Source organism: Peribacillus kribbensis DSM 17871, assembly GCF_000430765.1.
Lineage (GTDB): Bacteria > Bacillota > Bacilli > Bacillales > DSM-1321 > Paraperibacillus > Paraperibacillus kribbensis.
The window spans coordinates 1-53,869 of sequence record NZ_AUMQ01000040.1 but is presented as its reverse complement, the minus strand read 5'-3'; the positions used below and the strand labels follow the sequence as shown (position 1 = coordinate 53,869).

The 53,869-nt window shown below is 43.4% G+C and carries 54 protein-coding genes, 1 tRNA gene and 2 rRNA genes; 55 read left to right on the top strand and 2 right to left on the bottom strand.

Annotation, left to right across the window (positions count from 1 at the left end; all coding sequences use genetic code 11):
- The 13 genes from H539_RS0108995 to rsmI all read left to right on the top strand — a co-directional run.
- A 23S ribosomal RNA gene (locus H539_RS0108995) occupies nucleotides 1-146 on the top strand; the annotation flags it as partial.
- A 66-nt stretch (nucleotides 147-212) separates the two neighbouring features.
- Nucleotides 213-329 (top strand): 5S ribosomal RNA (gene rrf / locus H539_RS0108990).
- A 309-nt stretch (nucleotides 330-638) separates the two neighbouring features.
- A complete protein-coding gene (locus tag H539_RS0108985) occupies nucleotides 639-842 on the top strand; it encodes a sigma factor G inhibitor Gin (RefSeq protein ID WP_026693245.1) in 204 nt (67 codons plus the stop codon).
- A 354-nt stretch (nucleotides 843-1,196) separates the two neighbouring features.
- Nucleotides 1,197-2,603 carry an aminotransferase class I/II-fold pyridoxal phosphate-dependent enzyme gene (locus H539_RS0108980; RefSeq protein WP_245602148.1) on the top strand — a complete coding sequence of 469 codons (1,407 nt, stop codon included), beginning with the start codon at nucleotides 1,197-1,199 and terminating at the stop codon, nucleotides 2,601-2,603.
- Between the two features lie 35 nt (nucleotides 2,604-2,638).
- Nucleotides 2,639-3,289: a dTMP kinase gene (gene tmk, locus H539_RS0108975; protein WP_245602147.1), complete on the top strand. Its 651-nt coding sequence runs from the start codon at nucleotides 2,639-2,641 to the stop codon at nucleotides 3,287-3,289.
- 58 nt (nucleotides 3,290-3,347) lie between these two features.
- Entirely contained in the window at nucleotides 3,348-3,677 is a 330-nt protein-coding gene (locus tag H539_RS0108970; protein ID WP_026693242.1) for a cyclic-di-AMP receptor, read from the top strand.
- A gap of 51 nt (nucleotides 3,678-3,728) precedes the next feature.
- Nucleotides 3,729-4,169: a YaaR family protein gene (locus H539_RS0108965; RefSeq protein WP_026693241.1), complete on the top strand. Its 441-nt coding sequence runs from the start codon at nucleotides 3,729-3,731 to the stop codon at nucleotides 4,167-4,169.
- A 17-nt stretch (nucleotides 4,170-4,186) separates the two neighbouring features.
- Nucleotides 4,187-5,191, top strand: a complete 1,005-nt coding sequence (gene holB, locus H539_RS0108960) for a DNA polymerase III subunit delta' (RefSeq protein ID WP_026693240.1) — start codon at nucleotides 4,187-4,189, stop codon at nucleotides 5,189-5,191.
- On the top strand, nucleotides 5,184-6,014 hold the full coding sequence (gene ricT / locus H539_RS0108955; protein ID WP_026693239.1) for a competence/sporulation regulator complex protein RicT: 831 nt from the start codon (nucleotides 5,184-5,186) through the stop codon (nucleotides 6,012-6,014). Before holB ends, ricT begins: the two co-directional genes overlap by 8 nt.
- A gap of 12 nt (nucleotides 6,015-6,026) precedes the next feature.
- Nucleotides 6,027-6,401 carry a DNA replication initiation control protein YabA gene (gene yabA / locus H539_RS0108950; RefSeq protein WP_026693238.1) on the top strand — a complete coding sequence of 125 codons (375 nt, stop codon included), beginning with the start codon at nucleotides 6,027-6,029 and terminating at the stop codon, nucleotides 6,399-6,401.
- Nucleotides 6,402-6,497: 96 nt separating this feature from the next.
- Nucleotides 6,498-7,238, top strand: a complete 741-nt coding sequence (locus H539_RS0108945; RefSeq protein WP_026693237.1) for a tRNA1(Val) (adenine(37)-N6)-methyltransferase — start codon at nucleotides 6,498-6,500, stop codon at nucleotides 7,236-7,238.
- Nucleotides 7,225-7,491 carry a GIY-YIG nuclease family protein gene (locus H539_RS0108940; RefSeq protein WP_026693236.1) on the top strand — a complete coding sequence of 89 codons (267 nt, stop codon included), beginning with the start codon at nucleotides 7,225-7,227 and terminating at the stop codon, nucleotides 7,489-7,491. Before H539_RS0108945 ends, H539_RS0108940 begins: the two co-directional genes overlap by 14 nt.
- Before the next feature lies 1 nt (nucleotide 7,492).
- Complete coding sequence (rsmI, locus tag H539_RS0108935) at nucleotides 7,493-8,374, top strand: 16S rRNA (cytidine(1402)-2'-O)-methyltransferase (RefSeq protein WP_026693235.1); 882 nt, start codon at nucleotides 7,493-7,495, stop codon at nucleotides 8,372-8,374.
- 39 nt (nucleotides 8,375-8,413) lie between these two features.
- Here rsmI and H539_RS0108930 read toward each other — a convergent pair whose 3' ends face one another.
- Nucleotides 8,414-8,698, bottom strand: coding sequence for a transition state genes transcriptional regulator AbrB (locus tag H539_RS0108930; protein WP_026693234.1), 285 nt, complete (start codon nucleotides 8,696-8,698; stop codon nucleotides 8,414-8,416).
- A 713-nt stretch (nucleotides 8,699-9,411) separates the two neighbouring features.
- Here H539_RS0108930 and metG point away from each other — a divergent pair.
- From metG to H539_RS0108800, 26 genes are all read left to right on the top strand, one after another.
- Nucleotides 9,412-11,379, top strand: a complete 1,968-nt coding sequence (gene metG / locus H539_RS0108925; protein WP_026693233.1) for a methionine--tRNA ligase — start codon at nucleotides 9,412-9,414, stop codon at nucleotides 11,377-11,379.
- A 305-nt stretch (nucleotides 11,380-11,684) separates the two neighbouring features.
- The gene (locus H539_RS0108920; RefSeq protein WP_026693232.1) at nucleotides 11,685-12,452 is read left to right on the top strand and encodes a TatD family hydrolase; all 768 of its coding nucleotides are present in this window, start codon (nucleotides 11,685-11,687) and stop codon (nucleotides 12,450-12,452) included.
- 227 nt (nucleotides 12,453-12,679) lie between these two features.
- Nucleotides 12,680-13,867 carry a resuscitation-promoting factor gene (locus tag H539_RS0108915; RefSeq protein ID WP_026693231.1) on the top strand — a complete coding sequence of 396 codons (1,188 nt, stop codon included), beginning with the start codon at nucleotides 12,680-12,682 and terminating at the stop codon, nucleotides 13,865-13,867.
- Between the two features lie 321 nt (nucleotides 13,868-14,188).
- Nucleotides 14,189-14,749, top strand: a complete 561-nt coding sequence (rnmV, locus tag H539_RS0108910; protein ID WP_026693230.1) for a ribonuclease M5 — start codon at nucleotides 14,189-14,191, stop codon at nucleotides 14,747-14,749.
- A complete protein-coding gene (rsmA, locus tag H539_RS0108905; protein ID WP_026693229.1) occupies nucleotides 14,742-15,620 on the top strand; it encodes a 16S rRNA (adenine(1518)-N(6)/adenine(1519)-N(6))-dimethyltransferase RsmA in 879 nt (292 codons plus the stop codon). The genes rnmV and rsmA overlap by 8 nt, the downstream gene beginning before the upstream one ends.
- Before the next feature lie 332 nt (nucleotides 15,621-15,952).
- Nucleotides 15,953-16,834, top strand: coding sequence for a sporulation peptidase YabG (gene yabG / locus H539_RS0108900; protein WP_026693228.1), 882 nt, complete (start codon nucleotides 15,953-15,955; stop codon nucleotides 16,832-16,834).
- A gap of 294 nt (nucleotides 16,835-17,128) precedes the next feature.
- Nucleotides 17,129-17,392 (top strand): biofilm formation stimulator Veg, encoded by a 264-nt coding sequence (gene veg / locus H539_RS0108895; protein WP_026693227.1) that lies wholly within the window; start codon nucleotides 17,129-17,131, stop codon nucleotides 17,390-17,392.
- A 113-nt stretch (nucleotides 17,393-17,505) separates the two neighbouring features.
- A complete protein-coding gene (locus H539_RS0108890; RefSeq protein WP_026693226.1) occupies nucleotides 17,506-17,682 on the top strand; it encodes a small, acid-soluble spore protein, alpha/beta type in 177 nt (58 codons plus the stop codon).
- 232 nt (nucleotides 17,683-17,914) lie between these two features.
- On the top strand, nucleotides 17,915-18,784 hold the full coding sequence (gene ispE, locus H539_RS0108885; protein ID WP_026693225.1) for a 4-(cytidine 5'-diphospho)-2-C-methyl-D-erythritol kinase: 870 nt from the start codon (nucleotides 17,915-17,917) through the stop codon (nucleotides 18,782-18,784).
- Nucleotides 18,785-18,843: 59 nt separating this feature from the next.
- Nucleotides 18,844-19,704 (top strand): pur operon repressor, encoded by an 861-nt coding sequence (purR, locus tag H539_RS0108880; RefSeq protein ID WP_026693224.1) that lies wholly within the window; start codon nucleotides 18,844-18,846, stop codon nucleotides 19,702-19,704.
- Entirely contained in the window at nucleotides 19,682-20,056 is a 375-nt protein-coding gene (locus H539_RS0108875; RefSeq protein ID WP_026693223.1) for a RidA family protein, read from the top strand. The genes purR and H539_RS0108875 overlap by 23 nt, the downstream gene beginning before the upstream one ends.
- Nucleotides 20,057-20,422: 366 nt before the next feature.
- Nucleotides 20,423-20,716, top strand: a complete 294-nt coding sequence (gene spoVG, locus H539_RS0108870) for a septation regulator SpoVG (RefSeq protein WP_026693222.1) — start codon at nucleotides 20,423-20,425, stop codon at nucleotides 20,714-20,716.
- Between the two features lie 238 nt (nucleotides 20,717-20,954).
- The gene (gene glmU, locus H539_RS0108865) at nucleotides 20,955-22,325 is read left to right on the top strand and encodes a bifunctional UDP-N-acetylglucosamine diphosphorylase/glucosamine-1-phosphate N-acetyltransferase GlmU (protein ID WP_026693221.1); all 1,371 of its coding nucleotides are present in this window, start codon (nucleotides 20,955-20,957) and stop codon (nucleotides 22,323-22,325) included.
- A gap of 15 nt (nucleotides 22,326-22,340) precedes the next feature.
- Complete coding sequence (locus H539_RS0108860) at nucleotides 22,341-23,294, top strand: ribose-phosphate diphosphokinase (RefSeq protein ID WP_026693220.1); 954 nt, start codon at nucleotides 22,341-22,343, stop codon at nucleotides 23,292-23,294.
- Between the two features lie 195 nt (nucleotides 23,295-23,489).
- A complete protein-coding gene (locus tag H539_RS0108855) occupies nucleotides 23,490-24,113 on the top strand; it encodes a 50S ribosomal protein L25/general stress protein Ctc (protein ID WP_026693219.1) in 624 nt (207 codons plus the stop codon).
- A gap of 399 nt (nucleotides 24,114-24,512) precedes the next feature.
- Entirely contained in the window at nucleotides 24,513-25,073 is a 561-nt protein-coding gene (gene pth, locus H539_RS0108850) for an aminoacyl-tRNA hydrolase (RefSeq protein WP_026693218.1), read from the top strand.
- A 90-nt stretch (nucleotides 25,074-25,163) separates the two neighbouring features.
- Nucleotides 25,164-25,394, top strand: a complete 231-nt coding sequence (fin, locus tag H539_RS0108845) for an anti-sigma-F factor Fin (protein ID WP_026693217.1) — start codon at nucleotides 25,164-25,166, stop codon at nucleotides 25,392-25,394.
- A 550-nt stretch (nucleotides 25,395-25,944) separates the two neighbouring features.
- Nucleotides 25,945-29,475 (top strand): transcription-repair coupling factor, encoded by a 3,531-nt coding sequence (gene mfd / locus H539_RS0108840; RefSeq protein ID WP_026693216.1) that lies wholly within the window; start codon nucleotides 25,945-25,947, stop codon nucleotides 29,473-29,475.
- A gap of 228 nt (nucleotides 29,476-29,703) precedes the next feature.
- Nucleotides 29,704-30,240 (top strand): stage V sporulation protein T, encoded by a 537-nt coding sequence (spoVT, locus tag H539_RS0108835; protein ID WP_026693215.1) that lies wholly within the window; start codon nucleotides 29,704-29,706, stop codon nucleotides 30,238-30,240.
- A gap of 306 nt (nucleotides 30,241-30,546) precedes the next feature.
- The gene (locus tag H539_RS0108830; protein WP_026693214.1) at nucleotides 30,547-32,139 is read left to right on the top strand and encodes a putative polysaccharide biosynthesis protein; all 1,593 of its coding nucleotides are present in this window, start codon (nucleotides 30,547-30,549) and stop codon (nucleotides 32,137-32,139) included.
- Entirely contained in the window at nucleotides 32,129-33,592 is a 1,464-nt protein-coding gene (gene yabN, locus H539_RS0108825) for a bifunctional methyltransferase/pyrophosphohydrolase YabN (protein WP_026693213.1), read from the top strand. The genes H539_RS0108830 and yabN overlap by 11 nt, the downstream gene beginning before the upstream one ends.
- A gap of 20 nt (nucleotides 33,593-33,612) precedes the next feature.
- Nucleotides 33,613-33,873, top strand: coding sequence for an RNA-binding S4 domain-containing protein (locus H539_RS0108820; protein ID WP_026693212.1), 261 nt, complete (start codon nucleotides 33,613-33,615; stop codon nucleotides 33,871-33,873).
- Between the two features lie 61 nt (nucleotides 33,874-33,934).
- Nucleotides 33,935-34,240 (top strand): sporulation protein YabP, encoded by a 306-nt coding sequence (gene yabP, locus H539_RS0108815; protein ID WP_026693211.1) that lies wholly within the window; start codon nucleotides 33,935-33,937, stop codon nucleotides 34,238-34,240.
- A complete protein-coding gene (yabQ, locus tag H539_RS0108810; RefSeq protein WP_026693210.1) occupies nucleotides 34,237-34,848 on the top strand; it encodes a spore cortex biosynthesis protein YabQ in 612 nt (203 codons plus the stop codon). Before yabP ends, yabQ begins: the two co-directional genes overlap by 4 nt.
- Before the next feature lie 11 nt (nucleotides 34,849-34,859).
- Nucleotides 34,860-35,261 carry an FtsB family cell division protein gene (locus H539_RS0108805; RefSeq protein ID WP_425414703.1) on the top strand — a complete coding sequence of 134 codons (402 nt, stop codon included), beginning with the start codon at nucleotides 34,860-34,862 and terminating at the stop codon, nucleotides 35,259-35,261.
- A 73-nt stretch (nucleotides 35,262-35,334) separates the two neighbouring features.
- Nucleotides 35,335-35,790, top strand: a complete 456-nt coding sequence (locus H539_RS0108800) for a S1 domain-containing RNA-binding protein (protein ID WP_026693208.1) — start codon at nucleotides 35,335-35,337, stop codon at nucleotides 35,788-35,790.
- A gap of 246 nt (nucleotides 35,791-36,036) precedes the next feature.
- On the opposite strand, the gene H539_RS0108795 is transcribed toward H539_RS0108800, so the two are convergent.
- Nucleotides 36,037-36,110: transfer RNA gene (locus H539_RS0108795), tRNA-Met, on the bottom strand.
- 288 nt (nucleotides 36,111-36,398) lie between these two features.
- Here H539_RS0108795 and spoIIE point away from each other — a divergent pair.
- The 16 genes from spoIIE (at nucleotide 36,399) to lysS (ending at nucleotide 53,447) form a co-directional block, all read left to right on the top strand.
- Nucleotides 36,399-38,876, top strand: coding sequence for a stage II sporulation protein E (gene spoIIE, locus H539_RS0108790; protein ID WP_026693207.1), 2,478 nt, complete (start codon nucleotides 36,399-36,401; stop codon nucleotides 38,874-38,876).
- Between the two features lie 111 nt (nucleotides 38,877-38,987).
- Nucleotides 38,988-39,725, top strand: a complete 738-nt coding sequence (locus tag H539_RS0108785; RefSeq protein ID WP_026693206.1) for a VWA domain-containing protein — start codon at nucleotides 38,988-38,990, stop codon at nucleotides 39,723-39,725.
- A complete protein-coding gene (locus H539_RS0108780) occupies nucleotides 39,691-40,659 on the top strand; it encodes a protein kinase domain-containing protein (RefSeq protein WP_342664004.1) in 969 nt (322 codons plus the stop codon). The genes H539_RS0108785 and H539_RS0108780 overlap by 35 nt, the downstream gene beginning before the upstream one ends.
- A gap of 88 nt (nucleotides 40,660-40,747) precedes the next feature.
- Nucleotides 40,748-42,136 carry a tRNA lysidine(34) synthetase TilS gene (gene tilS / locus H539_RS0108775; RefSeq protein ID WP_026693204.1) on the top strand — a complete coding sequence of 463 codons (1,389 nt, stop codon included), beginning with the start codon at nucleotides 40,748-40,750 and terminating at the stop codon, nucleotides 42,134-42,136.
- A 31-nt stretch (nucleotides 42,137-42,167) separates the two neighbouring features.
- The gene (gene hpt / locus H539_RS0108770) at nucleotides 42,168-42,707 is read left to right on the top strand and encodes a hypoxanthine phosphoribosyltransferase (RefSeq protein ID WP_026693203.1); all 540 of its coding nucleotides are present in this window, start codon (nucleotides 42,168-42,170) and stop codon (nucleotides 42,705-42,707) included.
- 114 nt (nucleotides 42,708-42,821) lie between these two features.
- A complete protein-coding gene (gene ftsH / locus H539_RS28180) occupies nucleotides 42,822-44,849 on the top strand; it encodes an ATP-dependent zinc metalloprotease FtsH (protein WP_051348518.1) in 2,028 nt (675 codons plus the stop codon).
- Nucleotides 44,850-45,020: 171 nt separating this feature from the next.
- A complete protein-coding gene (locus tag H539_RS0108760) occupies nucleotides 45,021-45,785 on the top strand; it encodes a type III pantothenate kinase (RefSeq protein ID WP_026693202.1) in 765 nt (254 codons plus the stop codon).
- Between the two features lie 26 nt (nucleotides 45,786-45,811).
- Nucleotides 45,812-46,690: an Hsp33 family molecular chaperone HslO gene (hslO, locus tag H539_RS0108755; RefSeq protein ID WP_026693201.1), complete on the top strand. Its 879-nt coding sequence runs from the start codon at nucleotides 45,812-45,814 to the stop codon at nucleotides 46,688-46,690.
- 19 nt (nucleotides 46,691-46,709) lie between these two features.
- Nucleotides 46,710-47,597, top strand: coding sequence for a peptidyl-prolyl cis-trans isomerase (locus H539_RS0108750; RefSeq protein ID WP_026693200.1), 888 nt, complete (start codon nucleotides 46,710-46,712; stop codon nucleotides 47,595-47,597).
- 156 nt (nucleotides 47,598-47,753) lie between these two features.
- Complete coding sequence (cysK, locus tag H539_RS0108745) at nucleotides 47,754-48,677, top strand: cysteine synthase A (RefSeq protein ID WP_026693199.1); 924 nt, start codon at nucleotides 47,754-47,756, stop codon at nucleotides 48,675-48,677.
- A 148-nt stretch (nucleotides 48,678-48,825) separates the two neighbouring features.
- Complete coding sequence (gene folP, locus H539_RS0108735; RefSeq protein WP_026693198.1) at nucleotides 48,826-49,656, top strand: dihydropteroate synthase; 831 nt, start codon at nucleotides 48,826-48,828, stop codon at nucleotides 49,654-49,656.
- Nucleotides 49,649-50,014 (top strand): dihydroneopterin aldolase, encoded by a 366-nt coding sequence (gene folB / locus H539_RS0108730; protein WP_026693197.1) that lies wholly within the window; start codon nucleotides 49,649-49,651, stop codon nucleotides 50,012-50,014. The genes folP and folB overlap by 8 nt, the downstream gene beginning before the upstream one ends.
- Complete coding sequence (folK, locus tag H539_RS0108725) at nucleotides 50,011-50,538, top strand: 2-amino-4-hydroxy-6-hydroxymethyldihydropteridine diphosphokinase (RefSeq protein ID WP_026693196.1); 528 nt, start codon at nucleotides 50,011-50,013, stop codon at nucleotides 50,536-50,538. Before folB ends, folK begins: the two co-directional genes overlap by 4 nt.
- Nucleotides 50,490-50,702 (top strand): helix-turn-helix domain-containing protein, encoded by a 213-nt coding sequence (locus tag H539_RS0108720; RefSeq protein WP_026693195.1) that lies wholly within the window; start codon nucleotides 50,490-50,492, stop codon nucleotides 50,700-50,702. The genes folK and H539_RS0108720 overlap by 49 nt, the downstream gene beginning before the upstream one ends.
- Nucleotides 50,703-50,796: 94 nt before the next feature.
- Nucleotides 50,797-51,795 (top strand): tRNA dihydrouridine synthase DusB, encoded by a 999-nt coding sequence (gene dusB, locus H539_RS0108715; protein WP_026693194.1) that lies wholly within the window; start codon nucleotides 50,797-50,799, stop codon nucleotides 51,793-51,795.
- A 155-nt stretch (nucleotides 51,796-51,950) separates the two neighbouring features.
- On the top strand, nucleotides 51,951-53,447 hold the full coding sequence (lysS, locus tag H539_RS0108710) for a lysine--tRNA ligase (protein WP_035322226.1): 1,497 nt from the start codon (nucleotides 51,951-51,953) through the stop codon (nucleotides 53,445-53,447).
- Nucleotides 53,448-53,869: the final 422 nt, after the last annotated feature.

The window sequence follows — 53,869 nt, the reverse complement described above, 5'->3', positions numbered from 1 at the left end:
CTAAGCATGAAGCCCCCCTCAAGATGAGATTTCCCATAGCGTCAAGCTAGTAAGATCCCTGAAAGATGATCAGGTAGATAGGTCTGAGGTGGAAGCGTGGTGACACGTGGAGCTGACAGATACTAATCGATCGAGGACTTAACCTAGTTGGTTTATGAAACGTGCAAGCCTTCTGTTATCTAGTTTTGAAGGAACGAAGTTCTTTCATTTTGTCTGGTAGTTATGGCAAAGAGGCCACACCCGTTCCCATCCCGAACACGGAAGTTAAGCTCTTTTGCGCCGATGGTAGTTGGGGGTTCTCCCCCTGTGAGAGTAGGTCGCTGCCAGGCACACCGAGATCAGCTGATTTCAGCTGGTCTTTTTTTGTGTTTTTATTCTTTTTTGAGTGATTATGAAGGGGACTGAGTTCTACTACAGGTACCGAGATACAGCAGGTGAATTATGATCCGATATTGCGGATAAATGATTCGATTTCTTATTTTAATGAAAGAGGCAAAAACTTTTATTCTAGACAAACACAGAAGGAGCTTTGCTGACATACACTAAGAAAAAATAGGCCTTTATCCCGCTAAAAGATTCGAAATATTGTATACAAAATGAAATTTTCGGAGATTATAAGGGATATGGAGGTGGAGAGAGTGGATTCGGCAGCAACAAAGAAAGTGATGGAAGAAATTTGTGTGGTTTGTGAGCAGCCAAGAGGGAAGGGCATACATTTATACACGTCGTTTATTTGCAGAGATTGTGAAAAGGATATAACGTCTACCGATACGAAGGATCCGAAGTATATATATATCATCAATCAGCTGAAAAAGGCATCTATTCCAGAAATTTATTCATGATCTAGGAATGCTGATTCTGCTCTTGCCAGGTTACCAGGCAGGGGCTTTTTGTCATTATGTCTAAATGAGAATGAAAACGAGGTAAAAAATCAAGGTTAATAAATATACATCTTGGTGTATGACGCTTCTAATCGAGGATTTGTGCAAAAAATCATGGAGGAAGCCGCATTTCTTGTATGAAAGTAATAAACGGGTCATACCCTAAAAAAACTCATGGAGCAAAAAGACCCGCCGTTCATAGTAAGCTTCATTTTTTGCTACAATAGATATATATAGATATCTGTTACTTGGATGTGTGGACATGCAAGAAGTAAAAGGAATGAATGCAATTTGAAGGATCAAAGGAATATTCCCTTGCTGAAGGCAATAAGGGAATTTGAAGAGAAAGCGCCTGTATCATTTCATGTGCCGGGCCATAAAAGTGGAAGAGTCTTTAATGAAGCAGGTTATAAGTATTTTCAGTCTGTGCTTCCTATTGATGTAACAGAACTCACTGGCCTGGATGACCTGCATGCCGCAGAAGGGCCCATTAAAGAGGCAGAGACACTTCTGTCTGACTTATACGGTGCGGATGAAAGCCATTTTCTTGTGAACGGAACCACGTCCGGAAATTTAGCGATGATTCTTGCTGTCTGCTCGGAAGGGGATGTGGTAATCGTACAGCGGAACTGCCACAAGTCTATTCTGCATGGACTTATGCTCGCAAATGCAAAGCCGGTGTTTATCTCCCCAGGGTATGATCCGGAAATGAAGACAGCTGGTACAGTGAACTTCAAAGAGGTAGAAGCAGCCCTGCATAGATATCCAAATGCCAAAGCCCTCATCCTCACGTACCCAAATTATTATGGGGTCGGCGGAGACATAGAAGGAATTGTAGAAGCAGCTCATGAAAGAGGAACAGCTGTGCTGGTCGACGAAGCTCATGGGGCTCATTTTGTCTTACCTGGCGCTTTTCCTGATTCTGCTCTAAAAGCAGGGGCAGATGTGGTTGTGCAATCAGCGCATAAGACTCTGCCTGCGATGACAATGGGATCTTACATTCATATAAACGGCAGACTGGCTGATGCCGGACGTATCCGCTTTTATCTCCAGATGATTCAATCGAGCAGTCCCTCGTATCCAATTATGCTTTCGCTGGATCTGGCAAGGCACTATCTCGCTGGCTATACAGAAGAGCTGGCCGATAGCCTGTATAGAGCAACTGAAGCATTCAGAGAAGGGCTGCGCGGGATACAGGACATAAAGCTGGTGGAGCCTGCTGCGAAGGCAGATCCCCTTAAAGTGGTCATTCAATCTGTAAAGGGATACTCTGGCTATGACCTTCAGGCTGCCCTGGAACAGCAGGGGGTTTATACAGAGCTTGCAGACCCTTTTAATGTGCTTTTTGTTCTTCCTCTTGGTATTGAGCAGATGAAGGAGTTTGAAAAAGTTTTAACTTCCATAAGAAAAGGAATAAAAGAGGTAAGAGGGACTCCTTCTTTAGATCACCCCCTTAAGCCCCATTTTCCTGCCCTGGCGGAGCTGGCTTATTCTTACCGGGAAATGGACTTGCGGAGTATAAAGTATATTCCGTTAAAAGACAGCAGAGGCAGAATTGCTGCAGAGTTCGTTACCCCTTACCCTCCAGGCATTCCTCTTCTGTTAAAAGGAGAAAAAATTACGGATGATCACATAGAACAGCTGCAATCTTATTTGGCATTAGGTGCCAGGTTTCATGGCGGCGAACGCCTCGGTAAGGGTGAAATTGCGGTATTTATATAGGAAAATGGACATTATGCATGGAGGGTATTACTATTTTGGAAAACCACGGATTATTTATCACCTTTGAAGGGCCCGATGGTGCAGGGAAGACGTCGGTATTAAATGAAATGTATGTATTTTTAAAGAAAAAAAATCTAGATGTTATCCTGACCAGGGAACCCGGCGGTATACCCATCGCCGAACAAATAAGGGAAGTTATCTTAAATACGAAAAATACAAAAATGGATCCAAGAACAGAAGCCCTTCTTTATGCTGCTGCAAGAAGACAGCATCTGGCGGAAAAGGTGTTCCCGGCATTGAAAGAGGGAAAGATCATATTATGCGATCGGTTCATCGACAGCTCCCTTGCCTATCAGGGCTATGCCAGGGGGCTGGGGATTGAGGAAGTAAGGTCAATAAATGAGTTTGCCATAGAAGGTCAATGGCCCCACGCCACCTTTTATTTCAAGATTAATCCTGAGGAAGGATTAAAGAGGATCCGGAAGAACAGCGAAAGAGAATATAACCGCCTGGATAATGAAAGCATCCAGTTCCACCGGTTAGTTTCAGAGGGCTATGAGAAGGTCATCCAGCAGGATCCCGCACGTTTTAGAATCATTGATGCCGGCAAAAGCCTTCCTGAGGTGGTGGCAGAAGCTAAAACAGCCATGGGGAAAATCCTTTCAGCCCATCATATTTTAATCTAATTAAAGCAGAACATGAGTTGTACTGGTATAATAATAAAAAGTGAAAAGGGGAATTATCATGAAGTTAATTATCGCAGTAGTACAGGACAAGGACAGCAACCGCCTGCTAAGCTCACTCGTTGATCATAATTTTAGAGCAACCAAGCTGGCTACAACCGGAGGGTTCTTAAAATCCGGAAATACTACTTTCATGATAGGAACGGATGATATCCGTGTAAATAAGGCCCTAGAAATCATTAAAGATAACTGCCAGTCAAGAGAGCAGCTGGTTGCTCCAGTTTCACCAATGGGAGGGAACGCAGACTCTTATGTTCCTTATCCGGTGGAAGTGGAAGTTGGAGGGGCAACGGTCTTTGTTCTGCCGGTAGAGGAATTCCGCCAATTCTAATTAGGGCGGTCCCGGCAAACTCGATTATGGAGACGAATGGGGGTAACCTGGATGAAAATCAATCAGGAACCACAAATCAATCTGGATAAGCTGAAGACAGAGCAGCGGCAGACGTCCCCCGGTTCCCGCAGATTTACTGATTTTATTCAGAAGCAGGATCAGAAGATGCAGCTGGCAGCCCTCGATAAGCTCCTTTCTGAAATTCAAGGAGCAGGGGACCGGCTGAGCCGCTCCAAAAATTTCAAGGACCTGGCTAAATTTAAAACGCTGGTGAAAAGATTTGTTAGAGAAGCAGTTGACAACGGCATGGAGCTCAATCAATCGCAGAGCTGGAACAGTTATGGCCAGGGACGTTCTCTTACAACCGTTAAAACCATAGATGAAAAACTTGTCGAACTGACAGATGAAGTAAGAAAGAGTGAGACCGAATCAATAGATTTACTAGGCAGAATCGGTGAAATAAAAGGACTATTAATAAATCTTTACACATAAGAGAGTGATTAACCAAGATGGAGAACTGGGATGATTTGTCGCAGGTGCAGCCTGATGTTTATAAAATGCTGAAAAACAGCCGGCTCAAAAACCGGATTGCACACGCCTATTTATTTGAGGGCGGAAAAGGGACAGGGAAAAGGGAGGCCAGTGTTCTTCTGGCCAAAAGTCTATTTTGCGAAAATCTTTCCGATACCATTATTCCCTGCAACTCCTGTCATGCATGCAGGAGAATTGACAGCGGCAACCATCCCGATGTTCACCTGCTTGAACCGGATGGCCTGTCTTTAAAGAAGGATCAAATCCAGGAGCTGCAAGAGGAATTTTCCAAGAAGGCAGTCGAATCAAGCAGAAAATTTTATACGATTGTTCATGCTGACAAGATGACTTCACAAGCAGCAAACAGCCTCCTGAAATTTTTAGAGGAACCTCACCAGGAAACCACCGCTATTCTCATTACAGAGCAGGTGCAGAGAATATTGCCAACCATTCTTTCAAGATGCCAGGTTATCAACTTTAAGCCGCTTTCTCCTGGTAATTTCAAAAACTCCTTGCTGAATGAGGGAGTAACACCACAAAGCGCCTCCATTATTTCCTCTCTAACCCAAAATTTGGAAGAGGCCCTGGAGCTTAATTCACAGGAATGGTTTGCACAAGCTCAAAAAATAATGGTAAAATTATATGAAGTGTTAAGCAGTAATTCTATGAAAGCACTTTTATACCTTCAGGAAGAATGGTTTAGCCATTTTAAAGAGAAAGAACAAATAGATAGAGGGTTAGATTTGTTATACCTGATTCATAAGGACTTGCTATATGTTCAATTGGACAAGCGCGATCAGATTGTTTTTAAGGAAATAGAAAAAAAGCTGGAGCATGATGCGCTGCTGATATCACCAAAAACATTGGCAGGAAAGATGTCTATGATTTTGGATTCCAAGAAAAGATTAATGTCCAATACAAATACCCAGTTATTGATGGAACAGCTGGTGTTAAATTTGCAGGAGGGATCCTCATTTGTTTGATGTTGTAGGAGTCCGCTTTAAGAAAGCGGGTAAAATATATTATTTTGACCCTGGTGATTTAGACATTCCAAAGGATGAGTTTGTGATTGTGGAAACGGTCCGCGGAGTAGAATTCGGGAAGGTTGTTACGGCCCGGAAGCAGGTTGGCGAAAAGGATGTGGTCCTTCCGCTTAAAAAGGTGCTGAGGGTGGCAGATGCTAAGGACAGGATGATTGTCGAAGAAAACAAGGCTGCCGCCGAGGAGGCATATTCAACCTGCTGTAATAAGGTAGAGGAGCATCAGCTTGATATGAAGCTGGTGGATGTGGAATACACGTTTGACCGTAATAAAGTCATCTTTTATTTCACAGCGGACGGAAGAGTCGATTTCCGTGAACTGGTGAAGGACCTGGCTTCTATTTTCAGGACAAGAATTGAACTGCGGCAGATAGGGGTCCGAGATGAGGCTAAGATGCTGGGTGGAATTGGCCCATGCGGAAGGATGCTTTGCTGTTCAACGTTCCTGGGTGATTTTGAACCAGTATCCATTAAAATGGCGAAGGACCAGAATCTTTCGTTGAATCCTACTAAAATTTCTGGTCTCTGCGGACGGCTGATGTGCTGTTTGAAATATGAGAATGATGAATATGAATCAGCTAAGGAACAGCTTCCAGACTTAGGGGAAATGATCCAGACACCGAATGGGACAGGCAAGGTAGTGGGGCTCAATATTCTAGAACGCGTGCTTCAAATTGAATTAGTCGAGCAGGAAAGAGTATTAGAATATACTTTAGATGAAATTCTAAAAGAAGGAGCCGTTTCTATACAAGCCACAGATTACTAAGGTGGTGAGAGCGTGGATAAAAGGGAAATCTTTGATTCTGTGAGCAATATGGAGGAGCAGATTGGCCATTTATATAAACAGCTGGGTGAATTGAAACTGCATTTAGCCGGAATATTGGAAGAAAACAATTCACTTAAGCTTGAAAATGACCATCTGCGAAAGCATCTGGATCAAGGAGCAAAGGGTAATGATAAATCAGAAAAGGATGCAGGAAAGAAAAAATCTTCCGCGCGATCAAAAGAAGAGAAATTACCAGATGTAGGAGAGGGTTATGATAACCTTGCCCGCCTTTATCAGGAAGGGTTTCATATCTGCAACCTTCACTTCGGAAGCCCGCGCAAAGAAGGGGACTGCCTTTTTTGCCTGTCCTTCCTTAATAAAAAATAGCATTTAGGGTCTGGCTCCCAAATTTCATGAGTCAGGCTCTATTTTTTTTGACAGTGTTTATACTAATATCAAAAGAGTTTTAGGAGGAACAGCAGGATGGTTTTATTAAAAGGGGATGAAAGACTTGATTATCTTTTAGCGGAGGAGCTTAGAATCATACAGAGCCCCACGGTTTTCTCATTCTCCCTCGATGCGGTCTTATTGGCGAGATTCATCCGGATCCCCAAGCGGGGTAGTATGGTGGATTTATGCTCAGGAAACGGAGTCATTCCCCTGCTCCTAAGTACACGGACCAATGGGGAGATTACTGGAATAGAAATACAGGACAGGCTGTATGACATGGCCATAAGAAGCATCGAGTATAATAGTCTTTCTGACAAACTGAAGATGATTCACGGAGATATCCGGGAAATACCAAAGGAAATCGGCTTTTCTAAGTATGATGCGGTAACCTGCAATCCTCCTTACTTTCCCACTCCATCCCAGGAGGAAATCAATGAAAATGAACATCTTGCCATAGCTAGGCATGAAATCATGTGTACGCTGGAGGATGCGGTCAGGGTCAGCAGCCAGCTATTGAAGCAGGGAGGAAAAGCAGCATTTGTACATAGGCCGGGAAGGCTTTTGGATCTTGTCACACTTATGCGGAAATATAGACTTGAACCGAAACGCCTTCGGTTTGTCTACCCTAAGGAAGGAAAGGAAGCAAACACGATCCTTGTAGAAGGAATAAAGGATGGCAATCCGGATTTGAAAATCCTTCCTCCCCTGTATGTTTACGGCCAAGATCATCAATATACCAGTGAGATAAGAGAGATTCTATATGGAGAAAGCTGAAGTCCATTATGTGTATGTCCTGCAATGCAGCGATGGAACCTACTATGCGGGATACACCAATGACCTTGAACGAAGAATTGATGTTCATAATCAAGGGAAAGGGGCCAAATACACCCGGGGGAGGCTCCCTGTGCAGCTGGTTTATCATATAACTTATCCCGATAAAAGCTCTGCAATGAAAGCTGAATATAAGGTAAAACGATTAAGCAGGAAAGCAAAGGAACGATTGATAGAGGAAGGGGGAGTCATATAAAATGAAGCAGCAGAAAAGCTTTGAAAAGGAAGGGAATGAGGGGGTTCTGTATTTAGTTCCCACTCCAATCGGCAATTTGGAGGATATGAGCTTCAGGGCCATACGGATATTAAAAGAAGCCGATATCATTGCGGCTGAGGATACAAGGAATACGAAGAAGCTGTGCAATTACTTTGAAATAGAGACGCCGGTTTTAAGTTATCATGAGCATAATAAACAAACCAGCGGCAGGCAGCTTGTCGAAAAAATGAATGCGGGAAGTGTGGTCGCCCTGGTCAGTGATGCAGGGATGCCTACGATTTCAGATCCCGGTTACGAATTAGTTCAAGATGCCCTTGAAGCAGAGATCACAGTCATTTCCCTGCCTGGAGCTAATGCAGCCTTGACTGCGCTTATAGCATCCGGGCTGGCCACACAGCCATTCTACTTTTATGGTTTTCTGAGCCGATCCACCAAGACGCGCAAGGCCGAGCTGGAGGAATTAAAAAGGATTCAATCTACCTTTATCTTATATGAATCGCCGCATCGATTAAAAGAAACCCTGCAAAATATGCTGGCTATATTGGGTGACCGCAGAGTCGTTTTATGCCGGGAATTGACGAAAAAATACGAAGAGTTTATCAGAGGAACGATTTCGGAAGCAGCAGAATGGGCAGCATCCAATGAAATCAGAGGAGAGTTTTGCCTCATTATAGAGGGCAGTATACTTGAAGAGGAAAAGGAAACTGCTGCATGGTGGCAGCCGCTCTCAGTTGTGGAACATGTCGAATTTTATATTCAGAATAAAAACATGACCTCGAAGGAAGCAATCAAGGAAACGGCGAAAGATAGAGGGCTCCAAAAAAGAGATGTATACAACGCTTATCATATTAATGAACAATAAAAAAAGGCTTCCTTAACGGGAAGCCTTTTTTATTGTTCATTATTTTGCAGATGAGAAGCTTTCTTGGATCTCTTTCAACAATAGTTCTGCACCTTCACGGCTAAGAACCAGCTTGCCATTTGCAAGGGATAGATTATTGTCGGAAACTTCCCCTGTCACCTGACAAGTCATGTTTGGCTTGTATTTTTTAAGAATGATTCTTTCATCATCCACATAAATTTCCAATGCATCTTTTTCAGCGATTCCCAAAGTGCGTCGAAGTTCGATAGGAATAACCACGCGTCCCAACTCATCAACTTTACGAACAATTCCAGTAGATTTCATACTAAAAAACTCCTTCTCTCCCTAAAATAGTATACTCGATTTCTCTCTATGTATCTTTACTCATTCGCCATTATTCGACAAAATTCTACTACTTCCTAATAGTACCAGACATTCCCATATGCGTCAATTTATTTCCTGCTTATGGTTATGGGATTTTTTTACTGTCGGTAAAACCTTATTTATCAAGGGTTCTTTACTATTATACAAAAAAATGTTTTTAACGCAAATAGTTTGACTGTAAGCAACAGGAAATTCGAATAATTAAAACCAGTAAGTTGGCCCTACCAATTACGACATAATTCGACATAATCCTTACATCCATTTTACTATTGTTGAAAAATTATTAAGGTCCTTTATTCTCCAATTTAAAAGAAAAGGAATTTAGTACTGCTTAATATTTCTTATAGTAAAATAGTAAAAAAGGACTTTTCCTTTATTTTATCAGATAGTGTTTGTCGGCTGCACTGGTTATAATATCCAGAAAATAACAGAGGTTTACTTGAAAAAATTGCACTTCTTCCAATCAGCAGGTATATTTTGTTGTTGATGCAGGAAAAAATGGCAAGTATGGTTTGTCATGCAGGGAGATGGGAGCTGCAGTACTAGTTTTTTAGCGTTCTGTTTTCTCATTCTGTACAAAAATATAGGAACAAAAAAAGAAACATGTCATAATAGAATGAGCAGAATAAAACCCCTTTATCGGAGGAATACAGATGAAAGAAAAAAATACATTCTACCTTACTACCCCCATTTATTATCCAAGTGGAAATCTTCATATCGGACATGCTTACACTACAGTGGCCGGGGATGCAATGGCCCGGTATAAAAGGATGCGCGGATATGATGTTATGTATCTGACCGGTACAGATGAGCACGGACAAAAAATTCAGAGAAAAGCTGAGGAAAAAGGAGTGACCCCTCAACAGTATGTCGATGACATCGTTTCAGGGATTAAAGACCTTTGGACAAAGCTTGATATTTCATATGATGATTTTATCCGCACTACAGAGGACCGTCATAAGTCTGTCGTTGAAAGAATTTTCAAACGCCTGCTGGACAAAGGGGATATTTACCTGGACCAGTATGAGGGCTGGTACTGTACACCATGTGAATCTTTCTTTACCGACCGCCAGGTGGAGGACGGAAATTGTCCGGACTGCGGCAGGCCTGTTGAGAAGGTGAAGGAGGAATCCTACTTCTTCAGGATGAGTAAATACGTGGATCAGCTGCTGCGCTTTTATGAAGAAAATCCTGAATTTATACAGCCGGAATCCAGAAAGAATGAAATGATCAATAACTTTATCAAGCCTGGACTAGAGGATCTGGCCGTATCACGGACGACCTTTGACTGGGGAATCAAAGTTCCTGGTGATCCGAAGCATGTCATTTACGTCTGGATTGATGCTCTCTCCAACTATATAACGGCACTGGGCTATGGCACCGATGATGATTCTAAATATCAAAATTATTGGCCGGCCGATGTGCATCTGGTTGGAAAGGAGATTGTCCGCTTCCATACTATCTATTGGCCAATTATGCTGATGGCTTTAGATCTTCCGCTTCCTAAAAAGGTATTTGCACATGGCTGGCTTCTTATGAAGGACGGAAAGATGTCCAAATCAAAAGGGAATGTAGTAGATCCAGTTACATTAATCGATCGATACGGTCTGGATGCCCTCCGCTATTATCTATTGAGAGAGGTGCCGTTCGGCTCAGATGGTGTCTTTACACCTGAAGGTTTTGTCGAGCGGATTAACTTTGACCTGGCTAATGATCTTGGAAACCTCCTTAATCGGACCGTTGCCATGATTGAAAAGTATTTTGACGGAGTCATCCCTGTATATGAAGGATCGCCGGGAGAATTCGATCAACAGCTATTAGAGATGAATGAAAAAGCGGTTGCGAAGTATGAGGAGGCCATGGAAAAAATGGAGTTCTCCGTTGCCCTGACAACGGTATGGCAGCTGATCAGCCGCACGAATAAGTATATTGATGAGACTGCGCCTTGGACATTGGCTAAGGATGAAAGCAAAAAACGTGAGCTTGGGAACGTGATGGTCCATCTTGCTGAATCATTGAGAAGGGCTGCTGTTCTGCTGAAGCCTTTCCTGACACAAACTCCGCAAAAAATATTTGCCCAGCTTAATATGGCAGAAGAGGAGCTTCAAAGCTGGGAAAGCTTGAGTGAATTTGGAAGGATTCCTGAAGGTACGAAAGTATTGAAAGGTCATCCCATCTTCCCAAGGCTGGATATGAAAGAGGAAATTGAATATATCAGACAGCAGATGCAGGGAGATGCACCGAAGCCTCAGGAAGAAGCAAAAGCAGGAAAAAAGGAAGAAGCAGCCACTGTTACCGATGAGATCTCCATTGATGACTTCATGAAGGTAGAATTGAGAGTTGCCCGCGTGATGGAGGCAGAGCCAGTAAAAAAGGCAGATAAACTCTTAAAGCTTCAGCTGGATCTTGGATATGAGAAGCGGCAGGTTGTTTCTGGGATTGCTAAGTACTATCAGCCTGAAGAGCTGATTGGAAGAAAAGTGATATGTGTCACCAACCTGAAGCCTGTGAAGCTTCGCGGAGAATTATCTCAGGGAATGATTTTAGCAGGTGAAAAGGATGGAACATTGTCACTTGCCACCGTTGGGGACGAGCTTGAAATCGGCGCAAAGGTTAAATAAAAATACCATACTTTATAGCAGTATAGAGAAAGGAGTGTTCCACGTGGAACGCTCCTTTTCTTTGTTGGGCTATCTTGAATGTAGCCAGCTTCTTTTGCCTGAAAAAGTTCTTGTTTAGTAGAGAGGACATAAAATGTAAATTGTTATCGTACTATATAAGAAAAGCAAATCATTTTGCAAAAACAGAAATGCTATGTAGAATGAAGGGGAATTGCATGGGTCTAATGTAATGAAAATGTTACATAAATGTGAAACATGAATCCGTCTTTTTTTTATAAACTAGAAGCTAGGGAAGGAAGAATAGCATGTTATTTGATACACATGCCCACTTAAACGCAGAACAGTTCAATGAAGACCTTAATGAGGTTATGCAGAGGGCTTTAGAAGCAGGAGTTTCACAAATAGTAGTTGTAGGATTTGACCGTCCTACCATCACCCGCGCAATGGAGCTTGTTGAAGAGCATGAATTCATTTATGCTGCTGTTGGCTGGCATCCCGTTGACGCTATAGATATGACAGAAGAAGATTTAATCTGGATTGAGGAGCTTGCGGCACATCCAAAAGTGGTGGCAATCGGTGAAACGGGACTGGATTATCACTGGGACAAATCTCCGAAGGATGTTCAAAAGGAAGTATTCCGAAAGCAGATCCGGCTGGCGAAGAAGGTAAAGCTTCCAATCGTGATTCATAACCGGGAAGCCACTGCTGATATTATCGACATACTGAAAGAAGAACATGCTGAAGAAGTCGGGGGCATCATGCACTGCTTCAGTGGAAGTGCCGAAACAGCCAAAGAATGCATAAACATGAACTTTTACATATCTCTTGGCGGTCCTGTCACTTTCAAAAATGCAAGGAAGCCAAAGGAAGTAGCAGAGGAAATCCCGTTGGATCGGCTATTGATTGAAACGGATTGTCCGTATCTTGCGCCACATCCATACCGGGGCAAAAGGAATGAGCCATCTTATGTTAAGCTTGTTGCCGAGCAGATTGCCGAGCTTAAAGGTATCTCCTATGAAGAGGTGGCAGAGGCAACTGCAAGGAATGCTAGAAAATTATTCGGCATGGTTTGATAGCATATCCTGTCAAGAATAGGGGAGGCTTGTCTCAACACCCCTTTATTCTTTCTGGTTCTACAAGTCTCATTTCTATCATAGGATGACTATGTCGATAAGTCAGACTTTCATTTTTAAAAGAGTATATGCATAATAAGGATTAGCTTTTAAGTCATGAAAGATGACAGCCGGCACATCATATTTTCATCACTGAAAGGGAGGAGTTTTTTATCGAGATAAGGAATATGAAAAACCTGTTCTCCACTTCTTTTAATCGAAAGACATGGATTATGTCGATCGCAAGTGTTGCCGTTTTTGCAGCAGCGATAGGATGGATCCTGCATGAAAGCACAAAGAAAACGGTATCCATTAACCTGGATGGCGAGCAAAAAATGGTTCAAACGCACGCTTCCACTATAGGGGATATTTTAAAAGATTTGGAGATTACCGTCCATGCAGAAGACTATTTGTATCCTGAGGCTGATGCAAAGGTGAAGGATCATGTACAAGTAGTGCTCAAATCGGCAAAACAGGTTCAAATTATCCAAAATCAAGAGAAGAGACATGTATGGAGTACAGCCAATACAGTAGGAGACCTGGTACAACAGGAAAATCTCCAGATAAGCAGCTATGATCAAATTCATCCCTCAAAAGAAACAGCCATCAAAAATGGTATGAAGCTTGAAATCCATAAAGCATTTCCAGTCCGCTTAAACGTAGCAGGAAAATCCCAGCAGGCATGGTCTACCTCAATGACAGTGGCTGACTTCCTCGGGAAGCAGAAGATTAAGGTGAATAATCTCGACCGTACTGAGCCGGCATTACATGAGCAATTGAAGCCTGGTGCAATGGTAAATGTAATCCGGGTGGAAAAAGCCAAGGATGTGGTGGAGGAACCGGTACATTATGCTGTCATCACGAAAAAGGATGACCGGCTGCCGCAAGGTACACAAAAGGTTATGGCCCAGGGTCAAAATGGCCTTGTTTCCAAACAATACGACATTGTCCGGGAAAATGGAAAAGAAGTCTCGCGCAGGCTGGTCAGTCAAAAGATGATAAGGAACAAGACAAATAAAATAGTAGCTGTAGGTACGAAAAAGCTATTTGCGCAGGTGTCGCGCGGAAATAATAGCGAATCCGGCGGCAGAGAATTCTATGTGAATTCCACTGCCTACACTGCCAATTGCAGCGGATGTTCAGGTTTCACATCTACAGGTATTAATTTAAAAAGCAATCCAAACAGTAAAATCATTGCTGTGGATCCAAGAGTCATTCCAATGGGTTCAAAGGTTTACGTAGAAGGCTATGGGTACGCTGTAGCAGCAGATAAGGGCGGAGCCATAAAAGGAAATAAAATCGACGTATTCTTTCCAACCACATCTCAGGCTTACAAATGGGGAGCAAGGAAAATAAAAATTAAGATCCTGAATTAACCTTTCAACAGAGGAGAGATCCTTACCTCAGACTGCAGGCGGACTCCGGTGGAAACCGGATTTGGCTGCGGTCTTCTTTTTTTGCCCGGCTGGGGATCCGAAAGACGTTCTCGCGCTTTATCCTATAAACACATCGCATAAATGGCAAAAACATGATTAAATAAGATAGCCTGCATCTTTAAAGGGCAGGCTGTATACAAGGAGATGCTGGTTAACCGCCCTTGTACAATAAAAGGCAGAACATAAAAACCTTTTACATTTGTAATTCTATAAATATAGACGATTGAGAGTGCAGAAAAGTTTCATCAATGTGGAGGATTTATGAAAATTAAAGAAATTATCGTGGTAGAGGGAAAAGACGATACGGTTGCGGTTAAACGGGCCGTAAATGCGGATACGATTGAAACAAATGGATCGGCGGTTGATCAGTCTGTGATCGAGCAGGTAAGATTGGCGCAGCAAACCAGGGGAGTCATCATTTTTACTGACCCGGATTTCCCTGGAGAAAAGATACGGAATACGATCGCCGAAAGTGTACCGGGCTGCAAGCATGCCTTCGTGACGAAAGATGAAGCCAGACCAAAAAATGGCAGAGGGATCGGAGTGGAGCATGCCAGTCCCGATTCAATCAGAAAAGCTTTGAGCGAAGCGCATCTGACCGTTCTGGATTCGGTTTCTGAAATCAGCCAGGATGACCTGATTCATGCGGGACTTACTGGCGGCGAGGGAGCAAGGGAAAAACGGGAGCGCCTTGGCGTGATCCTAAAAATAGGGTATACAAATGGAAAGCAGCTGCTTAAAAGGCTGGACATGTTCCAGATATCGAAGGCCGCATTTGATGATGCGCTTTCCATGATCGAACAGGAGGACAAACATGAATAAAGATATCGCCACTCCGCTAAGAACCAGGGCTATTTTGGAGAAATACGGATTTTCATTTAAAAAAAGCCTGGGGCAGAACTTTTTGATTGATACAAATATCCTAAAACGCATTGTGGATTTTGCTGAGCTCACGGAAGAGAGCGGAGCCGTTGAAATCGGGCCGGGAATTGGAGCCTTGACCGAACAGCTGGCCAGAAGCAGCAAAAAGGTAACCGCCTTTGAAATAGATCAGAGACTGCTTCCTATTCTAAATGAGACTCTCGAGCCTTATGATAATGTCAGCATCATCCACTCGGATGTGTTAAAAGCCGATCTTGCAGAGGTGCTGAAGGAAGAGTTTCCTTCCATTTCAGATATTATGGTGGTAGCTAACCTTCCCTATTATGTTACAACCCCGATCATCATGAAAATTCTAGAAGAAAAACTCCCTGTTCGAGGGATCGTTGTTATGCTGCAAAAAGAAGTAGCAGACCGAATATCGGCAAAGCCTGGATCCAAGGAATACGGTTCTCTCTCCATTGCCATTCAGTATTATACCGAAGCGGAGACCGTACTGATCGTCCCGAAGACGGTTTTTGTTCCGCAGCCTAATGTAGATTCAGCAGTCATCCGTCTGACGATGCGCAAAGAGCCTCCAGTAAAGGTAACAGATGAAGAATTTTTCTTTACTGTAACAAGGTCAAGCTTTGCGCAGCGAAGAAAAACCATTTTAAATAATCTGGTGAGCCAGCTTTCTAATGGTAAAGAGAAAAAAGATATCATTTTGTCCGCTCTAGCAGAGTCCGGAATTGATCCGGCAAGAAGAGGTGAGACGTTAAGTATTGAAGAGTTTGCGGTCCTCAGTGAGAAGCTGCTTCCCCATTTTAAATAAGGGATGCGGCCTTATACTTATTACAAGACGATGCTCAAAATTCAATTGGAGTCAAGATTCCGTCTGCGAATGTAAGTGATATTCGAGCAGGCGGAATCCTGACTCCTTTTTGTTCTTCACATTCTTGATTCATCATGCATAGCCTATCAATGAGCAGCAGCTGTTTAAGCGGGGACTCATAATACGTCAGGAGCGCAGAGGCTGTTCATGCAATTCTGCTTCCATTCCCCGAGTCTATCTGCCAGGCAGAGAAATTCAGTAATTTAAGCTGCTGCCAGCAGCACATTGAAAGTAGCGTGACCAGCCAGTTCCCTAACCCTGAGGTGAAGATTTTGAGCGTTAAATTAAATGACATTGTAGGGCGGAGATCCTTTAATTGTGATCTTTTGTTTCGAGTTATAGATTTTAAAGAGGAAAATGGGGTCGTCCAGGCAGTTTTATATGGCGAGGACTTCAGGCTGATCGCAGATGCCCCGATTCATGATCTTATGATTATGGATGTTCAGGAGCAGAATTACAGAAGAAAAAAAGAAGAAGCGCTTATTGAGAAGTCCTATTTACTCTTTTCCCAGGACTATGAACTGCTGAAAATGAAGAGGGAATATGAGGCGACGGATGGATACCGGCATCCAGGGGACTATTTTCAAATACCCGGAAGAGTCCTTCACCTTGATGGTGATCCTTCTTACTTGCGCAAGTGTATGGATCTTTATGAAAAGGTGGGCATTCCTGTTCATGGAGTCTATTGCAATGAAAAGGAGATGCCGATTAAAATAGGGAGCCTCATTGAGTCTTATCGGCCTGATATTCTGGTTATTACTGGCCATGATTCCTATTCAAGGTCGAAAGGGAAAATGGCAGATATCAATGCTTACAGACATTCCAGGCATTTTGTCCAAACTGTCAGAGAGGCAAGGAAGAAAATCCCGAATCTCGATCAGCTGGTGATATTTGCAGGTGCCTGCCAGTCACACTTTGAATCATTGATCCAGGCAGGTGCCAACTTTGCAAGCTCTCCTTCAAGGGTCAATATCCATGCGCTGGATCCAGTCTACATCGTAGCTAAAATCAGCTTCACTCCCTTTATGGACCGGATTAATGTATGGGAAGTATTAAGAAACACCCTGACAGGAGAGAAGGGTCTCGGAGGAGTGGAGACAAAAGGAGTCCTTCGGACGGGTCTGCCTTATAGACAGGTTCATGAGGAGGAATAACAAGCCGAATTACGTGTGATCGGCTTGTTTTTTACTGCTTATTTATCTCCATGTTTTATTGTAAAAAAAACCGCGAATATTGACAATATTCCAAGCTATTTTTGGCATTTTTGAAAGTTTCCTCCTATCTATACATATTTTTCGACAAAAAGGGAATAGTAACTATGTTGGTTTTTGATGTTTTGAGTAGTAAAAAAACCATTGACAAACAAAATTAAGAATTGATATAATTTATATTTTTGTTTGACTGAGCGGTTGAAATTGTGATACAATACACTTAGTGAGGTGGACCAAATGCCAAAAACTTTAGCTGATATTAAAATTGCCCTCGACTCAAATCTTGGGAAAAGGCTTCTTTTAAAAGCGAACGGTGGAAGAAGAAAAACGGTTGAGCGTTTAGGTACATTAGCAGAAACTTATCCTTCTGTTTTTGTAATCGAGCTTGATCAGGATGAAAATGCATTTGAAAGAGTCTCCTATAGTTATGCAGATGTGTTAACTGAAACAGTACAATTAACATTCTTTGATGAAACAGCAGGAAACGTGGCTTTAAGCTGAACAGTAAACAAATTGTTTACTGTTTTTTTTATTTCTGCTAATATTCCCCTCTCATGAAACGATCTATTCCCAGTAACACTATAAAAGCCGCCGTTAAAAAGGAGTTGTTCCGAATGGGCAGAAGAAATGGCACCATGTCTGAGAACTTTAAAAACGAGCTTGCCAAAGAACTTGGTTTCTATGACGTTGTCCAAAGGGAAGGCTGGGGAGGCATCCGGGCAAAGGATGCGGGAAATATGGTTAAACGTGCTGTGGAAATCGCTCAGCAGCAGATGTTAAATCGTTCTTAATCTAATCTTCCTTAGGCAGCAGTAAAAACCACGGCGGAAGGGCTGGGCCAGATCAACCTGACTGGCTCAGTCCTTATTTTTTTCGGCCCTCTATGATTTTCACTTCTGTCATCCTATCTTTATCCTTCCATGATTATCCCAAACATATTTGAACGCGCTTGAAAAAATCTATAGAATAAGCTATATATGATAAAATGAGAATAAATTTGAAGATCGTAAAGTAGGTGGAAAGATGAGACTTATGGAAAAAGCACCTGCTAAAATTAATTTGGCCTTGGATGTGCTTTATAAACGTCCTGATGGGTACCATGAAGTGGAAATGGTCATGACTACAGTCGATCTAGCCGATCGCATTGAGATATCTGAAATAGAAACTAATGAAATAAAAATTATTTCACATAATCGTTTTGTTCCGGATGATAGTCGAAACTTAGCTTATCAGGCAGCCATACTATTAAAGAAAAGATTCAATATTCAAAGAGGAGTCAGTATAGAGATCGAGAAAAATATCCCTGTTGCGGCCGGTCTTGCCGGTGGCAGCAGTGACGCAGCCGCAGCATTAAGAGGTTTGAACCGTCTCTGGGATCTGGGGCTGTCTCTTGATGAGCTGGCAGAGCTCGGAGGGGAAATAGGATCGGATGTGCCTTTTTGTGTATATGGAGGCACTGCACTGGCAAGGGGAAGGGGAGAAAAAATCATCCAGCTCCCCCAGCCGCCAAAGTGCTGGGTCATCCTGGCGAAGCCTACCATCGGAGTCTCCACGGCAGATGTATACAAAAAGCTCAATATTTCAAAGGTGGAGCATCCAGCGATCGAGAATATGCTGTCAGCCCTGGATGCCTCAAGCTATTCTGATGTCTGTTCGAACCTGAAAAATGTGCTGGAATATGTAACGCTGGAAACAAACCCCGAGGTTGCCCATATTAAAGAGCAAATGAAGAGATTTGGTGCAGATTCTGTTCTAATGAGTGGAAGCGGACCGACCGTATTCGGTCTTGTAGAGCACGAATCAAGGGTTCAGCGTGTGTACAACGGTCTTAGAGGGTTTTGCGACCAGGTTTATGCTGTCCGCATCTTGGGGGAACGAAACACACTTGAATAAGCCCGTACGTTCATGTAACATTATTAATAAAACATTCGCTTTTAAAAGAGGTGCCGCATTTGAAATTTCGCCGGAGCGAAAGATTAGTTGATATGACTCACTATTTGCTCGACCATCCGTTCCAGCTTGTCCCACTGACATTTTTTGCGGAAAGATATGGATCGGCTAAGTCCTCAATCAGTGAAGATTTAACCATCATTAAAGAAACCTTCGAACATCGCGGGATCGGCAGGCTGGTCACTGTACCCGGAGCTGCAGGCGGCGTTAAATATATCGTCAGCAGCAGCGAGTCTGAAACAAGGCAGTTTATTACTGAAATGTGTGAGCTGGTGGCCAATCCCGAGAGGCTCCTGCCGGGAGGATATCTTTTTATGACCGACATCCTTGGTGACCCGCAGGTCCTAAAAAAGGTAGGGAAGACCATTGCCTCCGCCTACGCCCATAAATCAATCGATATTGTAATGACAGTCGCAACTAAGGGAATTCCCATTGCATATGCCGCTGCCAGCTATCTAAATGTACCAGTGGTCATTGTAAGGAGCGACAGCAAGGTAACAGAAGGATCTACCGTCAGCATTAATTATGTCTCTGGCTCTTCAAAAAGAATCCAAACAATGGGATTGTCAAAACGAAGCCTCGCCCAGGGGTCCAACGTCCTCATTGTGGATGACTTTATGAAGGCAGGCGGGACCATAAATGGAATGATCAGCCTCTTAGATGAATTCAATGCATCCGTAGCCGGAATATCTGTCCTGGTAGAATCCGAATATGCAGAGGACAGACTGGTAAATGACTATCTTTCCTTGATAAAATTAACGGATGTAGATACCAAAGCCAGAAAAATCAATGTCAAACCAGGTAATTACTTTGAACGATTTGAACAAGGGGGAAATCTTTATGAAAATAGTTCACACAAATGAAGCACCTGCAGCGATCGGGCCATATTCACAGGGAATCGTAGTGAATAATCTATTTTTTAGTTCAGGACAAATTCCATTGACCGCCGAGGGTGAACTGGTAACTGGAGATGTAAAGAAACAGACCCACCAGGTATTCAAAAATCTGCAGGCTGTCCTGAAAGAAGCAGGGGCATCACTAGAATCTGTCGTTAAGGCGACTGTTTTTATCAAGGATATGAATGAGTTTGCGGCAGTGAATGAAGTATACGGAGAATATTTCAGCACTCACAAGCCAGCCCGCTCCTGTGTAGAGGTAGCAAGGCTTCCTAAAGATGTATTGGTAGAAATCGAAGTTGTAGCGCTCGTTAAATAATAACGGGCGTTTTTTATATCTAAGCGGAGAACGGTGCCTTCAAACTTTTACTGATACGAGGCAGGATGATGTAGGATAATAGTAAAAAATGAGAAACAGATTAGAAGGCAGACACCTGACAGGCATAAGACAAGCGGCAGCGAAAGGCCGTTTTTGCCTTTTGATGGCGATTGGCTTATGACCGAAGGTGTCAGTTCGAAGCTGGCAGTTAAAAAAGCGGAGAACGACCTTAAATCCCAGATATTATCCAAATAGACCTATTTTTTCAAAAAAATATTAATTAAAAAGAAGGAATATCACTCTTGATGTGGAATTAGTAGTACAAGCCCAAAAAGCTTGCCAATAAACTTTTAGGTGGTGTAGATAATGGAAGTAACAGACGTAAGATTACGAAGAGTGACTACCGATGGCAGAATGAGAGCGATTGCATCAATTACACTGGACAATGAGTTTGTCATTCACGATATCCGTGTGATTGACGGAAATAATGGCTTATTCGTTGCCATGCCTAGCAAGCGTACTCCAGATGGAGAATTCCGGGACATTGCCCATCCAATCAACTCTTCTACACGCAGTAAAATCCAGGATGCTGTTCTAGCTGAATATCATCGTCTAGGAGAAATGGAAGTTGTTGAACTTGAAGAAGCAGGAGCTTCCTAATCTAAAAGGCAGATAAAAACAGTATATTACCGCATCAAGAGCCTGCTTCCTAAGTAAGGCTCTTTTATTATGTGATTTACCACGAATTCCTCATCTTAAACGTGTTTCTCCTTCTATCTCATGTCCTTGAATAATTTCCCCTGAATTGAAAAATATAGGCACTTTAGGTTGTATCCTTGAAAACAGTCTGTTTTTGAGATATATTCGTAATGGATAAAAAGGTAAACGGAGGCCTATTATGAATAATCGCTATGCAGTTATTTTGGCTGCCGGACAGGGAACCAGAATGAAATCCAAATTATATAAGGTGTTGCATCCTGTCTGCGGAAAGCCAATGGTCGAGCATGTACTAGATGAAATTTCAAAGCTTGAGATAAAAGAAACCGTAACGATCATCGGTCACGGCGCTGAACTTGTAAAATCCCATCTGGGAGAACGGACCGGCTATGCCCTGCAGGCCGAACAGCTCGGCACAGCGCATGCTGTTATGCAGGCAGAGGAGCTTTTGGCAGGAAAAGAAGGAACTACCCTTGTTATCTGCGGGGATACTCCTTTGATCAAATCCGAAACCATGGATCTGCTGATAAAGCAGCATGAGGAAAACCATGCAAAGGCTACCATCCTTACGGCTTATACAGATTCACCTGCGGGCTATGGAAGAATCATCCGCAATGAAGAAGGATTTGTCGAAAAGATTGTGGAGCATAAAGATGCTTCTGAAGAGGAGCGTCTGGTAAAAGAAATCAATACAGGCACCTACTGCTTTGATAATAAAGCTTTGTTCGAGGCTTTAAAGAATGTCTCAAATGAAAATGTCCAGGGAGAATACTATCTTCCTGATGTGATTGAAATCCTTAAAAAGAACGGTGAAATTGTAACAGCCTATCAGACAGATGATTTTTCTGAAACTTTGGGTGTGAATGACCGGGTAGCCCTTGCACAGGCGGAAGCCTCCATGAAAGTGCGCATCAACGAAGCGCATATGCGAAATGGAGTAACCATCATCGATCCGGCCAACACTTATATTTCCCCTGATGTTGTGATTGGGCAGGATACGATCCTTTATCCAGGTACGATCCTATCCGGCAAAACAGAAATCGGTTCTGACTGTACGATTGGCCCGAATACAGAAATGAAAGACTGTTCTGTTGGGAATAATACAGTTATCCGCCAGTCGGTGGCACATGACAGCAGCATCGGCTCAGATGTTAATATTGGTCCTTTTGCCCATATTCGCCCGCTTTCTACTATTCATGACGAAGTGAAAATCGGAAACTTTGTTGAAATCAAAAAAGCGGACTTTGGAAAGGGAAGCAAAGCATCCCATTTGAGTTATATCGGAGATGCTGAAGTAGGAAGTGACGTAAATATCGGCTGCGGCTCAATCACTGTTAATTATGACGGAAAAAATAAATTCCTGACTAAAATAGAAGATGGGGTTTTTGTAGGCTGTAATTCTAACCTTGTAGCACCAGTTACTGTAGGAAAGGGCGCCTATATAGCAGCGGGATCTACCATTACTGAAAATGTTCCTGGACAGGCACTATCCATTGCCCGTGCACGCCAAGTCAATAAAGAGAATTATGTTCAAAAGTTAAAAAACAAATAACACTGGAGGTTCAGCATGTCTAATCAGTACCTTGACCCAAAGATGAAAGTCTTCACACTCAATTCCAACAGGGGATTGGCGGAGGAAATTGCCAAATTTATAGGCGTAGAGCTTGGGAAATGTTCAGTTACACATTTCAGTGATGGAGAAATTCAGATTAACATCGAAGAAAGTATCCGCGGCTGTGACGTATTTGTAATCCAGTCAACAAGCGCCCCGGTCAATGAACACCTAATGGAACTATTGATTATGATTGATGCCTTAAGGCGCGCATCCGCTAAAACGGTGAATATTGTAATGCCTTACTACGGCTATGCCCGTCAGGACCGTAAAGCGCGCGCCCGTGAACCGATTACTGCCAAGCTTGTAGCTAATCTGCTTGAAACAGCTGGGGCAGACCGTGTTATTACACTGGATCTGCACGCACCGCAGATTCAGGGATTTTTTGATATTCTTATTGACCACCTTATGGGTGTACCTATCCTTGCCGATTATTTCAAAACCAAAAATCTGAAGGATATCGTGATTGTATCTCCAGATCATGGCGGAGTAACCCGTGCGAGAAAGATGGCAGACCGCCTGAAAGCTCCTATTGCTATCATTGATAAGCGCCGACCAAGACCGAATGTTGCGGAAGTCATGAACATTGTCGGTAACATTGAAGGCAAAACCGCCATCCTTATTGATGACATCATTGATACAGCCGGTACCATTACCCTGGCTGCCAATGCTTTAGTAGAAAATGGTGCTGCTGAAGTCTATGCATGCTGTACCCATCCAGTATTATCCGGACCTGCCATTGACAGAATCCAAAATTCTAGAATTAAGGAATTAGTTATAACAAATTCCATTGTCCTTGCAGAAGAAAAGAAAATCGGTAAAATTGTAGAACTGTCTGTTGCACCATTAATCGGTGAAGCGATCATCCGTGTCCACGAAGAACAATCAGTCAGCACTCTTTTTGACTGAATCAAACAAAGCCCGCCTTTTGGCGGGCTTTTAGTTTTTTAAGTGAGGTTTTTGCAATCGGGTGATATCGGCAGTCCCATTTAAAAGGTAGACTAAAATAAAACATGATATATCTAATGTTCCTTTTGTTTAAAAGCAGCTGATAAAGGGAAAAAAGATAGAGGAGACCAAATAATCGTATAAAGGTGGTTAAGCATGAGTAATATGTTAAGTGCCAGAGAACGTAAAGAGTCCCAAAATTCTTTTTTGACTTCTGTAAGACAAAATGGCGGAATTCCCGCTGTAGTATATGGGAGAAATAAAGAAAGCAAGTCCATTGTGATAGATAGCAAAGACCTCATCAAAACGATCAAGGAAGTCGGCAGAAATGGAATTATATCTTTAAATGTGGATGGAAGTCCGCAAAATGTTATGCTGACAGATTATCAGACAGACTCCTTAAAAAATACCATTCTTCATGCAGACTTTTTATATATCGATATGTCTACAGAGATTAATGCTCAGGTGCGTGTAAACTTAACCGGCACACCAGCCGGAGAATCCGAGGGCGGCGTGCTGCAGCAGGCCATCCATGATTTATCGATCACAGCCAAACCCAATGATATTCCTGAAGCGATTGAAGCAGACGTCTCCCCGCTTGGTATAAACGAGACGCTGTATGTAGGAGATATCAAGAAGAATTATGGAAATATCCTGATCAACCACGAAGAAGATGAAGTAATTGCTTCAGTCCTCCCGCCAAGACAGCAGGTTGAGCCTGCAGATGAAGGGGAAGCAGATGGCGGAGATGCAGCCGGGGAAGAACCTGCTGCAGAATAAGGCATTAAAAAAGGCAATATGTGCTTTATAGGCTATAATAAGGCGTGACCTTTATAAGGTTGCGCCTTTTCTGATGCTCTTTTGTACCATGTCAGCTTCAGGATATGCGACAAAACAATCTGTCTCTTTACGAGAAGTAAGATATAATGGAGCGAAGAAAAAAATAGTTAATCTAAAAAGGGGATTTCCCATTCTTCGGAGAAATAATAGCGGAGAGAGTGTTCTTCATCCAGAACAGGTCTTCATGCCCTTTTTATTCTGGCTGAACTTTGTTAATTTCTTTTTATAGAGTTTAAAAACGAAAAGGCAGTGCTTTATAACGAATATCAAAAGGATTCTATGACGATGATAGTTAAAAGGCTTAAAAGCATATTTTTTAATTCTAATGGAGTGTTGGACATGAAGGTAATAATCGGTCTTGGGAATCCTGGCAAACAATTTGATCAAACAAGACATAATATTGGATTTGAAGTGGTGGACGAGCTGTCCTCTAAATGGGGAATTCCACTTGACCAGGCTAAACATAAAGGTTTATTTGGAATGGGTACGGTTAATGGGGAGAAGGTCCTGCTTCTGAAACCCATGACGTATATGAATCTCTCAGGGGAATCCATTTCTGCTGTCCTGAATTTTTATAAGCTGGCACCTAAGGATATCGTAGTGATTTATGATGATCTCGATCTGCCTTCAGGAAAAATCAGACTAAGGCAGAAGGGGAGCGCAGGCGGCCATAATGGGATAAAGTCTACCATTGCCCATCTTGGAACCCAGGAATTTAACCGGATCCGCATTGGAGTTGGGCGTCCATCCGAGAAAAACTCTGTTTCAAATTTCGTGCTGGGCAAATTCTCTCCAGAAGAACGTGCGGAGATGAGCAAAGTAGTTGAAAGAAGTGCAGAAGCTTGCGAAAATTGGTTAAGCAATGACTTTTTACAAGTAATGAATCAATTTAACAAATAATTCTTATCCTTCTTCCGGAATCATGAATAAATCCCGGTCCTAAAGGTTCATACTACAAAGTAGATTGACCTGAAAAACGGGGGGAAGAAGATGGCGTATCATTACAAGTGCAGACATTGTGGAACGGACATTGGAATGTTGGATGAACCGGTTTTAGATTCGATGAAACTGGGATTTCATGCTCTGACCAGCCAGGAAAGACAGGAAATGATCAGCATCACTCAAACAGGTGACTATCAGGTATCCTCCATATGCGAAGACTGCCAGGAAGCATTCGAAAAAAATCCGTCCAACCACCAAAACGACTTCCTAATCCAATAAACAAAAGCTTTGGAGACCATCCAAAGCATTTTTCTGTTATATCTCAAAAGCGGAGAACGGTGCTTTTCGGATAGAATATGTTTTATTATGAATGAGTAACATACTAATTTTGAAAGATATAACTTGTTGAAAAGCAGACATCCGACAAGCATAAGACGGGGTGTCTATGGGAAGTGCTTTTCCTTCCCGTGGACAGCCTGGCTTATGACTCGAGGATGTCAGTTCGGAGCTGGATGCCTCAAAAGCGGAGAACGGTGCTTTTCGGATAGAATATGTTTTATTATGAATGAATAACATACTAATTTTGAAAGATATAACTTGTTGAAAAGCTGAAGGCGGTACCTTCACCAACCCTTAATTATTGAGGAAGGCCTTTTCCGCAATGTGGGCTCTTTTCTGCAAAATATTTAGGAGTTAGCCGTTCATTCAGAGATGCATAACTTATTAAATAACTAAAAAGTAAATTTAGGCGGAGGGAATCCGCAGCATTAACATACATTCAAAAACTAGTTTTCTAAAAAGAAACACTGAAGGAAAGGGGGACGTGCACTTGAATGATTTGCACCGGACTTTTGCTAAGAACGATGATGTTCAATCCATTTTAACCGGGATCGATGAGGGACTCAGGGAGCAGATGGTGGCTGGACTTTCCGGATCTTCAAGATCGATGCTGATTGCGTCTGTTTATTCGGAAACACATAAGCCCATTTTGGTCATCACCCATAATTTACTGCAAGCGCAAAAGCTGCATGATGACCTGACTTCATTTCTGCCTGATGATGAGATTTTTCTCTATCCCGCAAACGAGCTGATAGCCGCAGAGCTAAGTATTGCGAGCCCGGAGCTTAAGGGGCAGCGAATTGAAGTGCTCAATCACTGGAGCCGAAAATCAAGCGGTATCGTGATTGCTCCTATGGCTGGGGTAAAGAAGCTGCTGCCTCCTAAAGAGGTGTGGAGGAACAGCCAGCTCACCTTGAAGCTTGGAGATGATATTGATCTGGATCAGACGCTGCTGTCTCTTGTAGCAATGGGATATGAACGAGCGGAGATGGTATCTGCACCTGGAGAGTTTTCACTTCGAGGCGGAATCCTGGATGTGTATCCCCTGACAGAGGATCATCCCATCCGTGTTGAATTATTTGATACGGAAGTAGATTCCATTCGGGCGTTTTCAATAGAAAACCAACGGTCCCTCGAAAAAAAGGACTCAATTTCCTTCGGGGGGACAACTGAATCCATCGTTCAGGGACCTGCCTTGGATGCGCTTATTGCTAATTTAGACAAGGGTTTAAGCACAAGCCTTAAAAAGCTTAAGGATGAAAAGGCGAAAGAACAAATGCTCCATAATATCGGTCATGAATTGGAGCTTCTTAGGGATGGATCCCTCCCAGAACACCTTTTTAAATATATGAGCCTGGCGTATGAACACCCAGCTAGTTTGATAGATTACCTTCCGGAGAATGGCCTTGTCTTCCTCGATGAAATCTCAAGAATTCACGAAGTAAGTGACAGCCTTGAGAAGGAAGAGGCAGAGTGGTATATATCCCTTCTGGGTGAAGGGCAGATCATTCATGACGTAGCACTTTCCCATAAGCTGCCTGAGCTTATGTACAATGCCAGACATCCATTTATTTATTTAACTCTTTTCTTAAGGCATGTTCCTTTTACTAATCCACAGAACATTATTAACTTCACCTGTAAGCAGATGCAGAACTTCCATGGACAGATGCATGTGTTTAAAGGGGAGATAGACAGATGGAAAAAAGGGAAGTATGCCGTTGTCATACTGGGGCCTGATGAAGAACGAGTGAAAAAGCTTCAGAGAGTGTTAGAGGATTACGAAATTGAAGCGGCAGAGCTTTCAGAAGGGAGTTCGATTCTTCCCGGCAAGATTCAAATTGCAAAGGGAAACCTGCATGCAGGTTTTGAGCTTCCCATGACACGTCTTGCGATTGTGACGGAACATGAGCTCTTCAATAAAAAGACGAAAAAGTCTTCAAGAAGGCAGAAACTGTCCAATGCAGAACGGATCAAAAGCTATTCGGAATTAAAGGCCGGTGATTATGTAGTCCATGTCAATCATGGTATCGGGAAGTATCTTGGGCTTGAAACCCTGATGATAAATGGGGTCCATAAGGATTATCTCCATGTCAGGTATCAAGGGACGGATAAGCTGTATATCCCTGTCGACCAGATTGACCTGGTACAGAAATATGTGGGATCAGAAGGCAAGGAGCCTAAGCTTTACAAGCTTGGCGGTAGTGATTGGAAAAAAGTTAAAAGCAAGGTCCAATCCTCCGTCCAGGATATTGCTGACGATCTTATTAAGCTCTATGCGGAGCGAGAGGCTGCAAAGGGCTATGCCTTTTCACCGGATAGCGATATGCAGCGGGAATTTGAATCTGCCTTTCCATATAAGGAAACGGATGATCAGTTGAGATCCATCTATGAAATTAAAAATGATATGGAGCGGGAGCGTCCCATGGAAAGACTGCTCTGCGGAGATGTAGGGTACGGAAAAACAGAGGTGGCCATCCGTGCAGCTTTTAAAGCAATCATGGATGGAAAGCAGGTCGCTTTCCTTGTACCGACTACTATCCTTGCACAGCAGCACTTTGAAACAATTCGGGAAAGGTTCCAGGATTATCCTATAAACATCGGTCTTTTAAGCCGGTTCAGAACCAGGAAACAGCAGAATGACACCATTAAGGGACTGAAAGCCGGATCCGTGGATATCGTCATTGGTACGCACAGGATCCTGTCCAAGGACATTCAGTATCATGATTTGGGGCTCCTCATCATTGATGAAGAACAGCGCTTTGGTGTAACACATAAAGAGAAGATCAAAAAGCTAAAAACCAATGTGGACGTTCTCACCTTGACCGCTACTCCTATCCCAAGGACGCTTCATATGTCCATGCTGGGTGTAAGAGATTTATCGGTCATTGAAACGCCGCCTGAGAACAGATTTCCTGTCCAGACTTATGTAATGGAATACAACGGAATCCTTGCTAAAGAAGCGATTGAGAGGGAACTCGCAAGGGACGGCCAGGTTTATTTCCTATACAACAGGGTAGAAGATATAGCAAGAAAAGCAGAAGAAATTTCCATGTTTGTTCCGGATGCAAGAGTCACCTATGCCCACGGGCAGATGACCGAAACCGAACTCGAGGCAGTCATGCTGGGCTTTATGGAAGGAGAGTATGATGTGCTCGTCAGCACGACGATCATTGAAACCGGTGTCGACATACCTAATGTCAATACACTGATTGTCCATGATGCTGACAAAATGGGCCTCTCACAGCTTTATCAGCTCCGCGGCCGTGTAGGGCGGTCCAACCGGGTAGCCTATGCGTATTTCACCTACCGGAAGGATAAAATCCTTACCGAGGTGGCCGAAAAACGTCTTCAGGCTATCAAAGAGTTTACAGAGCTGGGTTCGGGATTTAAAATTGCGATGCGTGACTTGTCCATCCGTGGAGCAGGCAACCTGCTTGGGGCTGCACAGCACGGCTTTATAGATTCGGTAGGGTTTGATTTATACTCCCAAATGCTTAAAGAAGCAATTGAAGAGAGAAAAGTGGGAGCGGTGCCGGAAGAAAAGCCGAGTGTCGAGATTGATCTTGAGATTGATGCGTACATTCCGGATTCATACCTCTCTGACGGTCATCAAAAGATCGAGATGTATAAACGCTTCAGGGGTGTAACGACCATCGAGGAGCTTGAAGAGCTTCAGGGAGAGATGCTTGACCGTTTTGGAGAATATCCAGAAGAGGTTTCCTTCCTTTTCATGGTTGCAGAGATTAAGGTTCATGCCCTCGAAAACGGTGTAAGCCTCATTAAGCAGACCAAGCAGGAAATAAAAATTCTCATCTCAGAAAAAACAAGCAGTAAGATAGATGGCCAAAAAGTATTCCACCTGGGCTCGAAATACGGCCGAAAAGTGGGTCTTGGAATGGAAGGAAGCAATTTGAAGATGACGCTCAATACAAAGGGCACTCCTTCGGAAGAGTGGCTTCAGATTCTCCAGGAATTAATAAAAGGCTTAAAAACAGCTTTGAAGGAATGGGTTGAACTGTGAACCCGGGCTCCTTCAAAGGAATTGTGACATCTAAGACGGGCTTTATAAACCCTTTAATTTTCATGGCTTTTGCGTCATGAGATAGATTTGGCTGGGAAAAAGTAAAACAAGAGAAGAAAAATGTCAGATAGTGTATAGAAGTCGAGAGTTGAATGATACTAAGGTCAATATCGGTGAATTCCCAATGTTTTCACCCCTATCCAAATCATGAAAGAGAGGCAGCACAAGATGAAAGCAACTGGAATAGTACGTCGTATTGATGATTTAGGAAGAGTTGTTATCCCAAAGGAAATTAGAAGGACCCTCCGCATCCGCGAAGGAGATCCTCTGGAAATCTTTGTTGATAGAGACGGTGAAGTGATTTTAAAGAAATATTCCCCAATCAGTGAACTAAGCGATTTCGCAAGGGAATATGCAGAAGCGTTATATGACAGCCTTGGCAATCCAGTATTAATCTGTGACCGTGACACCTTCATCGCAGTTGCAGGCGGTTCTAAAAAGGATTACCTTAACAAAAGCGTTAGTGAGCTGGTTGAAAAAGCTATGGAGGACAGAGGCTCTGTGCTTGAAACATCAAAAGGCCAGATTGCCCTTGCTGACGGCACCGATGAGGACATCCAGTCCTATACGATTGGGCCGATTGTCGCAAATGGTGATCCGATTGGTGCAGTTATCATCTTCGCGAAGGAAAGCACTGTCGGTGAGGTTGAAAGAAAGGCAGTAGAAACTGCAGCGGGCTTCCTGGCACGCCAGATGGAATCTTAAAAGAATTAAGGGAATCAATAAAATCCGTGGAATCTATAAAGTAAATCACCAAAAAGAAAAAGGTATGCTGATGCTGCCTTTTTCTTTTTGGGTGAGGAAGTCGGCGAGTCCTGAATATAAGGGATTATATCGAAGTTCTCCTTACTGTGCTATAATTACAAGTATTTAATCTGCGGCCCATGGAAAATGATTCCGTGACTGTATTCACGGCATGTTACTTATGTTCGAACACATAAAGAAAAAACTATACTGCAGGAAAAAGACTCAGTGGTGATTTGATTTACCCCTTGACCGGAGGAGAAGAAAATGGCTGAAAAGCCTCTAGAGACAAAGAGGATTTTCAAGGGAGCGGCTGTCCTGACGATAGCTGCTATAATTACGAAAATCTTGAGTGCCTTCTACCGCATTCCCTATCAAAACATTGCGGGAGATACTGGCTTCTATATTTATCAGCAGGTATATCCGTTTTATGGGATATCCCTTATTCTTTCTACATACGGTTTTCCAGTCGTCATATCCAAGCTGATTGCGGAAAGAAACAGGGGACAGGAGGAGACCGGCAGAATCATGCTGGCAGCCATGGCATTCCTTGCAGGGCTGGGAATCCTCTTTTTTGCGGTTTTATACACCGGCGCAGGAGGGATTGCACGAATTATGGGAGATGAACATCTCGCCCCATTGATTCGAATCACTTCATTTAGCTTCCTCTTGATGCCGGCGGTCTCCCTGATCCGCGGATACTTTCAGGGTCATAATGAGATGGTGCCGACTGCTTCCTCCCAGATTGCTGAGCAGACAGTAAGAGTCACAGTCATCGTCATATTGACCTATTTACTGCTGCATGAAGGCAGGTCCCTTTATGAAGCTGGGGCAGGGGCCGTTTTTGGATCGGTTGCGGGAGCCCTGGCCAGCATCTTTACGCTGAGTGCGTTTCTATTAGCCCGTAAATCGGGAATGATCAGCTTTAAGGGATTTAAAGCAAGTGAAGCTGTAAAGGTAGGGAAGGTGCTGCTTGTACAGGGGATATCTTTCTGTATCACAAGCCTGATGCTCACCTTTACTCAGCTCGTGGATGCACTCAATCTCTATTCGCTGTTAATTGATTCTGGAATGGAGCCTTCCCTTGCTAAACAGCTGAAAGGAGTATTTGACAGGGGCCAGCCGCTTTTACAGCTGGGATCGATTGCTGCTACCTCTCTATCACTTGCAGTAGTTCCGCTGCTTTCCTCCTATGAAGCTCAGAAGGATCGACAGTATTTGTTGAATAAAATCAGTCTGGCATTAAGGGTAGCGGTGACTGCTGGGTTAGGGGCAGCTGTTGGACTGATCTGCATTATCAAGCCAGTCAATATTATGCTTTTCACCGATAGCAGCGGATCAAAGGCACTGGCCCTTCTCTCTGCAGCCATTTTATTTAATTCCTTGATTATGGTAGCAGCGGCTATTCTTCAGAGTCTTGGATGCTTATGGCCTACCATGGCTTTTATTGCGGGCGGATTATTGATAAAGCTGGTGCTCAATTACCTTTTTATCCCTCCGTTATCCATAACTGGTTCAGCTCTTGCCACCGTTCTTTCCTACTTGGCGGTCTCAGGCGGGCTGGTTGTTCTCTTGCGGAAGACCATCAAGGAGCCTCTTTTTACGCCTCCTCATATTAAGATTTGGAGTCTCGCTGCAGGCAGCATGGCCGTTCTTTTAGCAGCTGTGAACTGGCTGTTTGGAGATATGGGAAGCAGGTGGATGGCTGTACTGCAGGCGATTCTTGAGGTTATTGCAGGAGGCAGCCTGTATCTGTTAATCATCTTTAAGTCAGGTATTTTCAGCGGGGAGGAGCTGTCCCTTTTACCTCTTTCTCCGCAAAAGAATAGTAGAAGGAGTTTAAGAACAGATGACGAATGAAATTAAAATAGCTGGATTGGGTTCCGGAGACCTAGACCAGATTCCATACGGTATTTATAAAACGATGAAGAAGGCTGGCTTTTGCTATGTGAGGACTATGGATCACCCGGTGATCGACGAGCTGGCTTCGGAAGGAATCCGTTTCGAAAGTTTCGATTCCATCTACGAAAAGCATGACGGTTTCGAAAGAGTATACGAAGAGATTTCCGAAACCCTTTTGAACCTTGCTTCTGAGGGAGATGTGATCTATGCGGTTCCCGGCCATCCCATGGTTGCGGAAAAAACTGTTCAGCTTCTGCTGGAAAAAGGGCCGAAACATGATACAGCCATTACGATACTTGGCGGACAGAGTTTTCTAGATGCGCTGTTCCAGGCAGTGGGAATTGATCCTATTGAAGGCTTTCAGCTTCTGGATGGAACGAGCCTTGATGCAGACCAGATTTCCATTTCACAGCATGTCATCATCGGCCAGGTATACGATCAGCTTACCGCTTCAGATGTCAAGCTGACACTCATGGAAAAACTTCCTGATGATTACGAGGTCTGGATTGTCACAGCTGCCGGAACAGCTTCTGAAAAGACAGTAATAGTGCCGCTTTATGAACTGGACCATAACATGGAGCTGAATAATCTCACAAGTGTTTATGTTCCTCCTGTTCAAAAGGATGAACTGCTATACCGCGAATTCTTTAAGGCGAAAAAGATCATTGCGAAGCTTCGGAGTCCGGAAGGCTGTCCTTGGGATAAGGAGCAGACACATGAAAGTCTGAAAAAGTATCTTATCGAGGAAACGTATGAGCTCATTGATGCCATTGATGCCGAAGATGATGAGGAGATGATCTCAGAACTAGGCGATATTCTCCTGCAGGTACTCCTCCATGCTCAGATAGGAGAGGACGAGGGGATGTTTTCAATTGGAGATGTCATCGAAAGCCTTTCGTCCAAGATGATCAGAAGGCACCCGCATGTCTTTGGTGATGTGGAGGTGGAGACTTCTGGAGATGTACTTGTTAATTGGCAGAAAATTAAGGATCAGGAAAACCCTGATGCAAAAAAAGGCTCACTGCTGGATTCTGTCGAGAAGTCTCTTCCCCAGCTTTTAAAAGCCTATGACTATCAAAAGCAGGCCGGAAAAGCAGGGTTTGACTGGGACTCCCCCCTGCCAATGTGGGAAAAGATTGCAGAGGAGATCAAAGAAGCAAAAGACGAAATCGAAGCCGGAAATATGGACCTGTTAAAGAAAGAGCTTGGGGACATATTCTTTGCTCTTGTCAACATTTGCCGTTATTATTCAATTAACCCGGAGGAAGCACTCCATTCAACAAACCGGAAATTCTACGACCGATTCAGATATATAGAAATCCAAATAGAAGAAAAAAACTCATCATTTGCGGAATATACCCTTTCTCAGCTTGATGAATTATGGGAAGAAGCAAAGAAGAAGGGATATTAAGAGGAGGGCTCTAGATGCCAATGCGATTGGACAAATTTTTGAAGGTATCCAGATTGATTAAAAGAAGGACCCTGGCCAAAGAAGTGGCTGACCAGGGAAGAATCGCCATCAATGGAACTACGGCTAAAGCAAGCTCAAATGTAAAGGCTGGAGACCAAATGGAGATTCGTTTCGGACAGAAAGTGGTAAAGGTACAGGTGGAGAAGCTTCAGGAAAACTCCCGGAAAGAAGAAGCGGCTGAAATGTATACTATACTCAGCGAGGATAAGATACCTGAGTGAAGTTCTAACCCTTCATCCCCTCACATAGACTTGTACAAATGCTAATGTGAGGGATGAAACTATGAGCCAATTTTATGAATCCGGACAAAGCAATAAAACATCGGTGCCAGAGCATGACGTGATTATGAAAGGCAGGAGGCTCCTTGATATTTCAGGGGTCAAACAGGTTGAAAGCTTTGATAACGAGGAATTTTTATTAGAGACTGTAATGGGTTTTTTATCGATAAGAGGCCAGAATCTGCAAATGAAGAACCTTGATGTTGATAAAGGGATTGTATCCATTAAGGGGAAGGTATTCGATCTTGTCTACCTGGATGAGCAAAGCGGAGATAAAGCTAAAGGATTCTTTGGCAAGCTGTTTAAATGACGCTCACCACCCAATTTTATACCCTATTATCCATTGTCGGGATGGGATGCTACTTTGGGGCAGCTCTTGATACGTACAATTTATTTCTTAAGCGGTCCAAAAGAAATGGTTTCATTGTATTCGTAAATGATCTGCTTTTTTGGGTTGTCCAGGGGCTGCTTACTTTTTATATCCTGTTTTTAGTCAACGAAGGGGAATTGAGATTTTATTTATTTCTGGCTTTATTGTGCGGATTTTCCATCTATCAGGCCCTTTTAAAAAAGCTGTATATGAGAATGCTCCTCATTCTTATTTCCATCGTTAAAAAAATGGCCCGCATCTTCATGAAAATCGTGATTCTTCTCCTATGGAGTCCGTTAAAGTGGATTCTATTCACTGCTATCGCTATTTTACTAACTATTGGAAGAGGACTATTTTCTCTTGCCAAACTCCTTTTGAAACCAGTATTATCTATTATAAAGGGACTACTAATATCCTTTTCCTGGTTATTTACAAAAATAGGCAGAGTACTGCCGAAACCTGTCAGATCAATGCTCAGAAGAATGGAAGGTGCCGTCAGGCGGTTTTTATCCCTAATAGCGGGCTGGGTAAAACGGACTAAAAAATGAGGAAGATTGGAGTGAAAAGGTTGAGTAACCTGGAAAAACGGAATGTGTCTAAGATTGAATCAACGTATGTATCTCAGCAGGAACAAAAGGTACAAACCGTCGCAAGGAAGAGACGGGGGCTGGTCCGGCGGTTATCCGTAATGGGCGTCCTGGCTGCCGTGCTTACTTGCCTGCTCATTTCCACTCTTATGTCACAGGCCTCTGTATTGGAACAAAAAAAGGAACAAAAAAAGAAGCTCACTACTCAGCTGACAGGATTAAAGAATGATCAGAAAGATCTGGAAGATGAAGTGACTAAGCTTAACGATGATGATTACATTGCTAAGCTTGCACGGCGCGATTACTTTCTTTCGGATAAAGGGGAAATCATCTTTAATCTGCCAAAAAAGAAACAAGACAGTGACTCTTATTGACACTGTTTTTTTTCTTTCGTTATAATATAGAGTAACCATGATTTTTTAAATTCTAAGGAGGAACATTTTTTTTATGTCAATAGAAGTAGGCAGCAAGTTACAAGGGAAAGTCACAGGTATTACTAATTTCGGGGCATTCGTGGAGCTGCCGGAAGGTTCAACAGGACTTGTTCATATCAGTGAAGTAGCAGACAATTATGTTAAAGATATTAACGATCATTTAAAAGTAGGGGATCAAGTCCAGGTTAAAGTCATCAATGTCGAGAAGGATGGAAAAATCGGATTATCCATTAAAAAGGCTATAGACCGTCCAGAAGGCGAAACGCCTGCTTATACTCCAAGACCTAGACAAGGAAGAAGCAATGACAGCCGTGGACGCGACAATAACCGTTCAAGAGACAGCTTCCGCCCTAAAGAGAATTTTGAATCCAAGATGGCTAAGTTCCTTAAAGACAGTGAAGACCGTCTTTCATCCCTTAAAAGAAACACCGAAACAAAACGCGGTGGCAGAGGCGGAAGACGCGGATAACTTGCTGCTGAATTCAATTAAAATAGATCTTTCCGAAAACTTTTTTATATAAACGAGGAGCTAATGCTATTTAGCTTCTTTTTTTGTTTCGCATCCTGGAGCGGAGATCAGCCTCTTGTTCAAAAGCGAAATCAATACGCAGCGAAAAAGCTGCACCATAAAAAAGGACCGCACTTTGTTAGTTAAAGAATTAACTATACAAGGTGCGGCCAGTTTTTTGCTGTCTGTGGCAGCATTTTTAATAGATAGCGGCGGAGGGAGTCGAACCCACGACCTCACGGGTATGAACCGTACGCTCTAGCCAGCTGAGCTACACCGCCATGTAAAATCACAAAAACTATAATACCTCATTTGGATTTCGTTAGTCAATATGCTGGAGGAAAATAATCCATTCCCTTTTTTATGACTCATATAAATCTAAAATCCTTCCTTTTCACTGATAAAATTCCGGCCGTTCCTAAAGAATACAAGACCATCCTGTAAAGTATTGATTATTTTAAAAGAATGCCGTCGAACATTTCTTTATCCTCATTTCTTGATTTTGACAAAAAAATGAAGCATGTCCCTTTTATAATCAAAAGAACAAAAACAAATGGGGAGTGTTGAGGATGGAAAAGGTTGAACGCGGCATCACGGAAACCATTACCGATCTGAATATACATGGCGCCAAACAGAATGCAGCCAAATGGGTGCATCAGCTGCAGAAGAAATTTGAGGAGATGGTATTCAAGCGGGGATTAATCTTGGGACTGATCGGCTTTTTGCTGGGCAGAGCCCTGATCCTCTCTCAGCTCGCACCGTTTGCGATCCCCTACTTTGCGGCTGCTTATATGATGAGGAGGGATAGAGCTCCCTTCGCATTAGTGGGCTTAATCTGCGGGGCTGTAACCATCCATCTCTCCAATGGAATCGTGGTCTTCTGCTCTTCCTTTGTCATGATGCTTCTTTATAAGATAAAAGAGCCGCCGGCCGGGGGAAGATTCAGAGTAATTTCCCTATATGTCTTTCTTTCTCTTGGACTCGTCAGGGTATCAGAACAGCTGATTATATACAGACATGTACAATTATATGATGGAATGATGATCATCGTTGAGGCGGGGCTTGCAGCCATCCTTACTCTGATTTTTGTTCAGTCCATTCCGCTCATCTCCATCCGGAAGAAATCGCATTCGTTTAAAACAGAGGAAGTAGTGAGCATCATTATTCTTCTTGCCTCAGTTATGACCGGGACCATCGGCTGGTCTGTTTATAACCTGTCCATGGAGCATATTCTCTCCCGGTATCTTGTCTTGATTTTTGCCCTGTCCGGAGGGGCAGCGATCGGCTCCACTGTAGGGGTGGTAACAGGGCTGATTTTTTCGCTCGCAAATATATCGAGCCTTTATCAAATGAGCCTCCTTGCCTTTTCAGGTCTGCTTGGAGGCCTGCTGAAGGAAGGGAAAAAGATAGGGGCTTCGCTTGGACTGATTATTGCTACATTATTAATCGGCCTTTATGGGGAAGGAAGCAATAATTTAAGTCTTACCTTATATGAGACCCTTGCAGCGATCGTTTTATTTGCCATAACTCCCTCCTCTTTGATAGTAAAACTGGCAAAACATATACCGGGTACCGCAGAATATAGCAGCGAGCAGCAGCAGTATATGAGAAAAATCCGGGATGTTACGGCTAAGCGGGTATCGCAGTTTTCCAATGTGTTCGAGGCCCTCTCCAATAGTTTTTCCCAGGCCGGCGAATGGCAGGAGGAAGAAATGGATGAAGATAAAAGGGTGGATTATCTGCTGAGCAATGTTACCGAGAAAAATTGCCAGACCTGCCATCGCAAGGAGCATTGCTGGAGCCGGAACTTTTCTAATACGTATGATTCAATGAGACAGATTATGTATCATCTCGAAGAGCAGGAGGGGCAGGTTTCCCCGCAGATGCAGCGGGAGTGGAAAAAGAGCTGTACGCGGGCAGACAAAGTCATCGATTCAATTGCACAGGAACTAACCATTGCCCAGGCGAACAATAAGCTGAAAAGACAGGTGCAGGAAAGCAGGAAGTTAGTGGCCGACCAATTGAAAGGCGTTTCTGAAGTGATGGAGGACTTTGCCAAAGAAATACAAAAGGAACGGAAAAATCATCATCTTCAGGAGTCGGAAATTTTAGAGGCTATTCAAAATTTCGGTCTTCCTATAAATGGGATTGAGATCTATAGCCTGGAGCAGGGCAATATAGATATCGATATCAGTACGCCTTACTGCCATGGGCGGGGGGAGGGGGAAAAGCTGATTGCTCCTATGCTCACCGATATCCTGAACGAGCCAATTATTGTCCATTCTGAGGATTGTGCCCAATTCCCGGGAGGAACCTGCCATGTTACCTTCCGTTCTGCTAAAAAGTTTACAGTGGAGCCGGGTGTAGCCCATGCGGCAAAAGGCGGCGGCCTGATTTCAGGGGACAGCTATACCACCATGGATATCGGCTTTGGCAAATATGCCCTTGCTATAAGCGACGGCATGGGAAATGGAGAAAGGGCCCATCATGAAAGTATGGAAACTCTGCAGCTCCTGCAAAAGATCCTGATGTCCGGGATAGAAGAGAAAATTGCTATTAAATCGGTCAACTCTGTACTGTCTCTGAGGACAACCGATGAAATTTTTTCGACGCTTGATTTAGCCATGATCGACCTGCATGATGCAAAAGCGAAATTCCTGAAAATCTGTTCGGTCCCAAGCTTTATCAAGAGAGGCGACAAGATTATCAAGGTAGAATCGGACAACCTTCCGATGGGAATGTTCAAAGAGTTTGATGTTGAAGTGGTCATGGAACAGCTGAAAGCTGGGGACCTGGTCATCATGATGAGTGATGGGATTTTTGACGGGCCTTCTCATTTTGAAAACTTCGAGTACTGGATGAAGCGGAAAATTAAAGAACTGGAAACCGATGATCCCCAGGAAATTGCGGATATTCTTTTGGAGGAGGTCATCAGGAGGAAGGGCAAAATTGATGATGACATCACGATTGTTACCGCTAAAGTCAGGCATAATACTCCAAAGTGGGCATCGATCCCGGTTTTCTCAACAAAAAGAAAGGCCCAATGACCTCGAATTCGGAGGTATACATCCCTTTGGTTTAGCCCAAGATGGTAATACGATCAAGGTTTCGCACTCGGACATAGACCCAGTGGAAGCTTAATTTGGAGGGAAAATAAGATGAATCCAGGAACAATCAGACAGATTCTGCTTATTACAGATGGGTGCTCAAACCATGGAGAAGATCCTTCGGCAATGGCTGCCCTGGCCCGGGAGCAGGGTATTACAGTGAATGTCATTGGTGTAGTGGATCAGGATATAATTGATGAAAAGGGCCTTTCAGAAATAGAATCCATTGCAAAGGCGGGAGGAGGAGTCAGCCAGGTCGTCTACAGCGCGCAGCTTTCCCAGACCGTCCAGATGGTCACAAGAAAAGGGATGACTCAGACCATTCAAGGTGTTGTGAATAAGGAGCTTCAGCAGATTCTGGGCCGTTCCCAGACTATTGAAGACCTGCCGCCTGATAAAAGAGGGGAAATTGTCGAGGTTGTGGATGAGCTCGGTGAAACGGCAGGCCTGCAGGTGCTTGTTCTGGTGGATACCAGCGCCAGTATGAAGCATAAGCTTCCCACTGTAAAGGAAGCCCTCCTGGACCTGTCCCTCAGCCTGAATGCCAGAATGGGAGAAAACCATTTTTCTGTTTTTATATTTCCCGGGAAAAAATCAGAGGTGGAAAAGCTTCTTGATTGGACCCCCAGGCTCGAAGCACTGACCAATATATTTCCTAAGCTGACAACGGGCGGAATGACGCCAACAGGACCTGCATTAAGGGAAGCCTTAGGCAGTTTTAAGAAAAAACGTTCACTAAGGAGTTTGCTGTCCAATGATGATAAACCATTCTTTGAGGAATCAGTATAAAGTCTCCCCTGGAACAGTCATTAAAGGAAAATGGTATAATCATGAATATAGGATTATCAAAGAACTGGGGAATGGAGCAAACGGCATTGTCTATCTAGCAGACTGCCATGGACAGGATGCTGCGTTAAAGATCAGTGATAACAGCATGTCGATCAGTTCGGAGATAAACATTCTTAAATCCTTTGCAAAGGTCCGGGGGTGCACCCTAGGGCCTTCTTTGTTGGCCGTCGATGACTGGGCTGTAAAGGATAAGGTATTCCCTTTTTATGTGATGGAATATATAAAAGGCGAAAACTATCTGGACTTTATTAAAAAAGGGGATTCCTGGACCGCTGTACTCATACTCAGGCTGTTGAAAAATCTTTCCCTCCTGCACGGGATGGGTTATATTTTCGGAGATTTAAAACCTGAGAATTTAATCATAAGCGCCCCTGCAGGAGATGTCCGGTTTGTGGATGTCGGCGGGATAACCCCGATAGGCAGGTCCATCAAGGAATTCACTGAGTTCTTCGATAGAGGATACTGGGGGATGGGATCTAGGAAGGCGGATCCAGCTTATGATCTGTTTGCCGCTGCCATGATTTTTATCAATTCCTATTATCCGAAGAGATTCGGCAGAAAAGGAGAGGGACTATCGGAGCTTACCAGAGCGGTGAATGAGCATAAGGAGCTCAGAAGATATGAAAAGGTCATCTTAAAGGCGTTGATGGGGAAGTATGATACGGCGGATTCCATGAGGGAAGAGCTGCTCCGGATTATTTCCCAAAACAGTGCTAAAGGGGGTATCCCCAACCAGGGAACAAAGGAGCCTTCTCTGGTTCAAAGCAGGACAGCCCGAAAGAAAAAAACAAAGGGCAGGCATCTTGAATCACTCATCCTGGTTCTTTTGATTTCCTTTATCTATATACTATATATTTATAGCAGGCTTCTTTGAATGAAAAATAAATTTTATTTTCTATGAAACCTTTTGTATGCTTATCCGTATACATAGTTTATCCACCAGACAGAAAAGGATGTTAGGAATGCTGGAAACGAAAGCTTTAGAATTTATAAAAAGACATCATCTCCTGGAACCAGGTGAAAAGCTGGCGGCAGGAGTATCTGGCGGACCAGATTCTTTAGCGCTTCTCCATTTTCTTTATTCAATTAAGCACCAATTCTCACTCGAATTGACTGCAATTCATGTAGACCATATGTTCCGGGGAGAGGAATCTTATGAAGACCTGCTTTTTGTTGAAGGTTTTTGCAAGGAGCTCGGAATACCATTTGAAGGAATCCGGCTGGATGCAGCGGGCTATATGAAAGAAACCGGAGAAAGCTCTCAGGTTGCAGCACGTAAACTTAGGTACAGCTTCTACCAGGAAGTGATGGAAAGGCACAGCATTCGCAAGCTCGCTCTCGGACACCACGGGGATGACCAGATTGAAACCATCCTGATGAGATTAACAAGGGGAGCAGCAGGAGCGGCGAGAGCCGGAATCCCAATTGCCCGGAAGTTTGGGGATTCCATGATTATCAGGCCGTTTTTGGGGGCTGAAAAAGAGGATATCTGGGATTACTGCCGGAGATGGGGCCTTAAGCCAAGGCTGGATCCAAGCAACCAAAAGGAAGCATACAGTAGAAATCGATTCAGATTAAGAGTTTTGCCTTTTCTAAAAAGGGAAAACATAAAAGCACATGAGCATTTTCAAAGGTTCAGCGAGGAAATAAGAGAGGATGAATCCTATCTTCAGGACCTTGCCGCCTCCAGGATGGACAGCATCTGGATTAAGCGTTCAAATAGAGAATCCTCCATACGGATAAAGGCTCTTTTAGAAATGCCTAATTCTTTACAAAGGAGAGCCATTCAACTAATATTAAACTATCTTTACGGCGGGGAGCAGAGCGATTTAAACGCTAAGCATCTCACCCAGCTAAGGGATCTTTTTGATAACCCCCATCCCTCAGCCGAACTGCATTTTCCGAGTGGACTTCTGGTAAAAAAATCTTATGATAGTTGTATTTTTTCCTACAATCATACAAAACCTAAGAATTATTACCTCGAATTGAACATTCCGGGAGAGAGCACCCTTCCCAATGGGTGCAAGATAAAAGCATCCTTCTGCCCGGTTATTCCGGAGAAAAAAGGAAATGATACTTTTGTACTCGAAGCTGAAGAAGGAATCATGCTTGCAGCAAGGACCAGGGAAGCGGGAGATAGAATGAACCTTAAAGGTCTTACGGGATCTAAAAAAGTGAAAGATATCTTTATCAATGAAAAGATTCCTATGGATGAGCGCAATACTTGGCCTGTCATCATCGATTCAGCCGGAGAGATCCTCTGGATTCCGGGATTGAAAAAATCGGGAAGAGAGCCGGTGGACCATGGAGGCCAAAAAAAATACATATATCTAGAATATATTAAAGTCTAGTTCTTCTAGGGGGCAAACCAGAATAATGAGCATGAAAAATGATATCCAAGAAATTTTGATTACAGAAGAGGAAATCCAGGCGAAGACCAAAGAGCTTGCGGAAAAGCTGACTGAGGATTATAAAGACAGCTTCCCGCTTGCCATCGGAGTCCTTAAAGGGGCCATGCCTTTTATGTCAGATCTTCTTAAAAGGGTGGATACTTACCTTGAAATGGATTTCATGGATGTGTCAAGCTATGGAAATTCAACTGTATCATCAGGCGAAGTGAAAATTATTAAGGATTTGGATACGTCAGTAGAGGGTAGAGATATAGTCATAATTGAAGATATCATCGACTCCGGCTTAACCCTAAGCTATCTCGTCGAATTGTTCCGCTATCGGAAAGCCAAATCCATCAAGATTGTCACTCTTTTAGATAAGCCATCCGGCAGGAAAACTGACATTAAAGCAGATTATGCTGGATTTATCGTTCCTGATGCCTTCGTTGTGGGATATGGGCTGGATTATGCGGAGAAGTACCGCAACCTGCCTTATATAGGTGTTTTGAAGCCTGAAGTATATCAATCCTGATCATTTTTTTGAGAGAAATTTGTCATGTTTGTGAAATGAAAGCAATTATTTGTAAAAATAGGATCGCATATGATACTATTTTAGTTAGTTTTTTACCGTGGGAGGAGGTAAGGGATGAATCGGATCTTCCGTAATACAATATTTTATTTACTCATATTTTTGGTGATCATTGGGGTAGTGAGCATTTTCAATAATCACAATGAGCCAACCGATAATATTTCCCAAGATCAGTTTTTCAGATATCTGGAAAATGGTGAGGTCAGCTCAGTATCCATGCAGCCTGAACGCAATGTGTTTGAGGTGAAGGGACAGCTTGACAGCGGGAAAAAAGGCAAACAGTTTATCACTTATATCACTAATAGCAACAATGCAATAGATCGGGTGGATAAAGCATCCCGGGACAATGATGTGAAAGTCGATGTACTTCCGGCAAAAGAGACGAGCGGATGGGTAACATTCTTTACTTCGATCATTCCTTTTGTCATCATCTTCATACTGTTCTTCTTCCTTTTAAACCAGGCTCAGGGCGGCGGAAGCCGTGTCATGAACTTTGGCAAAAGCAAGGCGAAGCTTTATAACGACGACAAGAAGAAGGTCCGTTTTAAAGATGTTGCCGGTGCTGATGAGGAAAAGCAGGAGCTTGTAGAGGTTGTTGAATTCCTTAAAGATCCAAGGAAATTTGCGGAGCTTGGCGCCCGCATACCTAAGGGTGTCCTTTTAGTCGGACCTCCAGGGACAGGTAAAACCTTGCTGGCAAGGGCTGTAGCAGGAGAAGCGGGAGTTCCGTTCTTCTCTATCAGCGGCTCCGACTTTGTCGAAATGTTCGTCGGTGTCGGTGCTTCAAGGGTCCGTGATTTGTTTGAAAACGCTAAGAAAAATGCTCCCTGTATCATCTTCATTGATGAAATTGATGCAGTAGGACGCCAGCGTGGTGCCGGTCTTGGAGGCGGCCATGATGAGCGTGAGCAGACTTTGAACCAGCTCTTGGTTGAGATGGATGGATTTGGTGCGAATGAGGGAATCATAATCATCGCCGCTACAAACCGTCCGGATATTCTGGACCCGGCACTTCTTCGTCCGGGACGTTTTGACCGCCAGATTACGGTTGACCGTCCTGATGTTATAGGCCGTGAGGCTGTACTCAAGGTACATGCGCGCAATAAGCCTCTTGATGACACTGTAAATTTGAAAGCTATCGCTGCCAGAACGCCTGGATTCTCCGGTGCGGATCTGGAGAACCTTCTGAATGAGGCTGCCCTGGTGGCTGCCCGGCAGAATAAGAAGAAAGTGGATATGACCGATATTGATGAAGCAACGGACCGTGTAATTGCGGGACCTGCTAAGAAGAGCCGTGTCATTTCAAAGAAAGAACGCAGAATTGTGGCGTTCCATGAAGCTGGTCATACGGTAATCGGTACGGTTCTGGATGATGCTGAAATGGTCCACAAGGTAACTATTGTCCCTCGTGGCCAGGCAGGCGGATACGCTGTAATGCTTCCGAAAGAGGACCGTTACTTCATGACGAAGCCTGAGCTTCTTGATAAAATTGTCGGCCTTCTCGGCGGACGGGTAGCTGAGGAAATTATCTTTGGTGAAGTCAGCACAGGGGCTCACAATGACTTCCAGCGTGCCACAGGCATAGCGCGCCGCATGGTAACCGAATTCGGTATGAGCGACAAGCTCGGCCCGCTTCAGTTCGGCCAGGCGCAGGGAGGCCAGGTCTTCTTAGGCCGCGATCTTCATAACGAGCAGAACTACTCCGATAAGATTGCATACGAGATTGACTTGGAGATCCAGACGTTCATTAAAGAAAGCTATCAGCGTGCTAAGACCATCCTTACAGAGAACCGCGATAAGCTTGAACTGATTGCGAATACTCTTCTTGAGATTGAAACGCTTGATGCTGAACAAATTAAGCATTTAATTGACCATGGCACACTTCCTGACCGTTCTTCAAAATCAGGCAAGGATGTTAAAGTCAATATCAATAAAAAAGATGATTCTGCAGAAGGAGCAGAGAATGAAGGAACAGCAGGTTCAAGAACCATCCCAAACCCGCCACTTCAGGAAGGTCCTCCAATTCAGGATCCAAGAGATAAATTCCCGCCATCCGGCGATCAAAGCAGTAAATCAGATATCTGAGTATAAAAAGGCACCTGCGGGTGCCTTTTTTGCATCCTTTTAGGATAGTGCTCCAATATATCCCTAAGGGAGTGAATTATGTTATGATGTGGAAGGATATAAGCAAAATGCGGCCATCCTTTAATGATTCTGCTAATGAAGCTTTCTATATTTATAAAAGTGGTGAATAATATGATTTTTGTATTGGATGTCGGGAACACAAATATAGTATTAGGCGTTTATGAAGGAGAAGCTTTAAAACACCATTGGAGAATAGAAACAAACAGGCACAAAACGGATGATGAATTCGGCATGATCATAAAAGGGCTCCTTTCCCATGTAGGACTTGCCTTTGGAGATTTTGACGGCATCATCATTTCATCCGTTGTTCCGCCTATCATGTTTTCATTGGAATCAATGTGCCACAAATACTTTGAATTAAAGCCTCTTGTTGTTGGTCCTGGAATCAAGACAGGCTTAAACATAAAATATGATAATCCCCGCGAAGTCGGGGCAGACCGGATTGTCAATGCCGTTGCCGGCATTCATGAATACGGAAGCCCGCTGATCATTGTAGATTTTGGTACTGCGACTACATACTGTTATATTAATGAGGACAAGCAGTATATGGGTGGTGCCATTGCACCGGGAATCGGGATATCTACAGAGGCTCTCTATTCGAAAGCAGCCAAGCTGCCCAGGATCGAAATCGCACGACCGGATGACATCATCGGTAAAAATACAGTGGCGGCCATGCAGGCAGGCATCGTTTATGGCTATGTCGGGCAGGTTGAGGGAATCGTAAGAAGGATGAAAGAGCAAAGTAATGTTGTGCCAAAGGTGATCGCTACAGGAGGACTGGCCAAACTGATTTCAAAAGAGTCTCCTGTTATTGATGTGGTGGATCCTTTTCTCACATTAAAAGGTTTGCAGCTTATCTATAAAAGAAATTCATAATTAAACAACCGGAAGGCGGTATTAAAATGGCCGATTACTTAATTAAAGCTTTAGGATTCAATGGACAGGTCCGGGCTTATGCAGCAAGCTCTACAGAGACCGTATCAGAGGGACAGCGCCGGCATGGAACATGGCCGACAGCATCTGCTGCCCTTGGCCGCACCATGACAGCAGGTGTGATAATGGGAGCCATGTTGAAAGGCGAAGAAAAACTGACCATTAAAGTGGAGGGCGGCGGTCCTATCGGGCCGATTCTCGTGGACAGCAACGCAAAAGGGGAAGTCAGGGGATATGTAACCCATCCGCAGACTCACTTTGATTTAAACGAACACGGAAAACTAGATGTCAAAAGAGCAGTTGGAACGGAAGGGACTTTAACTGTTGTTAAAGATCTAGGCTTGAGAGAACATTTTACAGGACAGGTTCCGATTGTATCCGGCGAGCTTGGTGAAGACTTCACTTATTATTTTGCCTCTTCAGAACAAGTGCCATCATCTGTGGGAGTCGGCGTCCTTGTAAATCCGGACAATTCAATCCTTGCAGCCGGCGGATTCATCCTGCAGCTCCTTCCAGGGGCAGATGAGGAGACGATCGCTGCGCTTGAAGATAGATTGAAGACCATTGCTCCAATTTCTAAGCTGATTCAGCAGGGGTTAAGCCCTGAAGACATACTGGAAGAGCTGATGGGCGAGGGAAATGTGAAGATCCTTGAAAAAATGCCTATCCAATTTAAGTGCCAGTGTTCAAGAGAGCGCATTTCAAATGCCCTTGTAAGCCTTGGCCAGAGTGAAATCCAAGACATCATTGATTCAGATGGCGAGGCAGAAGCTCAATGCCACTTCTGTAATGAAAAATACCACTTTTCAAAAGAGGAACTAGAGGAATTAAAAGCAGAAGCAAAATAATAGGTGGAGGAAGAATAAATTGTCGAGTAAGCAGCTCTGGACGATTATTTCAGGCTTGGTATTATGTAATATTATTACGATTCTCTTTTTCTTAGTAAAACCTATTCCTTCTCTGCGGGCGATGGATCTAAAAAAGTCAGACAAAGTCGCCGCTGTCGGGAATGTAAATATTGACCGCAGCCAATGGACAAAAGAATTGGAATCCAGATTCGGTAAAGAGGTCCTGGAGGATATGATCAACCAGCAGGTCATTTTTCAGGCGGCCAAAAAATATCATATTTCTATTTCGGATAAGGAAATCAATCGAAAAGTGGAGCTGGCCAGAACCACTGAAGGTGTAAATAGAAATGAATCTGAAAGCAGCCTGAAAACCAGCATTAAGGCTGATTTGCTGCTCGCTGAGCTAATAACGAAGGATGTGTCAGTCTCAGAAGAAGAAATGAAACAATATTATAGCCAGCATGAATCTTCCTTTGACATACCTGCTTCTTATCATCTAGCCCATATCGTGACTGCCGATCAAAAAGAATCAGATCAAGTCCTGGCCGAATTAAAAGCCGGCTCTCCTTTTTCTACCCTTGCAAGGGAAAAGTCACAGGATGAGCTTACGGCTGGCCAGGGCGGAGATCTGGGCTTTGTAAGCAAAGATACAGATACCATACCAAGCTCCTATTTAGAAGCGGCGGGTGAAATGCAGCCAAAGAGCTGGAGCGGCTCGATCCCGATTGAGAATGGATATGCAGTCCTTTATTTGAAAGAAAAAAAACCAGGAACAAAGCTTAGCTTTGAAGATGTAAAAAAAGAAGTCCGCAGGCAGATTGCCCTTGAGAAGATGAAGACAAGCCCTTCCCCTGAAATGTTTTGGAGGGAATTCAAGGTGGACTGGCTCTATGGACCGAAGAAGTGATTTTACAGCACAATATGTATTGTGCTTTTTATTTTGGCTCCTTTCTTAGGACAAAGGATTTATCATGCGGTGTAAAATATTTGACAATTCCACGAATTCAGGATAAATTTTTAATATAAAACCAATAAAAGTAGTCGGAATAGGAGTGGGGAAAAGATGGCACGTATAGCAAATTCGGTGGCTGAATTAGTCGGCCAGACTCCGATTGTAAAATTAAACCGTATGGTAGAGGAAGACATCGCTGATGTATACCTTAAGCTTGAATACATGAACCCTGGCAGCAGTGTTAAGGACCGTATTGCACTGGCGATGATTGAAGACGCAGAAGAAAGCGGGCGCCTGAAGAAGGGTGATACAATCATCGAGCCTACAAGCGGAAACACTGGAATTGGATTAGCTATGATAGCTGCTGCTAAAGGCTACCGGGCAATTTTGGTTATGCCTGAGACCATGAGCTCGGAGCGCCGTAATCTTCTTCGTGCTTATGGAGCAGAGCTTGTCTTGACTCCCGGGCCTGAAGGAATGGGCGGTGCAATCAGAAAAGCTGATGAATTAGCAAAGGAACATGGATACTTTGTGCCTCAGCAATTTAATAACGAAGCCAACCCGGAGATCCACAGGAAAACAACAGGCAAGGAAATTGTGGAACAAATGGACCAGCTTGATGCGTTTGTAGCAGGAATCGGTACCGGCGGTACAATCACAGGAACTGGCAGCGTATTGCGTGAAGCATTCCCTGGCATTAAGATTATTGCGGTGGAGCCATCTGATTCACCAGTCCTTTCTGGAGGAAAACCTGGCCCGCATAAAATCCAGGGAATCGGAGCAGGATTTATACCTAATGTCCTTGATACTAAAATCTATGATGAGATTGCACAAGTGACATCCGAACAAGCATTCGATTACGCACGGCGTGCTGCAAAAGAGGAAGGAATCCTTGGCGGTATTTCTTCTGGAGCAGCCATCTATGCTGCCATTCAAGAAGCGAAGAAGCTGGGCAAAGGCAAAAAGGTCCTGGCCATCATTCCAAGTAACGGGGAAAGATACCTAAGCACTCCGCTATACAACTTTGAACAATAAGATTGTTCCAAAGAAAGCCCGGCTTTTTGCCGGGTTTTTTTGCTGTCAGCACACCCGGCTTTAAAGACGGACATTTTTTTTATAAAATATACATTGAATGCGGATTTTACGTACTAAAGGGACATGTTTTAATTGATGGAGGAATGAAATGAATCAGATTTCTTGCGGACCTTATACACTAGACTATAGTCAGAAAACCATCATTATGGGAATTTTAAATGTTACTCCTGATTCTTTCTCTGATGGCGGCAGATTTTATGCAATAGATCAGGCTCTTTATCATGCAAGAGATATGATCAGAGACGGAGCAGACATTATTGATATAGGGGGGGAGTCAACCCGCCCTGGATATGAAAGGATAACTGATGAGGAAGAGCTTGAAAGAGTGATTCCAGTGGTAGAGGCATTGTCCAGCGAATTTGATGTACCGCTGTCTATTGACACATATAAAGCAAAAGTCGCCCGGGGAGCGATAAAGGCAGGCGCTCATATCATCAATGATATTTGGGGAGGTAAGGCAGACCCTGACATGGCAGCTGCAGCAGCTGAATCGGGTGCGCCTATTATCCTCATGCATAACCGTCACAATCGGGACTATGCACATTTTATTCGGGATGCAATCAACGACCTTTATGAAAGTATCCATATCATGAAAAAGGCCGGAGTCACGGATGATAAGATTATTTTGGATCCAGGGATCGGGTTTGCAAAAGACTTCCATCTAAATCTAAAAATGATGAGTGAATTGGATAAAATCGTCATGCTGGGCTATCCTGTACTGCTTGGCACCTCAAGAAAAGGATTTATCGGACAGGTACTGGATCTTCCGGCACAGGAAAGAATGGAGGGGACTGGAGCCACGGTATGTTACGGCATACAGAAGGGATGCCAGTTAATCCGTATTCATGATGTCAAAGAAATGGCTAGAATGGCCAGGATGATGGATGCCTTAATGCAGAAGGGAGAGCAGAATGGATAAAATATATGTGAATGGAATGGAGTTTTATGGATATCATGGAGTGTTCCCAGAGGAAAACCGCCTTGGCCAGCGCTTCAAAGTAGACTTAGTGGTAGAAACGGATTTATCAATTGCAGGCAAATCCGATCACCTGGAGGATTCAATAAGCTACGCGGATTTATTTGCGATTTCAAGGGATGTCGTCGAGGGGCAGCCATTTAAGCTTATAGAAGCTGTTGCTGAAAAGATTACCGAAGAGATCCTGGACCGTTATTCCCAAGTCACCTCTTGTACAGTAAAGGTAATTAAACCGGACCCGCCTATTCCAGGCCATTATAATTTTGTGGCCATTGAAATTCAAAGGGGAAGAGACCGTTGATGAACAGCTCCTATCTATCGCTGGGCTCCAACATGGGTAATAGAGAGCAAAATTTAAAAGAAGCGGTATCTGCTCTAATGAAGGAACCGGATATCCAGATTGAAAACATCTCCTCTATATATGAAACAGACCCAGTCGGCTATACGGAACAGGATTGTTTTTTAAATATCGCCCTCCAGGTAAAAACTTCCTTGCGCCCAGAAGAACTTCTCTCTAAATGCCAGCAGATCGAGATTGAGCTTGGGAGAAAAAGGGAAATCAGATGGGGTCCCAGGACAATCGACCTTGACATTTTGCTTTATAATCACGAAAATATTGAAACAGAGAGTCTTGTGATTCCTCACCCCCGGATGCACGAAAGAGCTTTTGTGCTAGTTCCATTATTAGAGTTAAACCCAGCTCTTTTGATCCCGGGCTTCAGTGAACCACTGCCAGTTATTCTTGATGCCATTCCTGATAAAGAGGGAGTTCGATTATGGAAGCGGAAAAATGGGGAAGACGCATTCGCGCTTTTCGAAAGCTAAAAGGTTTTACGCAAGAGGGATTTGCAAAGGAAATCGGCATTTCTGTTTCACTGCTTGGAGAAATTGAAAGGGGCAATCGTATGCCCTCTCATTCCGTCATTGAAACAGTATGTGAGAAGCTTAATGTGCCGCTTGTTGAATTGCAGCCGCCAGAGAATGGATAATAACTTTTTAATTACTACAGTATCTACTGTAATTATAGAATATTGATCGAAAATGCAGCTTAGAGATATCAAAAACTAAAGAGGGGGGATCCGCGTGTTAAAAATAGGCGACATTACAATGAAAAACCAAGTTGTCCTAGCACCCATGGCGGGAATATGCAACTCAGCTTTCCGTCTTACGGTTAAAGAATTTGGTGCAGGCCTGGTATGTGCGGAAATGGTCAGCGATAAAGGCATCGTCAATCAGAATAAAAAAACGATAGACATGCTTTATATAGATGAAAGAGAAAAACCACTCAGCCTGCAAATTTTTGGCGGTGAAAAGAAAACCTTGGTAGAAGCTGCACAGTTTGTTGATAAAAATACCAATGCGGATATCATCGATATAAATATGGGATGTCCAGTACCTAAAATCACAAAATGTGATGCAGGAGCAAAATGGTTACTAGACCCTGACAAAATATATGAAATGGTTTCTGCAGTAGTGGACGCAGTGAAAAAGCCGGTGACTGTAAAAATGAGAATGGGCTGGGACGAGGATCACATCTTTGCTGTTCAGAACGCCCAGGCAGTTGAACGAGCGGGGGGAAGTGCTGTATCTCTGCATGGCCGAACACGTGTTCAATTGTATGAAGGTACAGCGAATTGGGATATTATCCGTGAAGTAAAGCAGTCTGTAAATATTCCTGTTATAGGAAACGGTGATGTAAAGACTCCTCTTGATGCTGAACGCATGCTTAAGGAAACAGGTGCTGATGGAGTCATGATCGGCCGGGCAGCTCTCGGAAATCCCTGGATGATTTATCAGACAGTAAAGTATTTAGAAACTGGCGAGCTGATAGGTGAACCTAGTGCCCGCGAAAAAATCGATGTATGTGTTCTTCATCTGGACCGCCTGATCAACCTGAAAGATGAGTATATTGGTGTAAGAGAAATGAGAAAGCACGCGGCATGGTACCTGAAAGGAATCCGCGGAAATGCCAAAGTGCGTAATGGGATTAATGAGAGTGAAACAAGAGATCAGCTTGTGAGTGTTCTCTATGGATTAGTTGAAGAAGTAGAAGCGGGAGAAGCTGTAACAAAGCTAGCCTGATTGACAAGATCAAGTAATTTTCCTATAATACCCATTAATACAGACTGCCAGTTTGATCTGGCAGTTTTTGTATTGTACATAAAGCTGTTTCAAGTGAACACTTAGTGTAAAATAAAATATATTCGGATGAAGTATCCATGAGATAGAATAGAAAAATGGAGTTGATTTTAGTGAGCGAAGAAATAAACGACCAGCTGAGGGTCAGACGTGAAAAAATGCAGGACATGCTGGATCATGGAGTAGACCCTTTTGGCAAGCGGTATGAGCGTACACATCTAGCGGAGGAAATCCTGCGTGAATATGATGGAGCCAGCAAGGAAGAGCTTGATGAAAATAACATTGAAGTGACCATTGCGGGCCGCATTATGACAAAACGCGGCAAAGGGAAAGCGGGCTTTGCCCATCTCCAGGATCTTACGGGCCAGATTCAAATTTATGTCCGCCAAGACGCAATTGGAGAAGAAAAGTATGATATTTTCAACTCTGTGGACCTAGGTGACTTAGTGGGTGTTACAGGGACAGTCTTTAAAACAAAAGTTGGAGAGCTCTCTATAAAAGCAAAGGATTTTGTATTCCTTACAAAAGCCCTCCGTCCGCTTCCGGATAAGTTCCACGGCCTGAAGGATGTTGAAGAACGCTACCGCAAGCGCTATGTTGATTTGATAACCAACTCGGAAAGCAAAAAAACCTTCATCCTTAGAAGTAAAATTATTCAATCCATGCGCAGATACCTGGACAGCCACGGCTATCTCGAGGTTGAAACACCTATGATGCATTCCATTGCAGGCGGTGCGTCAGCCCGTCCATTTATCACACATCACAATGCATTGGACATGGCTCTTTATATGCGTATCGCCATTGAACTACATTTAAAGCGCCTTATTGTCGGCGGTCTTGAAAAAGTTTATGAAATTGGCAGGGTATTCCGTAATGAAGGAGTTTCTACCCGTCATAACCCTGAATTTACTATGATTGAGCTGTATGAAGCCTACGCGGATTACCGCGACATCATGAGTCTTACAGAAAACCTTGTTGCCCATATTGCCGAGGAAGTACTGGGAAGCACCATGGTAACCTATGGGGATTATGAGGTGGACCTGAAGCCAGAATGGACAAGGCTGCACATGGTGGACGCGATCAAACAATATACAGGTGTTGATTTCTGGGAAGAGATGACTGCTGAAGAAGCAAAAGCGCTTGCGAAAGAGAATGGCATTGAGATAAAAGAGACTATGGAATTCGGACATATCGTGAATGAATTCTTTGAGCAGCGGGTCGAAGAAAAATTGATCCAGCCAACATTCATTTACGGCCACCCTGTAGAAATCTCGCCTCTTGCCAAAAAGAACGAAGAAGACCCAAGGTTTACGGACCGCTTTGAATTATTTATTGTCGGGCGTGAACACGCAAATGCCTTTACAGAGTTAAATGATCCGATCGATCAGCGTGAACGTTTTGAAGCGCAGCTTAAAGAACGCGAACAAGGAAACGATGAAGCTCATGAGATGGATGAGGACTTTATAGAGGCTCTTGAATACGGAATGCCTCCGACCGGTGGACTTGGAATTGGGATTGACCGTTTAGTTATGCTGTTGACTAATTCTCCGTCCATCCGCGACGTGCTTCTGTTCCCTCTGATGCGCCACCGTTAATCTTATAAAAGGACTGGTTTTAGCCGTTTTCTTCTGCCGGTTTTAAGACCAGTCTTTTTTTTGTTTTCTCAGGCTTCATGGATATTCTATCGTCCCTCGCCTGCATGTTCAGCCTTTTATTATCTTGAAAAAATAATAATGGAAAGAAGGCCTTTGGATTAAGCGGTGAGTTAGCTGAGTTTTTTGAATAAATGATCTTTTATAATTCCCGGAAAAACTTTTAAAAAAGTTATTGCTCAATGCTAAATATGATGGTATATTTATATCTGTCGTTAAGACAACTTAAACTTAACGAAACGAAAAAGAAACATAAAAAATATTATTGACTTTTGAACAAGTTAATGATAATATTAAAAAGCTGCTTATGCAGCGAAGTTGCTCTTTGAAAACTGAACGAAACAAGACGCCAACGTTATTTTCTT

What these genes read in the sequence shown, in the direction of transcription:
- H539_RS0108970 (WP_026693242.1), top strand. Translation starts at nt 3,348, where the DNA reads ATGAAGTTAATTATCGCAGTAGTACAGGACAAGGACAGCAACCGCCTG.
- ispE (WP_026693225.1), top strand. Translation starts at nt 17,915, where the DNA reads ATGAGACTTATGGAAAAAGCACCTGCTAAAATTAATTTGGCCTTGGAT.
- cysK (WP_026693199.1), top strand. Translation starts at nt 47,754, where the DNA reads ATGGCACGTATAGCAAATTCGGTGGCTGAATTAGTCGGCCAGACTCCG.
- rnmV (WP_026693230.1), top strand. Translation starts at nt 14,189, where the DNA reads ATGAAAATTAAAGAAATTATCGTGGTAGAGGGAAAAGACGATACGGTT.
- rsmA (WP_026693229.1), top strand. Translation starts at nt 14,742, where the DNA reads ATGAATAAAGATATCGCCACTCCGCTAAGAACCAGGGCTATTTTGGAG.
- yabP (WP_026693211.1), top strand. Translation starts at nt 33,935, where the DNA reads ATGAGCCAATTTTATGAATCCGGACAAAGCAATAAAACATCGGTGCCA.
- H539_RS0108785 (WP_026693206.1), top strand. Translation starts at nt 38,988, where the DNA reads ATGAATCCAGGAACAATCAGACAGATTCTGCTTATTACAGATGGGTGC.
- spoVG (WP_026693222.1), top strand. Translation starts at nt 20,423, where the DNA reads ATGGAAGTAACAGACGTAAGATTACGAAGAGTGACTACCGATGGCAGA.
- H539_RS0108780 (WP_342664004.1), top strand. Translation starts at nt 39,691, where the DNA reads ATGATGATAAACCATTCTTTGAGGAATCAGTATAAAGTCTCCCCTGGA.
- hslO (WP_026693201.1), top strand. Translation starts at nt 45,812, where the DNA reads ATGGCCGATTACTTAATTAAAGCTTTAGGATTCAATGGACAGGTCCGG.
- fin (WP_026693217.1), top strand. Translation starts at nt 25,164, where the DNA reads ATGGCGTATCATTACAAGTGCAGACATTGTGGAACGGACATTGGAATG.
- spoVT (WP_026693215.1), top strand. Translation starts at nt 29,704, where the DNA reads ATGAAAGCAACTGGAATAGTACGTCGTATTGATGATTTAGGAAGAGTT.
- H539_RS0108945 (WP_026693237.1), top strand. Translation starts at nt 6,498, where the DNA reads ATGGTTTTATTAAAAGGGGATGAAAGACTTGATTATCTTTTAGCGGAG.
- H539_RS0108875 (WP_026693223.1), top strand. Translation starts at nt 19,682, where the DNA reads ATGAAAATAGTTCACACAAATGAAGCACCTGCAGCGATCGGGCCATAT.
- H539_RS0108800 (WP_026693208.1), top strand. Translation starts at nt 35,335, where the DNA reads ATGTCAATAGAAGTAGGCAGCAAGTTACAAGGGAAAGTCACAGGTATT.
- yabN (WP_026693213.1), top strand. Translation starts at nt 32,129, where the DNA reads ATGACGAATGAAATTAAAATAGCTGGATTGGGTTCCGGAGACCTAGAC.
- folB (WP_026693197.1), top strand. Translation starts at nt 49,649, where the DNA reads ATGGATAAAATATATGTGAATGGAATGGAGTTTTATGGATATCATGGA.
- ftsH (WP_051348518.1), top strand. Translation starts at nt 42,822, where the DNA reads ATGAATCGGATCTTCCGTAATACAATATTTTATTTACTCATATTTTTG.
- H539_RS0108930 (WP_026693234.1), bottom strand. Translation starts at nt 8,698, where the DNA reads ATGAAATCTACTGGAATTGTTCGTAAAGTTGATGAGTTGGGACGCGTG.
- H539_RS0108965 (WP_026693241.1), top strand. Translation starts at nt 3,729, where the DNA reads ATGAAAATCAATCAGGAACCACAAATCAATCTGGATAAGCTGAAGACA.
- lysS (WP_035322226.1), top strand. Translation starts at nt 51,951, where the DNA reads ATGGAGTTGATTTTAGTGAGCGAAGAAATAAACGACCAGCTGAGGGTC.
- H539_RS0108855 (WP_026693219.1), top strand. Translation starts at nt 23,490, where the DNA reads ATGAGTAATATGTTAAGTGCCAGAGAACGTAAAGAGTCCCAAAATTCT.
- H539_RS0108915 (WP_026693231.1), top strand. Translation starts at nt 12,680, where the DNA reads ATGAAAAACCTGTTCTCCACTTCTTTTAATCGAAAGACATGGATTATG.
- H539_RS0108820 (WP_026693212.1), top strand. Translation starts at nt 33,613, where the DNA reads ATGCGATTGGACAAATTTTTGAAGGTATCCAGATTGATTAAAAGAAGG.
- spoIIE (WP_026693207.1), top strand. Translation starts at nt 36,399, where the DNA reads ATGGAAAAGGTTGAACGCGGCATCACGGAAACCATTACCGATCTGAAT.
- holB (WP_026693240.1), top strand. Translation starts at nt 4,187, where the DNA reads ATGGAGAACTGGGATGATTTGTCGCAGGTGCAGCCTGATGTTTATAAA.
- H539_RS0108940 (WP_026693236.1), top strand. Translation starts at nt 7,225, where the DNA reads ATGGAGAAAGCTGAAGTCCATTATGTGTATGTCCTGCAATGCAGCGAT.
- H539_RS0108720 (WP_026693195.1), top strand. Translation starts at nt 50,490, where the DNA reads ATGGAAGCGGAAAAATGGGGAAGACGCATTCGCGCTTTTCGAAAGCTA.
- pth (WP_026693218.1), top strand. Translation starts at nt 24,513, where the DNA reads ATGAAGGTAATAATCGGTCTTGGGAATCCTGGCAAACAATTTGATCAA.
- H539_RS0108890 (WP_026693226.1), top strand. Translation starts at nt 17,506, where the DNA reads ATGGGCAGAAGAAATGGCACCATGTCTGAGAACTTTAAAAACGAGCTT.
- yabQ (WP_026693210.1), top strand. Translation starts at nt 34,237, where the DNA reads ATGACGCTCACCACCCAATTTTATACCCTATTATCCATTGTCGGGATG.
- H539_RS0108830 (WP_026693214.1), top strand. Translation starts at nt 30,547, where the DNA reads ATGGCTGAAAAGCCTCTAGAGACAAAGAGGATTTTCAAGGGAGCGGCT.
- glmU (WP_026693221.1), top strand. Translation starts at nt 20,955, where the DNA reads ATGAATAATCGCTATGCAGTTATTTTGGCTGCCGGACAGGGAACCAGA.
- H539_RS0108760 (WP_026693202.1), top strand. Translation starts at nt 45,021, where the DNA reads ATGATTTTTGTATTGGATGTCGGGAACACAAATATAGTATTAGGCGTT.
- rsmI (WP_026693235.1), top strand. Translation starts at nt 7,493, where the DNA reads ATGAAGCAGCAGAAAAGCTTTGAAAAGGAAGGGAATGAGGGGGTTCTG.
- tilS (WP_026693204.1), top strand. Translation starts at nt 40,748, where the DNA reads ATGCTGGAAACGAAAGCTTTAGAATTTATAAAAAGACATCATCTCCTG.
- H539_RS0108920 (WP_026693232.1), top strand. Translation starts at nt 11,685, where the DNA reads ATGTTATTTGATACACATGCCCACTTAAACGCAGAACAGTTCAATGAA.
- veg (WP_026693227.1), top strand. Translation starts at nt 17,129, where the DNA reads ATGCCAAAAACTTTAGCTGATATTAAAATTGCCCTCGACTCAAATCTT.
- folP (WP_026693198.1), top strand. Translation starts at nt 48,826, where the DNA reads ATGAATCAGATTTCTTGCGGACCTTATACACTAGACTATAGTCAGAAA.
- metG (WP_026693233.1), top strand. Translation starts at nt 9,412, where the DNA reads ATGAAAGAAAAAAATACATTCTACCTTACTACCCCCATTTATTATCCA.
- H539_RS0108860 (WP_026693220.1), top strand. Translation starts at nt 22,341, where the DNA reads ATGTCTAATCAGTACCTTGACCCAAAGATGAAAGTCTTCACACTCAAT.
- hpt (WP_026693203.1), top strand. Translation starts at nt 42,168, where the DNA reads ATGAAAAATGATATCCAAGAAATTTTGATTACAGAAGAGGAAATCCAG.